Source organism: Shewanella salipaludis, from assembly GCF_012911865.1.
In the GTDB taxonomy this organism is placed as follows: Bacteria; Pseudomonadota; Gammaproteobacteria; order Enterobacterales; family Shewanellaceae; genus Shewanella; species Shewanella salipaludis.
The window spans coordinates 1-57,671 of sequence record NZ_JAAXYH010000015.1; the positions used below are offsets into that span (position 1 = coordinate 1).

Consider the following 57,671-nt stretch of genomic DNA (forward strand, 5'->3'; position numbering starts at 1 on the left):
TGTCGCAAGACCGCCAACCATTAACAACCACGCCCTATTGTGAAAGGTGAACTATCGAACGACGCAAACGGATTTGGACAAGAAATGGACATTAACCTTGCTAAACCCAAGGTGACCATATATGTCCTGTCTCTGGTCGTCCTGTCTCTGGTCATGAACGGGACAGACAATTAGCTGAACTTATATTTTATGCTTAAATCATCTAGTGTGACTTTACCACAACTTGCCCCCTCGAAGTCCTCTTTAGAAACCTCTACACTTTTCATGCCCCCTTGCAGGCTACCGGATATGTATCTGAGTATATATTTACCGTCCTCACACTTAATCGACCATCCAGCTCCCACATATTCGGTGGAATTACTTTGCCGCTTACCTTCCGGGTACGTTCCTTTTTTTACTTGAAAATATTTTGACATCAGTTATATCCCCCGTTCAACTCAATAACTGTATAAGGTGGCTTCTTACTGAAGTCCACCACAGCTTCAGATATCCCTCCTGAGGTTTGCCCCCCAGGCCTCCAATTTGAATTTGCTCCACTCTCATTTCCTGAAGGTACGCGCAAACTGTTCAAATCCTTTTGTTCTATATGAACAATAACAGTATCAACACCGTCTAGGTACCCTTTTGATAAGCCAAGCTTTTCTTCCACAACTCTCAAATCACCGTTCGCCTGTACAACTAATGAATCAAATTCTGATTTTGGCATCACAAACCCTCCATCAGGTCCGAGAGTGCCATAATCCTCAATCCCAGATTTAGACGTAAACCTAATCGCACCCTCATCAAACTTAGTCAGATGTTCGTCAATTTGAGTCTGTGTCATATACTCTGATGGTTCAGGGCGTTTTCCTTTAGGAGTCATAATGATGTCTTCTAAAGTTTCAGGTGACAGATTGGTTTGCTTACTTAGCTGAACATAATCGACCAATGGCCCTGAGTTCGCATTATCAACCCCTTGATAAAAGTCAATTTCTCCATTTTGTGAGCCTTCAACTACCTTCACTTCCTGATACTTATCCACCACCTTGTCCAGAACCTTGCCGCCCACCTTCGCAGCCAGGATTTCCAGCCCTACTACACCGGCATCTTTCAACAGCTCGATATCCGGACTTACATCCCCCTGGTGGGTTGTACCACTCAACGACTGCGTAACGCCTAAGCCCTCTGTATGAGTGTAGTCACCAAGCACTTTATCCAAACCTGCATCAACTTCAGATTGACTTAAGGCGGTAACGGTCGCGCCGGCAGGCACTGCCAGGCAAGTCAATCCTGCACTGGGCGCGCAACCAACAGCACCACCGACAGTCATCGCCACACCACCAGCCACACCTGCCACACCTGCAGCAGTCTGAACAACACCACCTACCACTGTCAGTGCGTCATCGTTGCGGGTTAATGCATCGTTAAACTCATCCCGCCAGCCATGCGTAAACTGACCTGCTGCATCTTCACCGAGGATTTCAGATAAATTCATACCTTGTTCCTGCAGGCTTTCACCAGCTTGTTGTAATGCCTGCAAGTCTTTATACAGCGGGTCTGTTTCAGAAACGCCATTGGCACACTCTACTGCAGCACATGCCAGAGCATTAAGTTGCAGATGGGCAACTTGCTTTTCTTCGGCGCTGAGCGAACTATTGCCCTGAATAACATTCCGCACTTTATCCAGCGTCCGGGCTTCGTTCAGCGTAAGGCGGCGATGGTCTAATGCATCAGGATTCTCAGTGCTATATGCCGCATTATTACCTGCCACCAAACCTTCATTACGTGATTTCTCATCATTACTACTGCCGAGGCTATGGTTGTTACCATTCACCAGGGCCGAACCACTTTGCGCAAAGTTAAAGCCCAGATAGTCTGCGGTAGCATCGCCCATAATGCCGGCGTACTCTTCCCTATTCGCCTCGTATTGATCACTCTGCACGGCATCCGGATTTTGCTGATTATCCAGATAGTGCTGGGTTTCATGCCCTACGGTATTGACCGCTTCTGTAGCGTTGTTGTGCGCCAGGTCATTGACGTAAACAACATCGGTATCACGCGAGTAAGCGCCTGCAAACTGCGGGTCATTCTCCATCAGCACTTTGGCTTCGGCAGGCTCTACGCCCATTTCCGTGGCGATGGCACTGGCCAGGGCGTTATAGGCCGCTTCCTTTTGCTGTGGTGTTGCGTTGTCGTTACTGAGCGTCGCCATATGCCCGGCATTTTCACCGTTGAGCACGAAGTTCTTGGTGGCAGTAAAGTACGTCTGCTTATTGCCGATGTGCTCGCGCAGCGAACTTTCGCCCTCGCCGCCGCCGGTAATAGACACGCTGTCATTCTTGGCAACGTCAACGATGGATTCACCCAGGATCTCGGTGCGCTTAACATCCTCCGCGATTTGCTTGCGGCCGTCCTCACTCAGCAATCTATGGTCCACCGTCAGCTCTATGTTGCCCTGTTGGCGGTCGACGCTATAAATTTCCTTATCGATAGCATCCACATCGCGGTTGAGACCGTCCGGCGAGGCGTCTTCGCCGCCCACGTTCTCTCCACCCACGGTAAGGCTGCCCTGACCTATGGTCGCCAATGTCTTATCCAGGCTCTGGCTGTTTTCATTCCGGTAGCTGTAGTTGCTGCTGTTCAGCGTCAAATCAGTATCGCTCTGATTCGGATCGGCCGGGTTGGCGGCATTGCTTACCCCAACACTGGCATTTACGCCTATGCTCTGATTGCTGCTATAGCTGCGATTAGTTAAGTCGGTAAAGGTTAGGCTGCCGGTATTCAGGCTTAGCTGGCCGGTGTCTTTGCCGTCTGTATCCATGGCGGCAATTAAGGCGCCGGTTAGTTGGGTATGACCATCTACCGTCATGTCTACCGTACCGCCGGTAATGCTGCTCAGCAGGGTTTCGGTGCTTTGGTAGCGGCCATTGCTGGCGTTGAGCCCGCCGTTAACGCTACTGACGCCCTTGCTGGTGTCGCCGACCGAATTGAAGCTGGTCGACGCCGACTTGCCGGTGTTTTTACTGCTGTCACCGCCGAAGCCGAAACCGCCGGAAACACCGAAGCCCTTGTTGCTGCCGCTGAATCTGTCCTGCACAGATTCCAGCGTTAAGTCACCGCCGATAGCCATATTGACTGCCGTGGTGCCATGTAGGTTGCCACCAATAATATTGGCATCGCCGTTGGTAACAATATTAAGCTTGTCGGCCGTGAGGCTACTGTTGTTGTGTGTGGTTTGCTTATCCTGCTGCTGGCTGCTGTTGAAGCCGGCACTGACCGTTGGCCCGCCCGCAGCCCCCCATACCGTTTGCGCTATGGTCAGATTGCCGCTTTGGGTATCGGTTTCTGAGCGCTGAGTGTCCTGGCTGGCCAGCACATTCAGCTCACCGGTATAGATATTCAGGCTTTGCGTGGCATTAAGCGCACTGCCCTGAATAAGCGTATTGCCGCTTTTGCCATCACCGCCGGTAACAATATTGATATTGTCGCCGCTGATATTGGACGCCAGCGAGCTGGTGGCATCCAGGCTGCTGTCGGTCTTGCTGGCGGCAATATCCAGTTGCACGCCGGCGTTGAAACCGTAGGTCGCCGAACTTTGTGCCGCCGCTGCGGTTTGCTGCACCAATAGGGTGACTTTGCTCACCACATTCGCTGTCGCAGTGGCAATGCCCGCCAGGTACCAGGCCTCATCGCCCTTGACATCGTCCAGCAGGTTTTTCAGCTCGACAATATCACCATGGTTAACACCCGGTGCTCCCGCAGCGTAATCCGCCTCCAGTTGCGCCAGGGTGTTTTCCAGCTGGTCTTTTTCTTTCCGGTATTTACGATAATCCGCTTCTGCCTGTTTTACCTGGTCTTTGGCTTTATCCACCGCTATCACAGCTTTGGCAACTTCTACCGCCTGATGCTGCACCACTACGCTGATTTCGGCGCTGCCGTGCACTTCTTCCCGGGTTTCGCTATAGCTGTCTTCGGCTTCTTTCACCAGCACATCGCCATCGGCGAGCAAGTTCACAGTGTCACTGGCACTAACGGCCGAGCCTTCAATCAACACGTCGGCCACCGAATCTAAACTGATGCCATCGCCTGCGTTCAGCTCACTGCCTTTATGGCTGGTGGCATTGCCGGCAAAGTCCACCTTGTCATAAGTCGCGCTGGCCAGGCTGATTTTTAACTGGCCATCTTCCGATTTAACCAGTTCATCCGGCCGGCTCAGGGCTTTTAACCCACCGCCAATGCTCACGCTGATGGTTTGCTCGTGCGAGTATGTCTCTGTGGTTTCCTTCGCCGCCAGTACCTGAATATCACCAATGTCCGTGCTGACCTGTATGCCTCTATCTGCATCCAGCGCCGAGCCGATTACCGTGGCACTGCCCGCATCAATGACGATATTGCCGCCGGCGTTGATAACCGAGCTGTCGGCAGTAACGCTGGCTAAACCCGTTAAGGTTTCACTGGACGAGAACAGGCTACCGCCGCTGAAGAAGCCACCGGATTTAGTGCGAGACTCACGAATACTGCTTTCTTCACCGGAGGCTATCAGCACCTCGTTAAAGGCGGTCAGGCCGATATTGTCACCTTCCAGCCCGCTGGCCAGTATGTTCAGGTTGTTACCGGCATCCAGCTGAATATTGCCGCCGGCCGTTAATGTTGATCCGGCTAGCAGGTCGTCTTGTGCCAGCTCTTCACGGCTGTTCGATTTTAAGCCGCCAAAGCTGCTTTTACTTGTGTGGCTGTAGTCGTAATCCTGGTAGGTACCGGCTGTCAGCGTAATATCCTTACCGAAGGCCATAATATTCTGCTCTGCGTTCAGCTCACCGCCCTCCAGGGTGATATTGCCACCCGGCAGCTTAGCCACATTACCTGCTGCGTCCACAGTCGCATTCAGCAGGATATTGCCGGCCGTAATAGCAGTGCCCTGCACTTCCTCATGCCGGCTTACGGTTTCGATAACTTTCTTCTTGAAGGTACTCTTTTTCGTGGTTTTATCGGCATCGTAGTGTGATTCCACCACCGCCAGCAGGTTCATATCATTAGCCGCTGTAAGGGCCGCTATACCTCCGGCGCTAAATTGTGCCCCCTCTGACTGCAGATTATTGCCCGCCACCACGCTTAAGTTACCGCCGGCTTCCAGGCTGACCACATCGTAACTGCGGTCCAGCTCGATATCGTGACCACCTTTAAAGTACTTCTCGTGGCCACTGAGCTTCTCTACGGCCCCCAGCAGCACGTCATTAGCGGCGTTCAGGCCGATATCACCTGCGGCGCTTAACTTGCTGCCCTGCAAGTCAATATTATTGCCTGCTGTCATGCTCAGGCTGTCGCCGGAGACAATCTGCGGCGCCTTGCCTACTGTGGTGTAGGTTGTGCTGTTTTTGCCATCCTGCACTGTATGCTGGCTGAACTCGGTGCGGTTGATGATGTCGCCACCGGCGTTCAGCTGTACCTGGCCGCCGCTGAGCAGGCTCTGGTTAATCAAGTCGTTGCCGGCGTTGATGCTCAGTACATCGCTGCCGGTTAGCCTGCCTAGGTTAGTGAAGTCGCCGCCGATATCCAGCCACAGGGTGTCGCTTTGCAACGTCATCTTGTTGGTGAAATCGCCGCCCAGCTGCAGCCCCAGCAACTTGTCACTGTCCAGAAAGCCAAAGTTGCCCATGTTCAGGCCGGCGTCGCTGCGCAGGATCAGGCCATCACCGGCGGCTATGCCGCTGTCTATGTTAAAGCCGGCATCGGCGGTAATATCGATTACGCCGCCGGAACTCAAGGTAACGCCGTCGGCCAGTAAATCGTTCTGGTTGATGGCGGCGTACAGGGTCTGCTGGCCTTTATTGATGGCGTCGGCATCGAAGCCTAAGTCTTCGGTCAGTACCCGCATCTGTTCATCGGTAATAAACACGTTTTGACCGGCACTCTGGTCTGCACTTTGTCCGGTAACCCGAGGCAGAGCGCGATTGCCCTGTGCACTGCTTTGTTGCTGCGCCAGGGTGGCTTGCTGCTTATCTATTTGGCCTTTGATAATCAGGTCCGGGTTGTCGCCACTGGAGCCCGTTATATTGCCATTGCCAACCAAACCACCGCCTTGCTGCTGGCCCGGCTCTGTTACCTCTAGTTGCGGCGCGTCGCCTGACGACAGCTGCATGTTGGCCGCCAGATCAGGAGACATGAAGCCGATATTCTGCACTGCGACATCTGCCTGTAACGCATCAGCCTGCCGCCGCGTTGGCTCGGTCAGCTGTAGCTGACGCACACCGCCCTGTATGACCACCCGCTGGGCGGCGTCGGTGCTGATATCAACATCTTGCAACATAGTGTCGGCATTAAGCCGGCGATTATCGCCACTGACAGTTGTGTTGAGATCTTGCCGGTTAAGCTGCCATGAGCCGTCAGCAATAGCCGTGTCCAACATAGGATCACCGGCGCGGTCAGCAGAGGCTTTGGCCGTCCGCTGCACATTAGCCGTAGTAGCACCCGCTTGCTGCTGCGCGGTTTGTGGTATTGCTGTACCAGGGCCGGCACCGTTAAGACTCTTGCCTTGTTGCTGCACAATGTCCGGGCGTGCTTCCCCCTGCTGTAAGGGCGCTACCGCCCGGCCAGACAACTTATCGACCTGTACCACAGTGGTACCTGTGTCACTTAAGTGCTGCGATTGTAAAGTTGCGCCAACGGTTGCGTCAGTACCACGTTCGGCCTGCTGCCGTGTTTGTAATGTTACGCTGCCGGTCTGGTTTACCTGCTGTTGCCGACCCTGCAGTGCTGTGTTGTTGGCCACTGTCTGGCCTGCGTCACCCAGGGTGTCTAACTGACGTGCCGTGGCATCCGCCACAGGGCCAATCGCCACATCGTCAACCCGGCTGCCGGGCTGTACGCCGCTATGGCTGACATTGTTGTCACGCCAGGCGGCATTAACAGTACCGCTGCCGCCGGCTGTTACGCCACTGGCAGTACGGTTAGCACCGCCGGTATTGTTGGCATTACCACTGCCGCGGTTAACCACAACCGTGCCGCTACTGCTGGCGCCGGTGCTGTTACCACGCGCTGCACTGCCACTGGAGCCCGCCGCCGAAGTCGATATCCCGGACACCAGGTTACCGTTTAGAGGGCTGGCGTTAGTTAACGCCACTTTATCCTTCAACGAACCGGAAATACCACTGCCGGCATAAACAGTGCCTATACTGCCGCCGGTGTAAGTTGTTTCTGTGTACTCATCAACGAGTATTGGATCACCTGCATAGCCCGGCCCGGGCTCCGCACAGCCCCTATTAGTGATACCTACCAGGCAGCCAACGACAACGCTCTGCTCATAAACCTCAACCTGGTGAACTTGCTGGTTAGAGGCGGATCTGCCAATAAAATCGGTACCGCTAAGCGCCAGGTTATTACCGGCAGAGATAGTGCTGTAGTTATTGGTGATATGGCCATCGAGATACATATCTCTGCCCGCCGCAATAACACCGGCAGTACCGGATAACTCTGCGCTATAGGTTGTAGTAGTGCGTTTTTCACTCGTTACTTTGACTGTTTTCCTTGGGCCATTTTGGTCGTAGTCGTAGTCGGGGTCACCACCGACATAACCCTTTCTGGTCGTTACTGCGCCATCAACAAATTCAACCGTGCCTGTATGATCATTCAGTATGGTACCGCTGATGCTCAGGTCCCTTGCTGCTGCAATAGTGCCGCCGCTATTGGTGACAGTCGCGCCACTGATAATGGCGTCCAGATTAGCGTAGATATTGCCGCTATTGCTGACATTACCGTCGATAGTTAGCAGATTTCCGGCAAACAGCAGGTTGCTGTTGCTGACATTGCCATTGACATCTAAATGACTGGCTGCGGCCAGGGTGCCGCTGTTGTTGGTATTAACAACATCCAGTGTCAGCCTGCCGTTGCTGCTGATGATACCTTTGTTGGTCAGCTTATTCAGATCCAGCACCGCATTACCGCCCGCGCGGATAACACCGGCAGCATTATTACTCAGCTCTGTGGCATCTAGATCCAGCGTACCGCTGGCGGTAATATTGCCACTGTTGGTAATATTGCCACTGGTTTGCAACTGCAGATTGCGGCCGGCACTCAACTGCTCGCCACTTTGCAGCACTATGCTGCTATCGCTGCTCAACAGCAGATCACGGCCATAAATCTGGCCTGCAGACAGGCTGTTCGCCGCTATATCGACGGTGCCGTCAGACTGCACCTTACCGCTGGCATTACTCAGTGTACGCACATCAACATCTACTGCACCGGCACCAGTGAGAGTGCCACTGTTAGTCAGGGTACCACTGCTGTCAATATCGACTTTACCGGCACGGCTGGCCAGAGTACCGTCGTTACTGATATTGCCGGCCGTTAGTGTAAACAGGTTGGCAGCAGAAATGACCCCGGCATTATTCAGCCCGGTACCGCCATTCAGGCCGATAGCGCCATTACTGATAATACGAGAAGCGACAGCGTCATTGGCCACAGAAGTTGCCGAGATAGTCAGATCACCGCTGCCCGCCAGCAGAATACTGCCGTTATTATTATCCAGTGCGGCACTATTGAGCGTCAGGTTGCTGCCATTTGCCGCTATATGGCCATTACGGTTAAGCAAGGTACCACTTTGGATGCTGTTGGAGCCGTCGCCAGTACCGATAATCTGGCCGTTATTATTGGTAAGGGTACCAGTACCGGTTAGCCGATAATGGCCGGCTGACAGCACACCATGACTGTTATCAAGGTTACCCTGCGCATTCAGCACTAACTGACCGCTGCTTTGTACCAGGCCGGACTGCTGGTTCAAATTGCCGGCGCTGTCCAGGGTTAATACGCCTGTGCCACTGTGCCTGATCTGGCCGTTACCGTTATTCAACTCACCGCTGCGGGTACCAAGGGTAAAGTTGTTATTTGTGACCTGAATAACACCGCCGTTGTTACTCAGGCTGGCAACCTTGATTTGGCCATTATTGCTGCCCAAAGAGGTAATAACACCGGCGTTATTGTTTAACACTCCCGACGTCAGGCTGAGGTTCTGCCCCTGTATGGTGCCTGTATTGGTCACGCTGCCATTGGTGTTGATAGTCAGGTTGCCGTCGCTTAACAGGCGGCCGCCCTGATTATGCAGCGCACTGTTAACCTGCAGATTACCTTTGGTGTATAGCTGGCTGTTATTGGTGAAAGTACCCGAGCTGTTAATCAGCATACCCTGTCCGGCATACACTGTGCCGGCACCGATAATGCTGTTTCGAATGGTGGCGCTACCGGCGCTGGCAATGCTGCCGCCGGCATTGTTGATAGTGCCGTTGCTGCCCAGCAGCAGGCTGCCGTTGCCGGCATGGATAATACTGCCACTGTTGCTCAGATTACCGCCAAAACTCATATCCCGGCCACTGTTATATAGGGTGCCGCTGTTGCTCAGTTGTGCCACATTAAGCTGCAAACTGTTGGCTGTGGTACCGGCATTGACCAGTACACCCGCTCCCTGATTCTGCAAGGTATTGCCTGTGTAACCGGCCTGGTTGCTTTCGATACGGCCGGTGTTTTGCAGCAAGGTAAAGCCGGATGCATTCAAGTTATTTGCCGACCAAGTGCCACTGTTGTTGATACTGGCAGCCTTTACCACGGCATTATTACCGCTGTAGAGTAGGTGGCTGTTGTTCAGGCTGGCAGCATCCAGTCGCAGGTCATTACCGGCGGAGATAACACCGGCATTGGAAATGGCTTTGCCCGCTGCATTGATCCTGATATTGTTCGCCGCCAACACAGCGTCGGCCTGATTTGTCAGGCCGGCATTCAGCTGCAGCTGTTGTTGTGCCTGCAGGGTTCCGCTGTTATTAACATTGCCGGCATTCAGTAGCAGATTGGCATTTGACGCTATGGTACCGGTATTAGTTAAATTGCCGGTTTGAGATAAGGTAAAGGTACCGGATCCCAGATGGAGCAGTTTGCCGTTGTCATTACTCAGGTTTGCCAGCGCCAGGCTCCAGTTGCGGCCATAGCTGGCAATAGTACCGTTGTTGTTAGTCAGCTGGTCGATATCACTTAGCTGCAACGCATTATCGCTACTCCCGGTGGCCAGCATAACGCCGTAACTGTTGTTTAGCGTAGCGGTACTTAATGCCAGTGTCTGAGCACTAATGGTTCCATTTGTGTTATTCAGACTCTGCCGGTTACTTAGCTGCGCAGTTCCCGCCTGTACTGTACCTGCGGTATTATCAAGCTGCTGTGCGCTGGCCGTCAGATTGCCCGCCGCCTGCAGTAATCCCTGACTATTATTCAGCTGTGCCGTTACTGCCAGTTGCACGTCAGCATTAGCGGCCAGCGTGCCCCGGCTATTATCAATGCTGGCCGCATCAATACTAAGAGTCTCAGCGGCAAACAAGACACCTTGGTTGTTGTTCAGAGCACCGTCCAGTTGCATGCTGATATTGTTGGCAATCAGGTTGCCACTATCGTTATTCAGCACACCGCTGCTATACAGCTTCAGTGTGTGATTACTTTCTATCCGGCCCGCGCTATTGCTCAGTTGCCCGGCGCTGATACTGGCATCGGCCACGGCAGAAATCCGGCCGGCGTCATTATTTAATACTCCAGTACTGTCCAGTCTAAGCTGTCCCTGGCTGGCGATCACACCGGCATTGTTGCTCAGAGTCCCCAAACTGATGTCCATCGCGGCGGCTTGCAGCAGGCCGACATTGTTGCTCAGTTCAGCAGCTGTGACTGCCAGGGCCGCGTTACTGGCCACAGTACCAGCGTTATTATTCAGCGTGGTATCCACCGTCAACAGCAGGCTGCCATCGCCTTGCTGGTATATCAGGCCAGAATGGTTATCCAGACTGCCGGCGGCCAGCGACATAGTATCCGCCGCGCTAAGCACCCCCGCCAAGCTGTTATCAATGGCGCCGCTGATAGCCAGCTGGTAGCTGCCGGCAGCCGAAATTTTACCACCCTGATTAACCAGGCTGCTGCCATTGATATCCAGCTCTCCATCGGCATGGATCAGCCCGGCATTGTTGCTGATAGCCGTGCCGGCCAGCTGCAGCTCGCCCGCGGCCTGCACCACTCCCTGGTCATTGTTGACCACACCACTTAATGCTACGGCCCCTTCGCTGAGAATACGGCCCTGCTGGTTATTCGCCAGTGCACCGATATCTAATCTGCCATCGCCCAGCAATACCACTTCGCCTTGCCGATTATCCAGTGCTGTACGCAGCTGTATACTGTTACCGCGGCTTTGGATCAGACCGCGCTGGTTATTCAGCATCGTGCCGCTAATTTGCAACACGCCGTCTGTGGCGAGGGCTGCAATAGTGCCGTCCGTATTATCCAGCTGGTTACTGTTAATAGACAACTCATCACCGAGCAGATAGCCACTGTTGCGCAGTTGCTGCGCCGCCAGCTCAACTGTCGCTGCCTGCAGCAACCCGCTGTTGTTAAGCTGCTCTGCCGCCACGGTCAGTACAGTACCCGCGCCTATTTCACCACTATTGTCCAGTGTCTCCAGCGTCAGCTGCATCTGGCCGGCACCCTGCTGTGAGACCACGCCTTGGGCATCATTTACCAGACTCTGTGCCGACAGTGTCATATCACCCTGACCGGTATACAGGATGCCACCACTGTTCTGTAAGTCGGCATTCAAGGCAATGCCCAGGCCTCTGCCCGCCAAGACTTGGCCGACAGTGTTATTCAGGGCACCCGCCTGCAACTGTAATTGTTGTTCGCTTAACAACTGCCCCGCACTGTTATTCACCGCATAAGGCGTGACCAGCGCTAACACACCGCTGGCACTAATCTGGCCGCCACTGTTATCCAATGCCACGCCATCCTGTTGCCCCTGCAATGCCAGGCTCAGCCCGCCCCGGCTTACCAAGGTGCCAGCCGCATTATTGACATGACCAGCCGTCAGTTGCAGCTTGTCTGCCGCTTCTATTACACCCTGTTGGTTATCCAGCTCATCCGCCTGCAGCAGCACACTGCGGCCACTTAACAGCCCCCGATTGACCAGCGTATCTGTGCTTAGCTGTAACGTCTGCCCGGCGCGGATCTTCCCGCCTTCATTCAGGCTCAGCTGCATCGTGCTGAGCGCAAGATTACCATCACCGGCAATCACGCCATCGCCCAGCACCAGTTGCCCGGCCTGCACGTCCAGTTGCGCCGCAGTACTGACAATAGTGCCGCCGCCATTGTACAAACCGCCAGCCACCTTCAGTTCGGCCGTATCGCCCTGACTGCTCAGTTCGCCATCGCGGTTATCCAGCGCCGTGACATCCAGCAGCAGATTGCCGCCGTTATGAATAACACCAGCGTTATTGTCCAGCTCGCCGCCGCCCACACTCAGCGCGCCCAGCGCCTGCAGCAGGCCTTCATGGTTGAGCACCTTACCGGTCACGCTCAACGCATTGGCCGCATACACGGTACCCTCCCGATTGGATAACTGTGCCAGCTGTAATTCACCGCTGCCGGCATGTATCAGGGTGCCGCCATCATTATTCAGGGCATCACTGATCACCAGCTGCTGACCATGGCTCTGGATATGGCCACGGTTAACGATACCGTCGCCGACACTCAGCTGCAGCGCTTCGCCCACAGTCCCCGTGACCAGCAACAGACCGTCATTCACCAGCTGTCTGCTGTTAAGCTCGGCATTGACCGCCTGGATAGTACCGCCGTTAGTCAGGCTATCGGTTGTAACAGTCAGCGTACCGGCATCCACCAGCCCGCTGTTATCCAGCGCTGTTGCATTGATGCTCAATTGCTGCGCGCCATGCACCGTACCGCCGTGATTACTTAGCGTGCCGCTGCTGCTAAGCTGTAAGCTCTGCCCGGCCTGCTGGCTGATAATACCACCGTCATTATTGATACTACCTGCATCGATATTGGCTGCCCCAGCTGTGGTAACCACCTCGCCCTGACGGTTATCCAACGTCTGCTCGACCTGTAATAACAGGCTGTCGTTGGCCGCTATCAGCCCGGCATGGTTGCTTAAGCTGCCGGCTTGCAGCAGTAGCTGCCCACTTAAGAGTTGGCCGCTGTTGTTATTGAACGCTGTGGCATTGAACTGCGCCTGCTCCGCCTGCAGTAAACCATTACTGTTAATAAGACTGGCGGTTGACAACACCATATTAGCGGCACCGATAACACCGGCAGTGTTATCCAGCGTTTGTTGCCCGTTAATTTTCAGTTGCTGCTCGCCAAAGGCCAGTATTTTACCGTCTTGGTTCAACAGGTTGTTCAGCGCTATGGTTGCACCCTGTTCAGTCTGGATAAGCCCCTGATTATTGTTGGCATTCCCGGCTGTCAATAGCATGGAACCTTCGGATATGACTTGTCCCGACTGATTATTCAGGCTGTCCAGTACCTCAAGCCGCAACACGCCGACACCCGACTGCGCCAATGTGCCAGGATTGGTTAAGCTGGTGGTAGTAAGGGTTAAATTTCCCTTACCGAGAATAGTGCCACTATTGGTCAGTGCGGTGCTCTGCAGCAATAATTGCTGCTGTGCTGTCATCAGACCACTGTTATCTATGTTATCCGCGGTCAGTTGCAGGCTACCCGCTTCAATAGCGCCGTGATTGACTAGGGCATCCGCCTGAATATGCAGTTCCTGTGCACTCAGTTGCCCTGCCGACGTTAATTGCTGTGTATCCAGCCTCAGGGCATCGTTACTGGTGATCACTCCGGCACCGTTATCAATTGTCGCTGCAGTAATAGCCAAACGCCCGCTGCCGGCTAACGCTATTGTGCCGGCCCCGTTCAGTAGACTCCCCGTCGCAACAACCGCCTCACCGCCACCGCTGTATATTGTTCCCAACCGGTTATCCAGTTGCTCTGCCACTTCAACACTCAAGCCGTTACCTTGCTGAGCCAGCGCAAGTACTTGGCCACTACGGTTATCCAGTTGCGTAGTGCTTAAGCTGATTGCCTGCGCCTGTAATTCACCGTTGCGGTTATCCAGCACATCGGCCTGCAACGCCAGACTGCCGCCACTGTATATTTGTCCCTGCTGGTTGTTCAGCCCCTGCAGTGTGTCAATGCTTAACACACCAACACCGAAGTGCAGCAGCTGGCCGTCACTGTTGTCCAATGTCGATAGTTGTAATGCTAAATTCTCGCCCTGGCTGGCTATAACGCCCCGATTACGAATGCGCGCCGCGTCCAGTTGCAGGCTCTGCTGTTCTCTGCCGCTGGCCAGCAACAGGCCGCCGTTATCCAGTAGCTGCAGCTGAAGTTGGGCCTGTTCCGCACTGACTTCACCCAAGTTAACCAGCGTATTGCCCTTTACTGACAACTGGTCTGCATTAACTACTCCGCTGTTGCTCAACGTGCCGCCCTCAATTGTCAGGCTATCTGCGCTAAGCTGACCGTCATTGTTCAGCACTGTGCTAACCAGCTGCAACTGACCTGCACTTTCTATCTGACCACTGTTGTGTACGGCGTCACTCTGCAGTTGCAGGCTGCCGACACCACTATGGCTAATCAACCCGCTATTATTCAGCACCATGGCATTCAGCTCTGAGTGCTCACCGGCGCTATATATAGTACCGTTCAGGTTGTCCAGTTGTTCACTGACATTAATGCTCAGGCCCGGCTCCGCCAGCGCCAGAATAGTGCCATCGTCGTTCAGCAGCCGCCGGCTGCTTAGCTGGACTTGCCCGCCCTGCAACACACCGCCGATATTGCTCAGCAGCTCACTCTGAATGCTCAGCACACCACCACTGGAAATCTCACCTTGCTGGTTCAACAGCGTTACCGCATTGATATTGCCCTGTTGCTGCGCCTGCAGCAGACCGCTGTTACTTAATTGCTCAGCCTGCAATTGCAGCTTATCGGCATAAACCAACCCGCTGTTTTGCAGCGTTTCCCCTGACAATTGCATAGTGCTGGCCGTTAACTGGCCATCGTCTTTGTTGTCCAACTGCACTATCTGCGCATTTAGCCTGCCGGCACTGATAACCCCGTTGTTATTCACTTCGTTGCTGACCAGCGCTAACTGCCCTGCCAGTAGCTGGCCTTGCGCGGTGTTATCCAAGCTCTGTAGCGTCAGGGCGGCATCCGTGGCAGTGATGCGACCTTGCTGGTTATTTAGTTGCTTTGCAGCTATCGTCAATTGCTGCTGCGCCTGAATATCGCCGTCCTGGTTCAGCACTTGCGCAGCATTCAGCACAGTGTGTTGGCCATTGGATGCAACAAACCCGGCACTGTTATCCAGTGTGCCGGTAACATCAAGCGTCAATCCGTCGCTACCCAACGCCAGTAACCGCCCATGGCGGTTATCCAGCTCTTTTGCACTGAGGTGAAGGCTGTCTGCCTGCAACAGGCCGCTGTTATTTAGCTGCTCAACCTGAACATCTATATGATTTTCCGAAACTATCTCGGCAGTATTTGTCAGCTGACGGGCGGTTAATTGCAGCACACCATTACTACTGATCCGGCCACCTGCATTGTTGTCGACGACATTGGCTTGCAACAGCAGACTGCCATCACCTGTCTGCAGAATATATCCATTGGCATTGTTCAAATGATCACTGGTGATCACTGCCCCCTGACCAGCGCTTGATATCTGGCCATCGGCATTATCCAGCGTATCGGCGATACGGATGGCCAATGCTTGTCCCGACTCACTAACCGCTGCCAGTTGCCCGGCTTGGTTAAGCAAAGTGCTGCTGTCGATCTCCAGCTGTCCGCCGATAATACGGCCCGCACTGTTATCCAGTAATTGCTCTACCGTCAGCTTCAATCTTTGCTCACCCAAAGCCAGTACATCGCCACCAAGATTATTCAGGGCAGAAACATCTATGTCGGCTGCACCGGCAATCTGCAACAATCCTTGATTATTATCGAGTTGCTGTGCGACAAGATGAAGGTCACCGTTGGTTATTATGGCGCCCGTTAAATTATCCAGCATATCCAGTGTTTCAATGGATAACATACCATTGCCGGCATGCAGCAGAGTGCCACCCTTGTTATTGAGCTTGACCTGATTGAGCTTAAGTGTTGTGCCGTTACTGACTATCGTACCGCTGTTACGCAACTGCTGCAGGTTAAGCTGCATGCTTTCACCTGTCGTTGCAGACGCCAATATGGTGCCGCTGTTAACAGCATCCAGGGCTGAAACAATCAGTTGCCGCGCTGCCAGCTGGCCACTGTTATCTATTTGCTGCGCCGCAATTTGCATACCCTGCTCTGCAACCAGCAGGCCACTGTTATTCAGCTGTGCAACCTGCAAGTTAATATCAGCAGCCGTAATCTGGCCATCAGATTGCAATAGCTTGGATTGCAACTCTAACTGACCACCCGCTGATACCTGCCCTGTTGCATTATCAAAATTATCGCTGACAACTGTGAGTACATCTGTACCCGCCAGCGCAATAACACCGCCATCATTGTTGAGCACATGTGTGTTAACGCGTGCCGACTGCCCCGCTCCCAGCAACCGCCCCAACTCGTTATGCATAGTGTCGCCAATACTGATATCGAACGACTCTCCATATTCATGGCTTGCCAACATAGTGCCGCCGGCATTGTTAAGCTCATCGGCACGCAGTACAAAACGCCCGGCAGTCAGTTCTCCATTCCGGTTGTCTATATTCTGCGCCTCAACAGCCAAGGTGCCATTAACAGAGATATGACCACTATTACTCGCCAGTGTTGTTGCTGTAATGCTCAGCTGATCGCTGTCAACAGCAATAGCGCCATTGATATTGGATAATACTTCACTCGCTATATGACTGCTCTGGACTCCACCCCCCAGCACTCTGCCAGCGTCATTGTTCAACACCCTGTGATTCAAACTGATACTGTCAGCGGCTTCGATAACACCGGCATTGTTGAGCAAGGTATCCGATTGCAAGACTAACCGGCCTGTTGTGATCAACTGCCCTGCCTGGTTTTGTAGTTGTTCCAACGCGTCGATGCTGAGCACGCCTGCACCCAAGTGATAGATTTGTCCTTGCCGGTTATCAAGCTGCAGATTGCTCAGCGTCAGATTTTCACCATGGCTTTCGATACGTCCATGATTATTAATGATATCTGCTAACAGGTGCAGCGAATCGCCCTCTTTCCCTGTAGCCAGCACTGTGCCGGCATTATCCAGTAATGCCGTATTTACCTGCAATTGCTGCCCCTCTATTCTGGCCAGGGCATCATTGGTTAGTGAGGACGCATCAATAAACACCTGGTTGGCACCAATTATGCCAGCCTCAGCGTTGTGCAGCTGAGTAGCGTTAATCTCCAGTTGGTCGCCGGCGACAACTGTACCTTGACCATTATTAAGCTGCGTTGTGTGTAGTTGCAGGTTATGACCAGAGAGTAATTGGCCATCCTGATTATCGATACTACCCTGTACTTGGGCGTAAAATGAATTGGCGCCCTGTATTACACCTGAGCGGTTATTCAACTCTGTTGCGGCCAGCAGCAGATCCTGCTGACTGTTAATGACACCTGCAACGTTAGTTAACTGCTGAGTGCTGATATCCAGCTCTGCTGTGGCCAGCAGTTGCCCGGCGGTATTATCCAGCTCATCGCTGCTCAGCTTGAGCGAGTGTGCAGAAATGACCCCACGCTGGTTGGTCAGCAAGGGGCTGTGTAGATTCAGCTCAGTTGCGGCTCGGATAACGCCGTCAGTGTTGGCTAACTGTTCAGTGGTTAACTGCAGTTTATCGGCCAGGATCTGACCTGCACTGTTGTTGACGTCGGCAGCAGCAATACTGACATCTCCCAAAGCCGAGATATAACCAAACTGATTATTTATACTGTTACCCGTTAATAGTAACTCGCCGTTAGTTTGAATTTGTCCCTGTATATTTCCCAGTGTGCCAGCACTGATCTGCAGGCTACCATTGTTGCCTGCCAGCACAATGCTACCGCTGGTATTATCCAGTTGTCCGCTGTTAAGTTCGGCAAAATTACCGGCTGCTTTAATAACCCCCAGTGCGCTGTTATCTATGCTATGGCTGAAATTTAACGACAGGTTTTTCCCTGTGGTAGAAAAAGCACCTATTGTGCCGGAACTGTTATTCAGATCGATGCCATCTAATGCCACCTGTTGCGCAATAATAACGCCTTGCCGATTGTCCAGACTTGCCGCTGCTGCATTGATAGTATCGGCATAGACTTCACCGTCGATGTTGCTAAGCAGAGGTGTACTTAACGTCAGGTTGCCACCACTATGGATAAGCCCCTCATCATTGCGCAACTGTTCAGTGGCAGTTAGGGCTAAACCGGCAGTACCGGACAACAGCAGTGAACCTTGCTCATTAATAATCTGCTTGCTGTTGAGCGTTAACTGTTGGCCTTTAGCCAATATTAAACCCTGGCTGTTATCCAGCGTATCGGCGATATTCAACTGCAAACTTGCACCGGACTCACCCAGTGCTACTACACTACCCAGCCGGTTGTTCAATTGCTGTGCACTGATATCCAATTGTGTTGCTTGTACATTACCGGCTCGATTATCAATGTTAGTCGCTGCCAGCTTAAGCTGCTCAGCACTGAGCGCTCCTTGCTGGTTGTCAAACTGTCCGGTCGATACCAACATACTACCGTTACCTATGATCAGGCCATCACGGTTACTTAGATGTTGCTCGGCCCGCAGCGATATTTCGCCCGATCCAGAATGATAAATCTGACCGTCATCGTTATTAATCGTTGTTGCAGACACAGTGGCGTCTGTGGCAAAAAGCATATTGCCGCTGTTGTTTAATATGTTGGCAGTTAAATCGCCCTGGGCCAGTAGCTGTAGGGTCCCGTTGTTAATGATCTCGGCGGCAGTAATGGTCGCATCATCAGCCATTAACCAGTTTGTATTATTATGTACTTGTCCGGATGCATTAACCTGTGCGGTACCCTCGGCGACCAGCACACCAGCATCCAGCCGCAGATCTTGGCCGCTAAAACTTAAATGACCGGCTGTCCCGGTTTGATAAACAGCACCATCTGTCAGGTTAAATTGCTCAGCATTAATCGCCAGTTGCTGAGCCTGGATATGGCCAGAATTCTGTGCCGTTTCTGCATCTAATATCAGACCGGTGCTGTTAAGGGTTCCACTGTTGTCAAACACTGTTGTCGTAAGCTTTGTTGCACCGGCTTGCATCGAAGCTCCGCCAACGTTCTGCAGCTCTTTTGCCGACACTTCCAGCTGCCCCTGACTGATAATGCGGCCCTGATTCACAGCAGTACCGCTGATATGCAGTTGCTGCTCCGCGCTATCGAGCCATTCACCCTGCTGATTTATACCGGCAATCACATCACCGTTCTGCTGCAATCCTGCAGCAGTAAGCTGCATATTATCTGCCGCGGCGATTAAACCACTGTTATGTAATGTACCAGCCAGCTCAATATTGACATTTTTCCCATACGTGGTGCCATGGGTAATCACATCAGCCCGATGTGAACGCAGCGCCAGCTCAGAACCCGCAATAGTATCTTTTAGCTGCAACTGTCCGTCGGCTGTCAATTGCAGACTGTCAACCGCATTGATCAACCCTTCACTACGCACCCCTAAGCCAGCTTCGGTGCCAATCAGGCTGATAGTGTTGGCATACATGGCACCCAATGCAGAGGCATCCAAGGCAAACTGGTAGGAAGATATACTATCTGTTTGGTTTGCATTCACCCGCACTTGTTCCCGGCCGAAATCATAATAATTACTGCCGGTGCGGATATTGAGTTCATCGGCATACAGCCCCGCATTTAACCGCATAGCGCGGGTCAAAATATCGAACTTGTTAACATTTGATGCATTTAGGCCAGCGCCATCGATAAGCACATCACCGCTGGAAATGTTGATCCCCATCAGGTCGCCGTTGAGAAAATCCGGGACACCGGTGGCCAGAACAACGCGCGGGGTATTGATAAAACCACAGCCATCACAGCTGATACCATTGGGGTTGGCCAGTACGAATTCAGCGGCGTCCCCCAACACTTCGGTATACCCCAGCAAAGCTGAACGGCCGGTACCTGTGACTTCGGCCAAAATGAGCTGGGCAGTACCGCCTGCTAGACGGCGGTTACCATCGGTCCAGCCACCAAGTGCTGACAGTGCAGGCCCCTGACTGTTATTTAAGATTAAGCCATCGGCAGAGACATTAAACTGTGTAAACTGGTTATGAGACACACCGCTTTGGCTCGGCGCGGCAATATCAATCACCTGAGTACCGTTAGCAGAATGCTTTTGCGCAGCCTGTTGTCCGGCTGCCAATTGTGCATCTGTGCGACTGGCTTGAGCAGCGACCTGCGTCTGCAAGCGTATACGCTGCCACTCTTCTGCCGGGTCATCAGCCAAGCGGTTAAGCGTACGCTCAATACCGTGCGCCGCCATAATTACCGGATTACCGGCCAAGATGGCAATTAAAGTGCGCGCTACAACAAGACGCCATTTCATGCTAGACATACCGGTTCTTCCTGATTTAAAAATTTAACCTGACAGAGAAATCGATTTCCTGCTGCTTTTGCTGCAGAAAATCCGGCACTCTGAGTGCTCTGGCATAAGAGGCAGTAATGCTAAGGTTGTGATCGAACAGCTTGACACCAACAACGGAGCCGGCAACCCACTCCCAGTGTCTGTGCGGATATTCGGGTAAATTAGACAAGCCGACATCCAGCCCAAGGAAATACTGCAGCTGGTTCAAGACAGGCCAGTCCATTTGTAACGGTAGACTGATATCATTTCTGAGGTAACCACCTTTATAACCAAACAAGCTACTTTGCGATAAACCCCTTACGGAATAACGTCCGCCGACGGTCAGTCCTTCAGACGCAAGGATCACCTTAGGGGAATACAGCAATTCAGCTGAGGCGGCATATAACAGAGATTGCCCGCCCAGCTCAATATTGGTGTTAATCCCAAGGTTCAATTGGTACTTGGTAAACTGAAAATCATCCTCGGCTTCAACCAACTGCCGTTTAGCATCAAACCAAGGCACACTTTTAAGAATGTGGGCATTGAGGTTAAGAGTGCTCAGTGGCATAAAATAACGATAACCGGCCGTCAGGTCCCAGACATATAAGGTTCTGGAAGACGTTTCCAGAAAGATGTCTTCAATGTAATTTTTACTTTCTTTGCGGGTAAAACCGACGCTCAGGTCCAGCTTGCCCGTTTGGCTGCGATACAGATTACGGCCAAGTTGCACACCGCTGATTAAGGAGGAACCAGAAATAGAAAAATCAATGACATTGCCTACGACAGTTTGCTCATAAGCGTAATAATTATTAGTCAGTGAAAACAGCCAGTATCCGGCCGGCAATGACCATGACGCGGCATAACTGCGGGACTCTGCATGCGGTAATTCGTGCTCACCAATATTGGTTGATGCAGATATAAAGCCGGTATCGTTCAGACCAAACACATTATCAAATACTAGATTACCGTCCAGCTGATATTCGCCGGTACTTGCCACACCGTTATTGTTCAGTCCCAGTGAACCGCGCCAAGGCCTTACGGCCTGATTGGCAATGGCAACCAGGGTGTCGCCTTGCTCCGACCCGGGATTCAGATCGACCCTGGCATTGTTTTGCCCCACACTATTGAGATTTTCAATGCCATGCTCAAGCGCACGGATACTCAGCACTTCCCCTGGACGCGCCGGAAAAGCCCAATTCAGCTGCTGCTGATTAATGCTGCCGTCAACGGAGTAAAAGCCTTCGATAACACCTTCAATGACAACGAGATCCAAAACGCCATCAGATAAATCTTGCGGGGCAATATAGGCACGACTGGTGATATAGCCTTGTTCAAGGTACAGATTAGAGATAGCAGCAACCAAGGCATTAATATGTGCCAGTCCGAGACACTGCCCGACAAAAGGCTCAGTAACCTGAGCTATTACTTTCGGGCCTAGCTTATGGCTGCCTTGTACACTAATGGTAGTAATATCAAAACACTGCTCTGCATTTTCAAGTGCAGCGAAATCAGTAATAACAGACTCAGGACGTTGCAAGCGCACGTCCGGGCGCTGTTGCAGTGGTGCTATTTGCTGCTCCAGCCGATCCAGCCCCTGTTTGAGCAGCTTTTCGTGTTCGGACAGGTTTTGCGCCTGCGCGTCTGACCCCGCCACACATAATAGCGTGAGTATCATCCCGACATTCAAGCGCCAGGCTTTTGTTAAGTACATCACCGCAACATCTTCCCAGTGCTTTATCACACTCATGCCGACACAGCCGACGCCTAAATATTTACCGGCAAACAGCAGTGCGCTATTGCCGGTCCGGACTCAGGCAAACAATATAGAAAAGTGCAATGGTGTACTGCTGCGAAATTGCAGCGAGGGAGAAGTACATCAAACAAATGCGACTAAGCTAATGCAACCACTGCCATCATGTACTTTTCATTGAAAAGTTGTTAGACCAGCGGCTTTGCGTCCTGCCCTTTCGGTACAGTTTGCCCTTTAATTTTTAACAGTAACAACTATCCTGACACAGGAGGAAGATCTGAAGATGCGCAAGGTATACAAGTAATTGCATATTTACAAGTTATTTTTTCGCCAACCTTGTAACAATTGTTATAAATAAAAGCGCTAAGTGATGATAATTTGCCAATAAAGAACCCAGAGACCACAGAGGGCTAAAACATCGGAAACTGCGCCAAGAATATTGTGTAGGACTGCCCGGTCCGCCTTTATCTAAACTTAACCCTGCTTAACTATTTCTGTGATTTCAGGTAAAAATCACTGATTAAAGTGCTTTGCGATAGGCCTGTATTAAAGAGCACTCCTAATTGAGTATTGTGATGCTAAAGTCATGTACCAACAAATACAGCGCAGCCAGCAACGAGTGGTCACTATAGGTTACCATCTAAAACTTACGAGTTTGGCGATTAAGCCCTGACGCCTCATACCGTCACAGATAGTCTTCACATTAACCTAATGGAGAAAAAGGGGCATATATGGCCACCTTGTGTTAACAGAAGTAACGCCATTTTTTGTTCAAACCCGTTCATGTCGCCCGCTGGCTCGCGAGTTCACCCCACGAGCGGGAACGTCCCCAAAGGCTGCCCCTCCATTGCGGCGTTAGGCGACGCCTCGATGCATTGCTTCAGCTATGCTGAGAAAATTGTCATAGACTTGATGATACGAGTAACCGCGTCACCAAGGGGCATGAAATGAGTGCAATGTTAGAACAGGCCAGGCAGTTCTTTGAGGCATGTGAAACGGGTCAGGGTTGGGAGGTGTGCAAGGCTTATTGCCACCCGAATGCGAGCTTCTCGGCACAAGCGGCAGCCTTGGCCGATATCGACAGCCTGCAAGGTTATACCGAATGGACGAAGAACATACTCACACCCATACCGGATGGGCATTACGAACTGCGCTGCTTTGCCGAAGATAAAGAACGCCATTATGTTATCGCTTACGCCATATTTCATGGCACCCAAACCGGCCAGGGTGGCCCGGGTGAGCCTACAGGTAACACCATAGCAGCCGACTATGTGTACGCCATGCAATTCGAAGGCAACCTCATTCGCCACATGACCAAGATCTGGAATGATGCCGTCAGTCTGCAGCAGTTGGGGTGGGCATAGTGCGAGTGGGTCCGAAAGCGCCTGAAAAGCGCATGAACGGCCGGGTGGAGCAGATATCTGAGTGGTAGCTTTCGGCTAAAAAGCTGCCATGGAAACCCATGGCAGCTTGGTTCAGCATGTCAGCTCGGCGCGGTTGCCGATCCTGTCAGTCGCCGCGCCTGAACCTAACCGGCCGTTAGCGGCGACGGCGCTGCAACCCCAGCAGAGACAGCAACATGAGTCCGAAGGCACCCAGGGCGCCGCCATTGTTGCTCGCTTCAGGAGCAGGTTCCACAGGGTCGACGGGAGCCGGGTAACTCAAGGCCAAGATCACAGGGTCATGATCCGAAGCCGAGAAGGCGTTGGCCGATTTTTCCAGGCTGCCTGTGTATTTACCCGAATATTCGAACAGGTTGGATTCCACCGCATTGATATGCCAGTCCTCGATATCCACCAGCCTCGCCGCCAGACTGGTATTGCCCAGGGCATGGTCCAGGTTACCCAATTCGCCGTTATAGCTGTAGGAATAGGTATCGACACCGTGTGCCTGGGTGTTGAGATTGACCAGGCCGAAGCCCTTGTCAATCTTGCTGCCCTGGCGCTCGAATACCTTACCGTCCAGCGTGGTCCAGGAGGCCGTCATTATGTCGCGGTCCGATTTGGCGGCGTCGAAATCTGTCAGTACCCGGATAGGATCTTCCAGGCCATAGGAGTTCATGTCGCCAATCACCAGCAGATCGCCTTGTACATCCTTGAGCGCATCGCCTATGACCTTGGCCGCCGACACGCGGAAGGCATTACACTTGCCCTGCATATCCGCGGGATCTGTCTTGTCTTCGAAATTCTGCCAGTCCTCAACACAGCCCGAACCCTTGGACTTCAAGTGGTTCACCACGACGGTTAGACGCTCGTCATAAATCTTGAAGCTTTGTGCCAGGCTGTGGCGTTGGTACTTGTCATACGCCGGGCTGGTTTCGAGCTTGTCATCCTTTTCCCGGCTGGCCACGCCGGCGCCGGCGTGCTGCTCAGGGGTGGCTATCACCCTGGCGGCGCCATCCAGGCTCACCCGCGCCGCACGATACAGCATGCCGACAGTGATGGCATCCGAGCCGAAATATTTGCCATCGAATTTATCTTCATCGGCGATCTCGACGAAGCTATAGGCCTCATCGGCAGTCAGTTCGGCATTCAGGGCATCGAGCAGATTCTGAATGGCACTGTCGGCGCCGAAACCATTGTTGCCAATCTCCATCAGGCCGACGATATCGGCGTTCATGGCCGTGATGGCGCCGACTATCTTGGCGCGCTGCAGCAACATGTCCGCTTCTGTCAGGGCGCCCCGGTTATCACCGGATGGATTGGCCGCGCCACCGACCACATCGTTGAAGAAGTTCAGTACGTTGAAACTGGCAACCCGGATATCGCCCTTGGTCGCTATCTCAGGGGCCGAGGTTCTGTCATGGGTGCGGAGGAAATCACCCGCGGTGATGCTGTTGGTCGCCACCAGGCGATAGGCACCATAGCTGTAGCCGATCATACCTTGCAGATTGGTCAGTTGATCGCCGACACGGATATAGCCGGTTTCCGCATTAAAATCGGGGAAGTAGGGCACTACGCCGGCGGCGGCCTCATGGTCGGACTCGACGAAGAGCTGGTTCACGCCGTTGGCTTTGGCCAGGGCCAGGGCTGCGTCTGACATGGCAGGATACATCTGGGTCGGCTTCATCAGCGGAGCCTGGTATGACAACAGCAGGTTGTTTCTGCCGGCGGCATAATCGAAGCTGAAGCTGCGACTGACCTTCATGTCGCTGCCGGCATCCAGCATGATCTTCATGCCTTCGTAGCGCTCCAGCGCCTGCGCCAGGGTTTCGCCATCGGCAACATAGAAGGCCGCCGGGGCGGGAGCCTGGGTCGTGGCACCAACCTCAAACTTCTTGTCTGCCTTTATGTCTATCTGGGTCAGACCATAGTATTCCTTGACCTTGCCCTGGACGCAGACTTCCACGCCAGGCTGGATCGCCTCGGGAGCGGCCTCACCCAGGAACACGAACACCCCGTCCGAGGTGAAGGGAGAATTGTCACCCTGGAGATCCTGCAGGTAGAAACCCTTGAACAGGCTGTCGCCGCGGGCCGTAACCACACCGCGAACCGTGACTTCGGCATCGGACTCGAAACTTCCCGCCGGCACCAGGGGGCTGGACTCACCGGCGCCCTGCACTTCATAGATGGGCACCAGCTGCGCGCCGCTGCAGCTGAACAAGGGCGTTTCCGGTTCGGCGGCAAAGGTTAAACTGCCCAGGCCCGAGAAGCTGTCCTTGGCCACTGTGTCCCATTTCGCCGGGGCGAAAACCGTGTCAGGTGTCAAGGCATCCAGCTTGCGCCGAAAACCTGTGTCCTGGCCCCATCCCGCCGGAGTCGGCACTTCACCCAAGATGTCGACCACCACATCATCTTTCACCAAGGCAACGGCATCACCGCCATTGAAATATAAATCACCCGTCATGGAGTCGACGCCGGCGGCCAGGGTAATGGCGGCGCTCGGATGCAGTATCACCTTGGTGGACCCGGCCGCGATTTGCTGACCGTCGAGTGTCACCATATCGAGTGAGGTGCTGGCGCCGTCTTTATAACGCACCAATTTATAACCTGTTAAATCGACAGCGGCAGCGCCGCTATTATAGAGTTCGATCGCCTTATTATTTGAGCTGCCTTCGACATACTCGCTGATCATCACATCGGCACTTGCCATCATAGGCAAAGCGGCGGCTACTGCCAGCGAAATAGCCGTCAGCTTGTTAACATGTTCCATTTTCCAACCCCATTATTATAATATTCGCGTTAACTATTATTAACGTGCGCGGGATTGTCCCAGAGATGCAACCCGAAAAGAAGCAGCCCCAACGACAGCTTTCGAACGATCAAAACACTATGCTACTGATATTAAACAACAAGATTGTTCTCCCATGAAAACGGTCTAGCGGGTCACATTGCCCAAGCCCAGATGAGACAAGCATAAACAGAAAACAAATACCAAGATCAAGCCTGGCTGAAAGGATATTTCAAACAAGGCACACCAGATATTATTTTTATATGAGATGAATCGATTGATGATATTTCAGACTGGAATATAGCGCATGACAAACTGTATATTGAGGCGGCTGTTTTCCAATATTCGCGATTAAGGTTATTTAGGCAGTCTAGAACTGAGCCTTCAGGCGAATAAAAAATGTCGATTAAAAGGCAACAGCAAAATGGCCGGCAAAGATCATAGATAGCAATGCGTATCCCCTACCAGAGCTACTCGCCAATTTAAGCAATGCTTCCCTGGAGATAGGCAAGCCGGCTTATGGCGACTGCCGGGCAGAGCCGACACCTTGAACCGCCGCCCGAGTCGCTACCGGCGCAGGCATGGCTCAATATATTCAAAACTCAGTACATTCAAAACTCAAGATATTCAAAACTCAACGCATTCAAAAATAGTGACTAGCTGAATAAGTTCAATTGATTTCATTGAATCTTCATGACGCCTTATACTTATGCCTCATTCCTGAGGCCTGTATATGACAAGTTACATCCGCCACTTCCGCGACACCCGGCTTACATCCTGGCTATTTATCCTGATCGGACTCCTATGCCTGACGCCCGTGATCTCATCGCCCATGGCGCTGGTGCTGGGGTTCAGCCTGGCGAGCCTGGGTTGGGTGCCGGAGCAGTGGCCGATAGCCACCCTGACCAAGAAGCTGCTGGCCTATTCTATCGTGGGCCTGGGATTCGGCATCCAGCTGCAAACGGCAATAGCCATCAGCCTGGATAACCTGGGGCTCATCTTAGGCTCTATCCTATGCACCCTGGCGCTGGGCTCCCTGCTGACCCGACTGCTGAAACTGGATATCAAGACCGGCCACCTTATCGCCTGCGGCACGGCTATTTGTGGTGGCAGCGCCATCGCGGCAGTGGCACCGGCCGTCGGGGCTCGCAGCGAACAGACGGCGCTGGCACTGGCCTGCGTGTTTATCCTCAATTCTGTCGCCTTGTTTGTATTCCCGGCCATAGGCCACCTGTTGCAGCTGAGCCAATATGAGTTCGGCGTCTGGAGTGCCATCGCCATCCACGATACCTCATCCGTGGTGGGCGCCGCCTCGGCCTATGGCGATGAAGCCCTGACGACGGCAACCACCATCAAGCTCGCCAGAGCCCTGTGGATAGTGCCTGTCGCCCTGTTGAGCGCCCTCGTATTTGGCGGCAGCAGCCGCAAGATAGCTGTGCCTTACTTCATTCTCTTTTATTGTGCGGCGATCGCCATGGCCCAGCTCTTTCCCCAGGGACAGGTGTGGTACCAATTGGCATTCGACCTGTCCAAGCGGATGCTGGTCTTGTGTTTGTTTCTGATAGGTGCCGGGATCACGGCTCGGAAGATGCGGGCCAACGGGCCCAAACCTTTGTTGCTCGGCGTGCTCTTATGGTTGGCCATAGGCAGTGGCTCGCTGCTCTATATTCTCTATTGGCATTAAGATGCCTGAGCCCAGGCGCGATTCAGGGGCGATGGGAAGGAGCTGGGGCATGAAGACTAGTGTGTTTTTTGAGACGAGTTTCTCTGGCCGCCCAGCACCAACCAGAGCAGACAGCCGAAGGCAGCCAATTCTATGACTGAACGCAGCAGGCCCGAGGTCTGGGTCGAAGCCAACAAGGCCCCCAGGCAGGATGAGATGATTAACCACTTTTTCAATAACTTGCTCCACTGAGATACTCAGGGAGTATTATTGGGCAGTTCCTGGCTCGCCACCAATATCGATTTCCACTAACAAATAGCCATAAGGGCTAAGCCGGCTCACACCTTGCCCAAGGCGCGGGTACGCCTGCCCAGCAGATAACCGCTCAGGATGGAGAAGAGGCAATAAGCCGTGAAGTAGTAGAAGCCCACCTCAAACTGACCCTGGGTCTGCAACCTTTCTCCCATACCCGCCGAGGCATTTCCCGTCATGTAGGTGATGATCAGTGCCACCACAAACACATCCGCCATTGACCACTTGGCTATCAGGTCGATCACCCTGGCGAGCCTATGCTGCAGCTGCAACCTCAGAGGCAAGTGCATCAGCAGCATGAGGCAGAGTTTCAACCCCGGCACCGCCACACTGAATAAGATCACCAGCGCCGCCACCAGACTGTTGCCCGACTGGTGCAGCTCGGTGGCCGTCCCCCAGATGCTGCGGGTCTTCTGGAATACTTCCACCTCCCCCTCGGCCCTATCCATCCCCAGCATGCTACTGACAAAGCCCAACATACCGCGGGTGTTGTCCGTATCACCCAGGTTTTCGGCCAGCATATCCAGGCCGGCTGCGGTCAATTGGGACTTTTCTATGCTGCCGCTGATGCTCAGAATAGGTTGGGTCACCCCTGGGATCAGCAGGGCGAGCGAGATGAGTATGACTGAGATAGATAAGGATGATTTCATATGTAATCCAAGAAGATAGCAGTCGCAGGCCGGCTCTGCATGGCGCTGCCGGGGCTCAATAAAAAGGAGTGGGGTCTATCTCCAGGCTGCCGGGTGATACGCCCCTGTCTATATTGAGATCGACCTTGAGCAAGTCGACCATGGCGACGTCGATATAGCGTTTATGTTTGAGAGAATAGAAACATTTTACCACAGGGTGCAAGGCGTCTCGCCCCTTGGATTCCCAGACGATGCCTATGCGTCCATCGGAGAGCATCACCAGAGAGCCAACGGGGTAGATGCCGATACAGCGGATGAACTCATAGACCAGGCCCTGATCCAAATGAAAAGGGGTCAGGCTGAGCAAGATCTTGAAGGCGGCGGCCGGGCTCATGGCCTCCTTGTAACAGCGGGTCGCGGTCAGGGCATCGAAGATATCGACTATGCAACTCATGCGGCCATGCAAGGGCAGCTGTTCGTCTTTCAGTCCCCTGGGGTAGCCCTTGCCATCAAGCTTTTCATGGTGCATCAAGCATACGTCTTTGCTCGTCTGGGACAGGCCCTGGGTTTCGGCCATGATCTCTAGGGCATACACCTGATGCAGCTTTATGTGTTCAAATTCTTCCTGGGTGAGCTTGCCGGGTTTATGCAGCACCTCATTGTCTACCTTGATCTTGCCTATGTCGTGCAGGATCCCGCCTATGGCCATCTGCCGCAGGGTTTCCCGTTCGAGTTTAAGGTACTTGCCGAAGGTGACCAGCAGGAAGGCGACGTTGACCGAATGCTCGAGCAAATAGGCATCCTTGGATCTCAGCGCCGACACACACTTGAGCGCATCGGCATCCAGGAGCACGGCTTCGATCATGTTGTCGGCCAGGGCCTCGAAGGGGGCCACCTCTATGGCCTTGCCCTCGAAGGTTTCAGATAAGACCTTACGAATGAGGTGTTTGGCCTCGCCGAGAATTTTTTTGGCTTGGGTCTGCTGCAGATCGCGACTCGGGACAAGTTTCCCGGCACTCGGCCTGGGCGGCACGATGGTTTTTTTCTTCAGGCCACAGCAGTCCGAAGAGCGCTGGGCGTTGACCCAAACATGCTTGATGCCATTCTTCACCAACTTGGCGATGGCCTCTTGCCCCCGTATCCGACCGGCATTGGCTATGGCCACCTTGCCGTGATTGTCGACGGCACAGACAAACATGCCCAGCGTCAATTCAGACACGGGAACCTTGATCAACGTTTCAGATTCAGTCGAATCACCCATATATACCCCCCAGGTGACAAGGGCTCGAGTCGAGCCCCGTCCGGCATGCTTGCGCGCCTCGGTGGCGCAGCTTGTTATCATGATATTATCAAGCGCCAAGACGCTCATTCTATTCCCGGGTGAACGAAACCACCATAGCCGGCTCGTGCGAGGTGCAACCCAAGTCTGCCACCCAGCCCTGAAAATGGCATGGCATGGCTCATGCCCGTTTCCCCCATACGCCGCGTATCTCCAAGGGTAAACCCGATCCGGGTTCGTGTGAAAAATAAAAAATAATGATATATTCACAACAGGTTAGCTAAGTTATTGACAGAAAATACCTGGCTGCTTAAGTTGAAACCACTGAGTCATTCCCCGGCTAAAATCTCCAGGACTCGGCTCTGTCCATGGCCACTCTTTATTTGGAGCCTTATTTGTCAACCGCCGTTTTTTTAGCCGCCTTAGGCACGCTCGAGGACAGACTCAAACGCCTGCCGGCCTCATTTCAGTCACGGCTCCGACTGACGGCCGACTGCGGCGCCGTCAACCCCATGGAGTGGCTGGCTGGACAAACCCTCTATCCACGCATTTACTGGTGCGGGCGTGACAATGAGGAAGAAGTCGCGGCCTTGGGTGTCTGCCAGGACTTTCGCTTCGAGTCTGCCGATGACTCGGGGCTCGCAACCCTGTTGCAACAAACTGCGACTCACACCGGCAACGCCCGTCTCTACGGCGGTGTCGCCTTCGATGCCACCGGCCCGGCTTGGTCAGAATTCGGTTATGCCAGATTTGTGTTGCCGCGGATTGAACTCACACGCCAGGCTGACCACTACCGGATCTCAGTCAACCTGAATAGCGAAAACGCGGGACTGGCGGCCGAACGCGAGGCGGCGCTGGCGGCCCTTCGGGGGCTGTTGCCGCCTCAGCCACTGCCCCATAGGGCGCCCGCTGCCGTTGTGAGCCACAGCGATAACCCGGAGTTTCCCCGTTGGCAGGAATTAGTGACGCAGCTCACCTCGGCCGACTTCAACCGCCATACCCCCAAGGTAGTGCTCGCGCGCCAGACCCGGCTCGACTTCGAACGAGATCTCTGTCCCTGGAGCCTGCTGCGCCGCTGGCAGCAACTGAACCCCAGCTGTTTTCAGTTTGGTTTTCAATTCGGTCCAGGCGCCAGCTTCATCTCCTGCTCACCCGAACGCTTGTACCTGCGTCGGCTCAGCTTGCTCCAGAGCGAAGCCCTGGCAGGCACCGCCCGCCGCGGTGCCAATGAGGCCGAAGACACAAGCCTGGCCAATGAACTCTTGGCGGACAGCAAGAATGCCGAAGAGAACCTCTGGGTCAAACAGGATATTCTGACCGCCCTGGCGCCACTGAGCGAATGGGTCGAGGCCGAGGCCCATCCCAGGATATTCAAGCTCGCGCATGTGCAGCATCTGCATACGAGCATTCACGCACGGCTCAAACGGGAGACGGGGGATCTGCAATTGCTGCAGGCATTGCATCCCACCCCTGCCGTCGGCGGCTATCCCCGCCAATCGGCGATGACCTTCATTCGTGGACACGAGACCGAGCCCAGGGGTTGGTATGCCGGTGCCTGTGGCTATTTGAGTGCGGACGAAACCGAGTTTGCCGTGGCCATTCGCAGCGCCTACCTCCAAGGTAAGCAGGTATGCCTGTATGCCGGGGCCGGCATAGTCGCAGGCTCTCGGCCGGAAGCCGAATGGCGGGAACTGGACAATAAGTTGACGACCGTACTGTCAATTCTGCTCGACGGCAAGGCGCTGGCTTAGCTTCTGCTGCCATGCGTCGAATAACGCCGCCCGCTCGCCAGAAGCTATCAGGGCCTTATGTTGCAGATCGAAGTGAGCCTTCAACATCCTGCCCTTGGCGTTGTCGGCGAAACCGAAATACACTTCGGCCCTGAGCACATCCGGAATGAGCACATAAGCCTGAGGACGCTTCAGTTGCCGGCTCAAACGCCGGATCTCCACCCGGTAGTCCAGAACGGCATCTATGCTGCCGGCATTCAACAGATTCAACATGTCCAGCAAGCTACTGCCTTCCTGATAGTCCATGGCGATCTTGGTCAGGGAATCGTACCTATAGCCCTTCATGGCTCGCACCTTTTTCGCCTTCAGGCTCGCGACGCCTTGCCAGTTGGCCGCGAGTCCGGGGGCAACCGCGGCATCTATCGCCTCCACTTCGACCCAATCCTCGCTGTAGAGACCCGAGCCCAAGTCGCCTCGGTAGACGCTCAACACTATGTCGGCGCGCTGCCTGTCCAGCATATACAGGGTGCGGGCGAAAGGCAGGAAGTGCACCCGCAACGTCCAGTCCTCGGCGGGAAACACGCGCTCGAGCAAAGCCAGGTAGTAACCTTGCTCAGCTTCATCTACCGCGTACCCCTGCCAACTGGCCGTGACCACATCCACAGGCATGGGCCCGGCCCCGACAGTCATTGACTGAGCACTCCAAACCAACGCCCAGAAACACGCCCAAATCGGTTGCATACTTTGGCCTCCCAGACTCCAAGTGTAGGCGCCACTCTGGTATTTGCTATGCTTGACCGGCAGGCAGCTTGCATCATGGGCCAGCATCTCTATAATGTGCCGCCCTGAACAAGGGCAGATTGTCTGCCAGCTGCGGGTTCCCTCACCCCGCCGGACTCACTAAAAAGGCCACAAGATGTTAACGCTATCGACCGCGCAATTTCGCCGCGCCCTCATCCTATTGTCGGGGTTCCACATACTCGTCATTTGCGCCAGCAATTACCTGGTACAGCTACCCTTTCAGATAGCAGGACTGCACACCACCTGGGGCGCCTTCAGCTTCCCCTTCGTCTACCTGGCATCCGATCTCACTGTGCGCATTTTCGGTCAGGATGCCGCTCGCCGTATCATCTTTCGTGCCATGCTGCCCGCGCTTGTCATCTCCTATCTGGTCGGTGTGCTGTTTCACCAGGGTGACTTTCAGGGTGCCCAGACACTGAGCGAATTCAATACCTTGGTATTTCGCATCGCCTTCGCCAGTTTTGCCGCCTATCTCCTGGGACAGTTGATGGACATTCGGGTATTCGCCCACTTGAGACGCAGTGCTTCATGGTGGCTGGCACCGACGGCCTCGACCCTGATAGGCAATCTGCTGGATACTTTGGTATTTTTCGGCCTCGCCTTCTACGCTTCCTCTGATGATTTCATGGCACGGCATTGGCCGGAAATTGCCACGGTGGACTATGGCTTTAAGCTTGTCGTCAGCCTGGGACTCTTCCTGCCAGCCTATGGCCTGCTGTTGAAATACTTGCAGGACAAGATCTTGCATGAAACACCCGTAAACCTGCTCTCCCGCTGAGATCTAACTGGCCGGACCTGTTATAATCCGGCCGGTATTATCCCCAGGATGAGAGTTAAGATGTATTCCATAGAAATTGAAGTTATTACCCAAATTGATGCCGCTCAGCTATCCCTGCTGGGTGACCTGTGTGCCCAGATCCCCGAGTTTGACTCGCCCAGATCCCACGAGGAATACAGCGAGCGATTGCCGCCTCGGCGCAGCCTCTTGCTGTTGGCCAAGATCCAAGGGGAACCGGCCGGCTTCAAGTTGGGCTATGCGCTGGATGACAACACTTTTTACAGCTGGTTGGGGGGCGTCTTGCCCGACTTCAGGCAACTGGGACTGGGTAAAGCGCTCCTGACCTGTCAGGAAGACTGGGCCAGGACCCGGGGCTATAGGAACATCCAGGTCAAGAGCCGCAACCGCTTCCCCGCCATGCTCTGCATGCTGCTAAGCCAGCAATATCGCGTGACATCACTGCAGACAGATGCGCGGGACACGCTGGATAATAGATTGACGTTAAACAAAAATATTTAACACTCAGGCTATTTCACATCATTTCCAACAATTAGCTTGCAAACACAAATGATAATGATTATTATTTGCTTGCGTTCCAAAACTCACCTCGCTCAGAGTATCAATGGTCTTCTCCGGGTGCAGGGCTCCTGAGTTTGCAAGCACGACATTGCTCACACACTCTTTGTGGCCGGATTAATCATCCGGCTTTTTTTTATGTCGTGCCACGGCAGCGACCGCCTCGCTCGTTGGCATAGGTTCCTTTCGAAGCAGGTTTTTTCTCCCATAGAGTGATAGACTTAGCCTAAGTAATAATCGCCCCAGTCTCATCCATCATGGCATTCACCCGCAGACAGTGGAACAACATCATCATCATCGCCAGCATTGTCATGGTCGCGGTGCTGTCTTTCCTGCAATCCAAAACCGGACAAATGCCCGCCGATACCAGGCCGCTGTTCGACGACGCAGCCCCCCTGGCACAGCTGCAGCTCGACGGCCTCTGGTTACAGCACCGGGCCACGGGTTGGCAGTGCGACCCTCAGGTACTCAACTGTGAACAATGGGCAAACGCCTGGCAGGCGGTGAGCATATCTGCATTGGAGGGGACCCCCACTGTCGGCGGAGAACCCCAGGAATTGCTCATCCAGATCGCCGGAATTCCCCAGTCACAACTTTGGCTCTACTTCCCGGCCTCCGGACTGCTCAAGTCCCCCGCCGGCAATTGGTATCAGATCCCTCCCAGCCTCAGGGAAACACTGCAACCCATTCTCAGCGCCCAGCCATAAACGAGAGTCATAAGCGAGAGTCATAAGCGAGAGTCTAATGCCAGAATTACCCGAAGTCGAAGTCACCCGCCAGGGAATCGCCCCTCATCTGCTCGAGCAGCGAGTCACAGATCTCATCATACGCAATGCCTCGCTGCGCTGGCCCGTGCCCGAGATAGCCAGGCAGATCGTAGGCCAGACCATACGCGCCGTGCGGCGCAGGGCCAAGTACCTGTTGATAGACACGGATGCGGGCACTACGATAGTCCATCTGGGCATGTCCGGCAGCCTGCGCATCCTGCCGCGAGGCACCCAGGTCGAGAAGCATGATCACATAGATCTCGAGCTGGCCAACGGCCGCATATTGCGCTTCAACGATCCCCGTCGTTTCGGCGCTTGGCTCTGGTGTGAATTGCCCGAGGAAGCCCACCCTCTGTTATCCAAGCTGGGACCCGAGCCCCTGACCCTGGGTTTCAATCCGCAGCAGCTGGCCGCCGCATTGAAGGGCAAGAAGAAGGCCATCAAGCTATGCCTGATGGACAACCACATAGTGGTCGGCGTGGGGAATATCTACGCCAACGAGGCGCTGTTTGCCGCCGGCATACACCCACAAGCCGAGGCCGGCAGGATAGACATGGAACGCCTGACCCTGCTGACCGCCGAGGTGAAACAGATTTTGGCCAATGCCATCAAGCAGGGCGGCACCACCCTCAAGGATTTCACCAACGCCGACGGAAAACCCGGCTATTTCGCCCAGAAACTGCATGTCTATGGCCGCGGCGGCGACAGCTGCACCGCCTGTGGCAACCTGCTGAGTGAGATTCGTCTGGGCCAGCGCACCACAGTCTTCTGCGGCATCTGCCAGACAAGATGACCCTGCCGGTGACACACATAAAAAACGCCTGCGATTGCAGGCGTTTTTAGTTGTTTGCAGCTATTCTGTCATCCAGCGGCCCGGATGCTCGGTGAAGTAACGATACTCACGCTCGGGCGCCTGGCACTCAGGCAAACGATTGACCCCTGACAGGAGGATCCAGTTATCCCTGTGGGCCATGCCCATGTTCTGTCCGGCAGCCAGGTCGAAGCAACTCAAGGTGGCTGTGTCGGGCACCAGCAGGTAGCGTTTATCGCCCTCACTCATCCATTGCCAGGCATTGCGCTCCTGCTCTTCGACACTGGCCAGATAGCTAAAGTGGGTGATGCTGACGGGCGAGAACAGGATAAACTGTTCCTTGAACTTGATCAGTCCCAGCTCGGCATCCTCGCCTATGACCTGGGCCGTATGTGCCATCAGAGCCTTGGGGGTACGCACGGGATCCAGCAGGCTGTAACCCCAGGTACTGATCAACCCCCAGGCCAACGCCATGACGGCCGCCACTCTCACCAGGGAAAATTGCGCTCTCAGGAACCAGAGCAGGGCGGCCCACAGCAGCGCCAGTGTGATGAACAGATAGCCAATGCCCGACAGGTCGTCGCTGTAATCCCTCAGCGCCTTGACCAGTGCCGGATAATGGCTCAACGCCAGCACCCCTGCCAACATAAGCACACAGCCCAGGAACCACAACAGGCCGGATATCAGGCTCTCAAACCATTTGCGTGGCTCGGCTCCCGTCAGCGCCGCCGACAGCACCAGCGCCATCATGGGCAGCGCCGGCAGTATATAGACATCGCGCTTACCCGGACTGATGCTGAAAAACAGCACCACCAGCGCCACCCAGCCCAAGAGTATCGCGATATTCGGCTCGGCCTTGACCTTGGTCACTAAGCGTTGCCAGTGGGCGATGATGAGCAAGGGAACAGGAAACCACATCATGGGGATCACGGCCAGGATGAAGTAATACCAGGGTTTGATGTGATGCCAGGCATTGACGTAACGTTCGCCTGTCTGTTTGAAGAGAATGTTGTTCTGGTACTGGATCAACTCAGGCGTTGCCTGGGAATGCACCGTCAGCACCATGGGCACCAACCAACAGGCGATCACCGCCAGCATGGCCACTGGCCCTGCCAGGCAACTCCAGGTCAGCCTTCCCTTGAACAGAGATCTGTCTTTCAGACCATAGGCCAGGATAGGGATCAGCATCAACAAAGGCAGGAAACCTACGCCCTTGGTGATCACCCCCAGCCCCATGAAGGCCCAGCCGGTGAAATACCAGCGCCAATGGGGGCCGAGCATGAAATGACGTATCAGGCCGTAGCAGCCGACGGTGATCCAGCACATCACCATGGCATCTATCTGGGCATTCTTGGCCTGCATCAGAAACTGGGGCACTATCAGCAGCAACAAGGCGGCATTGCGGCCGACCCGCACGTTCCACAGCCTGGCACCCATGTCGAACACCAGGAATACGGTCAACAGGCCACAGAGGGCATTGGGCAGCAGGAAGGCAATGTTAAGGCTGCCAGTCAGCAGATAAAACAGGGCTATGGCCCACATGAAAACAGGCGGCTTGTCGGGGTAATACTCGCCACCCCGGGTCGGAAACAACCACTGGCCCGAGGTCACCATCTCCCTGGCGACTTCGACGAATCTGGGCTCATCGGCGGGCCAGGGGGAACGAAAGCCTATGCCAACGAATAAGATCAACAGCGACAGGGTGAGCAAGGGCCAGAGTACCTTGTAATAATCCTGGCTATTCAATGCCTTCAGTGGCGAGGTCATACACTTTCCTTATCCAGAGTCTCTATGTCTTCCACCTGCTTGCGCAGTCGGCTACGGTAAAGATGGGCACCTATCAGGGAAGAAACCACGAACAGGCCTATGCTGGTCGCCAACTGATAATGATCCGACAGGCCAATACCGGCACCGGCGAAGCTGAAGATCAACATCTGCGGCAGGTAACCTATGAAGCTGCCGAGCAGGAAGCCGGTTGCCCCTACATGGGTGGCACCGGCAAACAGATTGGTCAACAGGTTACTGCCGACAGGCAGCAGGCGCACCATCAGCACCTTGACCCAAGTCTGCTCTATCAGCAACGCCTCGAGCCTGTTGATACGGCGCCCGAAGCGTCGCTGCAACGGCTTGCGTATGGTGAAGCGTGCCAGATAAAAAGAAATGCCGCAGCCCAGCAGGGTAGACAGAGTCGACACCAGGGCGCCGCTCGGGCCTCCCAGGGCGAAGCCGAAGACGAAGGCGATCACTTGCCTCGGTCCCCCGACTGCGGTGAACAGGGCGCCGGCGGTAAACAACACGGCCAGGGCCTGCAAGCCTTGCTCACGCACATAGCCTGCGACCCAGTTGCCGTCGGTAATATGTTCGAACATGCCCTGTTGGGCGGCTATCGTCAGCAGCAAGAGTATGCCGACGACCACACACGCCTTGAGTAACCGCTTCATCTTATTGAGCCTTGGTCGTCTCGGTTTTTATTACCTTGGGCAGACGGGTGCGGCTGTTGAGCCACATGACCCCGAAAATATCCACTATGCCGACCCAGACACGATTCCAGGCTGTGTATTTGGACACGCCTTCCATGCGGTCCCTGTGATTGACCACCACCACATGCACCTCGCCACCATGACGGCGCACCAGTGCGGGGATGTACCTGTGCATATGATCGAAATAGGGCAGTTTGAGGAAAGTCGACTTGGGAAACAGTTTCAGGCCGCAGCCCGTGTCGGGCACACCATCGTTCAACATGGCGTTACGCACCTTGTTGGCCAACCTGGATTGGAAACGCTTCCAGGCGGTATCCTTGCGGTGCTTGCGGTAACCCGCAATGCAAAAATCGACCTCATGAATGCCGTCGAGTAACGCCAGCATGGCGGGAATGTCGGCCGGGTCATTCTGACCGTCGGCGTCCATGGTGACTATGTATGTGCCTTCGGCATTCAATATGCCTGTATGCAGGGCCGTACTCTGGCCTGTGCTCTTCTCATGGCGTATGGCCTTGGTGGCGCAACCCAGGCGTTCACCCGTGCGCAGCAACTCACCGAAGGTATCGTCACTGCTGCCATCGTCGACAACCACCACTTCGAAGGGGGTCTTGCCCTGCAGCGCCTGGTGAATTTCTGTGACTAACTGACCTATGTTGGCCTGTTCGTCTTTGGCTGGTATTACGACTGAAATCAACTTGTTACTCCCGACATAACTCATAGGTTATGAATAATATTGCCAGATAAAATACCCTTTCATTCGGGTGATTTGTCCCTTATCCGGCGCCCAAAACCCACTCGAATGCCAACACAAACAGCCCCCAAATAACCAGAGTTCATCCGGGTTTATGGCTTCTTCGAACCGCCTATCCTGAATGAACCCTGAATAGGATACTCATCTATCCTGAAGCGTCAACATGATATCTAGGTGACAAGCCTGGCGGGGCGCGCCATTCATAGCCGTTAGCTCAGCACCAGATAAGCGCCAGTTGTGTCATTCCTGAACACTAAACAACAAAAAGCCAGGATAAACATCCTGGCTTTAGGGCAAATCTCAAACTTAGAAACGGTACTCATAGGTGCCAAACAGGCTGGCATGGGTCTTGGTATCTTGAGTCACAAAGTCGGACTCGGACAGAGTCCCCCCCAGGCTCGCCATCCCCTTCCAGAGCGGCAGACGGTAGCTGAGTTCCAACATGAGTATGTCTTCCTTGAGCGGTTGTGGCGCCCAGAGGCTGCTGCGATTTCTGCCGTCTTTATTCAGCTTGGCGTACCTCAATATCGAAGTGAAACCCTGGCTGTCGGCAAACTGGCCCACCAAGCCTAAGGCATAGACCTCGGCATCGCTGTCGTAGGTGCTGCCCAAGGCGCGGCCATAATGACGCGAGCCGCTCTGATAGGTACTGTGCTCATAGAAACAGTCGAAGATGCCTTTGCCCGCTGGCCCGCCACAGGAGACGATAGTGTCTGTGTATTCCATAAATAGCTTGATCTGCTGTTGAGCAAAATCGAAGCGGGTGTCGGCGCCCCACAGATAACCACAATCGGTAATCTGCCACGGCAACTTACTCTCTGAATCTTCACAGGTCTTCTCGAAATAGATGCCTAATGGCACTTCGAAGAAGGTATCGGCATAACGAAAATCGAAACCCGCCAGTTGGTTGCCGTAGTTGGTACATCCTGCTCCCGTGTCGTTACGGCAGTCTTTGGCGCCGGTAATAGCCTTTATTGCCGTGCTGCCATCACATTCCTGGCCTTCACCACAAAATTGTACCGTCCAGGAAAAACCCACCTCGAGTTGTCGCAGCGGTCTCAACGTACCCCGGACATTCCACAAGAGGGCATGTGGCGCATAGCGCTCCTTCTCGAAGACGCCGACACCCGTGGTCAGGGTCCAGGGACCTATCCAGGACAACCAGGGGGTCTCGAAGCCGGCGGCATTGTTGCGGCTCAGCATCAGGGATGGCATAGGTCTGGCATTGGTGGATTTGTGCAGCGCCGAGTCGAAGCCGGGGCCCCACCACTGTTCCAAAGCTCCGGCAGACACCACCCAGTTACCCAAGATCGCCGCCAGGTAGGAATCATCTATGCGAAAATTCCTGTCGTCCTCGGGATCAAAATTACCCGAGGCCGCCGCCTTGAAGGCAAAATTCCCGCCCAGATACTCATAGGAGCCCTTCAACTCGCCCTGCTCGCGGCTATCTGAGCCGAAATGGCGAAAGCGGGCGGCGTCGGATGCCGCCACGGCCTTGATACTGGCATTGCCGCGGTTTGCCACTGCGTTGCGATAATAAAAATTCACCCGGGCGAAGGCTTGAGCGACGCTGGGAGAGAGGGTCTCAGGTTCTACCTTGGCCAGATCTGCACCTATACCGGACCACATGAGAGGGAAAGTATTGACAGGTACAGTGATGGCACCCACATCGGCCAGAGCCTGGATGTCTGCGCGCAGATAGATGTCAGAGGCATCTATCCAGGGAGCGGCCATGGCCGCCGAGGAAAAACACAGACCTATGGCCCCCACAAAAGTAACGAGAGAGGCAACGACAGAGGTATAAAAAGCTTTCATAATATCCTTTACTACAACTTTGGGTTCAGTCCTTCGAAGATGACTTCTTGGTGGATGATGTTTTTGACGCCAGGGCCAAGGCGACTTCAGGGTGAACAAACTGACTGACATCTCCTCCATGGAGTGCCACTTCCTTGACCAAGGTAGAGGAAATAAATGAATTTTCTTCCGCCGGAGTCAGAAACACACTCTCAAGCTCTGGGCTTAACCTGCGATTCATGTTGGCCAATTGAAATTCGTATTCGAAGTCGGACACGGCGCGCAGGCCACGCACCAGCACGCTGGCCTTCTGCTCCCGGGCAAAGTCCACCAGCAAGCCGGTGAAACCTACCACTTCAACATTGTCCAGGTGGGCCGTCACGGCATTCACCAGTGCTACCCGCTCTTCCAGGGTGAATCTGGGCTGCTTGGACGGATTGGCGGCTATGCCTATGACCACATGCTGGAATAACTTGGCCGCACGTTCGATCAAATCGGCATGGCCATTGGTGATGGGATCGAAGGTTCCCGGGTAAATCGCTCTGGTATGCACTTGTATCATCCATAGTAAGTCGAACACAAACGGCGGCCGAGGCATGAAACGGTATTCTACCTTCAGAGGCCGGGGTTGTGAATAATAACCCTGTTCGGCCCCAAACAGCTTATAAAATCAGTCGATTGTTTTAAAAGCTATTTAAATAGGAATTCAGCATATTCACATTCTGTATCAAGCTAGTCATTGACAGGCAGCAAATCATGCCAACTCTGGGTACTGAAGGGTGCGGTCGCATTGAGGCTCTCGCCGTCGAGCACTCTCTCATAACAGGCCTGATAGCCGCCGGCCATTCGGAAATGATTGAAGTTTTCACGCGCATATTCATGGCAGTGAGCACGATCGTAACGACCGACATTGGCAACGGCGTCGGCCAACTCGCGATAATCAAGTGACAATTTACCCAATTCACTGCTGGTCACTATCTCGGGCAGGGCGCCATAGGGGCTGCCGAACACCGGCGTCCCCAGATAGAGGGACTCGATCAGTGCCAAACCGAAAGGTTCATGCCAGCGCACGGGGAAGATCAGCCCGCGGGACCGGCGGATCAGAGCGTTTTTCTTCTCGCCGCCCACCATGCCGACAAAGTCCAGCTTGGTATCCGGGTAGAAATAAAATTTCCTGCTGAAGTTCAGCCTGTGACCGCCTATCACCTTCATTTTGACATCGGCCAGCCGCGCCACGGCCACGGCACCGACGAGGTTCTTTATCGGCCACTTAGCCTTGCCCAGAAAGTGAAAATAATCTCCTGGATGTGTGAGTTCAGGCTCGCCATAATCGGCCCAGTCCAGACCGTTATGCACAAAACAAGTGGCATTGTGGTTTTCAGCATGGCGCCGGCTCAGGAAGACCGTGTTCTGGCCATATTCACGTTGGCCCTCGGCATTGCCGTGTTCGGTACAGATATAGGGAATGGCCAGATCGCCCTGATAGGGACGGTGAAAATGAACCAAATCCGGCCAGTCACCTATCTGCTGTTCTATGGGCACAGACTTGTCGAATACGGCAGCATTGGCGGGCAGGTTATCGGCGGCGCCCCAGAGGAAACGCACCTGGTGGCCCTGCGCTTCCTGAGCCTTGGCCAAGGCCCAGACGACACGCTCTGTGCCGCCATAATTGAGGGGTGGCAAAGATAACTTACTGAGTAACACATGGAGGATTTTCAATTCAACCCCTTAAATACCGGTGAAAATAGCGTCATAAGTTAACGCTTGCTGTAGCGCGACTCGCGCCGTGAAGCCGCCAATGTCTATGGCTCAGGACTTGTCCCTGGTTTCCCAGTATTCGAACAGTTTGGCTTCCTTGAGGAAGGCATACATGGCCTCGATATAGGCATGTACCAGGCCCCGTTTGCCGGATAAAAACATGCGCTGAAAAAAATAAGCCTTAATCAATGTCAGCGGGAAAATCAGGCTCAGCTTTAGCAGCGACGGCTTCCTGCGCTTCTCAAATTTTTCCAACGCCTTGAGCGACGAATACTGATTCTGCTTACTCATCAGCAACTCGGTCGTCTCATAACCGAAGTGGGTTACCAGCCCCTTGACCTGCGCCTCTTTCTCGCCCTTGGCGAGCACCAGGTTCTCATGTACCCGTCTATCCAGAGGATAAGTCGCCAGGTCTTTCCTGAATACCCGGACTATGGAGCGCTTTCCCGAATGGGGCGACATGGGCTCACCCCAGAAAATGTCTTCAAAATACAACCGCAGCGCCGCCGCCTTGGCCTGGTTGACTTGCTGCTGAATTTCCCGCGCCAGCCCGGCCGGCAATATCTCATCACCGTCGACGTTCAACACCCATGGGTTACGGCACAGACCCATGGCATAGTTTTTCTGGTGTGCAAACCCCAGCCATTGCCGGTGAAAGACTTTGGCGCCCTTGGCCTTGGCGATGGCCACAGTCTCATCCGTACTGCCTGAGTCGACCAGGATGATTTCATCGAATGCCTGCAAGGCATCCAACACGGCGCCTATGTGTCTGGCCTCGTTACGGGTCACCAAAAAGGCACTTATCGGGGTGTTTTGTGCTGCGCTGGCCAAGATCAATTACCTTCGTGACATTTTTGGGTTAACGACAATTCTGTCAGCGCCGCATACTTATGAAAAGCGTATTGTCCCAGGATCACCGCCATCAGGAAGCCGCGCCAGCCATCGAGGAAGCCCAGGCTGAGCACGTATTGCTGCAGGAAATCGGTAAAAAAACGCAGCACGGCATAAGATAAACGACTGGTCTTGCCCTTGGCGAATTTCTCTTCCGCCAGCAGGCAGGCATACTTGAGATGCTTTTCCTGAATGTGCTGATAGTTGCGCCAGCTGTGGTGAATCAGTGCCGATTTCAGCCTGCGTTGTTTCTTGTGCGGCATCAGCAAGGTTTCGTGAACCTGCCTGTCCTTGAACTGGGCGCCCGGTTTGAAAAACAATTTTCCCTGGGGTGAGGAATAACGGCCATGCTTCAAAAGCTTACCGAAGAGGTAGGTATGCCAGGGGATATTGATCAGTGTGGCATCGAGATCAGGCTCGGAGAGCACGGCATCTATCTCGGCCTTAAGCTCTTCTGTCATCACCTCATCTGCGTCTATATTCAGTACCCAGTCATTGTCACAGAGCTTGAGCGCACGGTTCCGCTGCGGACCATAGCCAGGCCAGTCGGTAATATGCACCTGGTCTGTGTATTTCCTGGCCAGCTCGGCGGTATTATCCTTGCTGCCAGAATCCAGCACTATCAGCTGATCGGCCCAGCCCGATAAGGGTGCCAGACACTGCTCGATGCGATCTGCCTCGTTACAGGCGATGACAAAACAGGAAAGTTTACGTGTTCTCATTATTCCGAGCGCCTTCTTAATGCACTGTCGAGCAGCTTAGTCTGTCCGACAGCGTCAATGGATTCAATGTTATAGAGCCTGAGTGCCGCTTATTGCTGCGATCTAGGCTGCCGACTCAAGCTAAGGCTTCAAACTTGGTGACGACGGCCGCCACGCTTATCAGTTCCATCAGATGCTCGCCCTTGGCTCGGGTCCCCCAGGGCACCGGGCCCTGATGCTGTGATGCCATGGCCTCATCATAGACGCTGACCACTGAGTCGCGAAACAAATAGGGACCGGTGCGCCCCGGGTTCGAGTGGGCATACAGGCCTATCACCGGGGTGCCTTGGGTCACTGCCATATGAAGCGGGCCTGTATCCGGCGCCAGCACTATCGAGGCGCGCTTGAGCAAGGCCAGCAACTGGGTCAGGGAAGTCCTGCCCACCAGGTTTTCCAGGCTGGCGCCGCAGGCCTGCTCGATGGCACCGGCCAGATCTTTCTCCAGTGCTGTGGGGCCGCCACAGAGCAGCACCCTATAGCCTTTACCCGCCGCATGCTCGGCCACGGCGGCGTAACGCTCGGGCAACCAGTTGCGCTCGGCCTTGCTGGCGGCGGCGCAGATGACCAGCACCTTTTCACCATCGGCAATCAATGCTTGGGCAAATTCGCTATCCGCCGGGGGCACTGGGATATCCCACCTAGGGGTCAGATCTGTCACCCCGAGCTCGCGGGCAAAGCCCATGAAGCCATCGAGCACATGGGGCTGCGCCAGGGGCGCGACCCTGTGGTTGGTGACCAGCCACTGACCCTCCTTGGCTCTGGCCCTGTCGAACCCCATGCGCACCCTGGCCGAAATCGCCAGGGAAGCTATGCTGGCCCTCAGTGCCACCTGCATGTGCAGCAAGACGTCGAAGCGCCTGCCCTTCAGGGCCCGATATAAGTTCAGGTAACTGCGCCAGCCCTGGGACTTGTCGAAGATCACAAATTCGATGCCGGGCAGGTGCTTGAGCAATTGGTACTCGACCTTGCCCAGCACCCAGGTGATCTCTATGCCGGGCTTTTGCCTCTGTATCGCCTGCACCATGGCCACCGCATGGCAGACATCGCCGATGGCGGACAGACGCAACAGACAAAGGGATTCTATGGTATTCAGATTCAAGCTCATGGGCACTAAGGTTATTTGGCGCAAGCCGAGGATCTTAATGTAGAATGACCGCTTGTGCCACGCTTTGACTAACATTTATCCCTATTATGCAGATTAATCACACCCGCAATGGCGTTATCGCACTCTGTCAGGACACCCCGACCACACTGGCACGGGACTGGTTCAGCGTCGATTACTGGCGGGCGAAAAATGCCGTGGTAGGTTCCTCCAAGGGCAGATACACCACCTGGTTCGTACAGGCAGACGCACAGGCAGAGCGTCCGCACTGGGTGCTGCGTCATTACTGGCGCGGCGGTCTGATGGAGAAAATCAGCCGGGACGCCTACTTCTATACCGGCCTGAGCAACACCCGCGCCATGGCCGAACTCGCCTTGCTGGATATTCTCTATCGCGAGGGCTTCTCAGTGCCCAAGCCCATAGCGGCCAACATAGAGCGCCACGGCTTATGCTATCGCGCCGATATCATCATAGAGAGGGTTGCCGGTGCCGAAGATCTGGTCGCCAGATTGTCCAAGACGCAGATGAGCGACTCGGAATGGCAGCGACTCGGCGCCAAGCTGGCCCAGTTTCACCGCCGCGGTGTGTACCATGCGGATCTCAATGCCAAGAATATCCTGATCACAGCCACAGACTTCTACCTCATAGACTTCGACCGCGGCGAGCTGCGCTCCCCCTCGAAAGGCTGGCAACGGGCCAACCTGCAGCGCCTGCTGCGCTCCTTCAATAAAGAAAAATCAAAATGTCCTGCGCTGGCGTTCACCGAGGCGAACTGGCAACTGTTATTGGCCGGCTACAATTCAGCCTTAGCCGATTAACGCTGCAACCAAGGCAAATTGCTTGTCCAGGGCGCCACGATTGTGGCTCACGACTTCCATGGCGGCCCGACTCGCCTGCTTCAGCGCACCGGGTTCGGCAAAATAAGCCTGCAATGCCTGCCCCAGTTCCTCCCCTGAGTCCACCAGCCTGAGGGCGCCGGCTGCATGCAAGAGACAGGTGATCTCGGCGAAGTCCCAATGGTTGGGGCCCATCAACACCGCCAGTCCCATGGCGGCCGGTTCCAGCGGATTATGGCCGCCGTTGGCTATCAGGGTACCGCCGACGAAGGCCTGATCCGCCGCGCCGTACAGGCTAAGCAACTCCCCCATGGTGTCGCCGAGCAACACCTGAGTCCCGGCGGTCATCTGCTGCCGACTGCGGCGGGTCAGTTCCAGGCCCATTTGCCGTATCTTCTCGGCGGCGGCCTCGAATTGCTCCGGATGACGCGGCACCAAGATCAGCAGGGCTTCCGGCCAGACTGACAACAAGTGTTTATGGGCGCTCAATACCGCCTCGAACTCCCCCGGATGAACACTGCCGGCGACCCACACGGGCGCAGTTTGCCGGCCCCAGCTCTGTCGCCAGGCGAGTGCCCGGGCGCGTTGTTCCTCGGGGATCTGAATATCGAATTTAACGCTGCCACAGACATGCAGCTTGCCGGCCGCCACGCCGAGCGCCTCGAAACGCTCCGCCTCGGCCCGGGTCTGCACCGCCAGCAGATCCAGTGTCTGCAACATGGGGCAGTTCAAACCCGGCCAACTTTGATACCTGCGTGCCGACTTGGCGGACAAGCGGCCATTGGCCAACATCAACTTGACCCCGGCCTTAGCGGCATGATGCAACAGATTCGGCCACAGCTCGGTTTCCATTATGATGCAATGCTTTGGCTGCAACTGCGTCAGGAATCGCCTGACACTCATGGGGAAATCCAGCGGCAGATAGCAATGCTGCACTGCATCGCCAAAGGCCTTGAGCACCTCCGCCGAGCCCGTCGGACTTGTGGTGGTGACTGTGATATGCAGCCCGGGATAAGCTGCCTGAATGCGGCGGATCAGGGGGATCGCCGCCAGGGTTTCCCCCATGGACACAGAATGCACCAGCAAGTCTGTCTTCTCGAGCCTATGGCAGCCGAAACGCTCCCCCCAGCGGCCACGATAGTCGGCACTCTTGAGGGCACGAAACGCCAGGTACAGGACAATCAGGGGCGACAGAAGATAGAGAAGCGCCGAATAAAGGATACGATGCATGGGATGGGCTGCTTAATTGGGTTTTGCCTGATGAATGGCCACAATGCTAACATAACCGCCAAATTAGGGATAATGTGCCGGCAACGACGGTAAATCCCCCGTCCCGCCGACACCTCAGTGGAAACAAGATGAAAACCCGTGACAAGATAATCCATGCCAGCCTGGAGCTCTTCAACGAGCACGGCGAGCGCAGCATCACCACAAATCACATAGCCGCTCATTTAGGCATAAGTCCGGGTAACCTCTATTATCACTTCCGTAATAAAGAAGACATAATCCGCTCCATTTTCAGCTTGTATGAGAGTCACTTGGAGTCTGGGTTCCAGCCCTATGAAGACGGGCCAGTGGATGTCGAATTGCTGATAGGCTATTTCGACGCCATGTTCTATACCCTATGGCAATTCCGCTTCATGTACGCCAATCTGGCCGACATTCTCGCCAGGGATGAAGTGCTCAAACAGAGATACCTCAAGGCGCAGCAACAAGTGTTGAGCCGTTCCAGCCATGTGCTGCATAAGCTGAAACAGGATGGCTTCCTGAATGTGGACGAGGACAAGATCACCCCTCTGGCCGATACCATAAAGATGCTGGTCAGCTTCTGGATAGGCTATCAGCTGACCCAGTCCAGCACGTCCAGCATCACCAAGGCCACCTTGTATGAAGGCGTGTTGAGGGTGCTGATGATCTTCAAGGCCTATGCGACCCCGACCTCGGTCGATACTTTCAGCCGCCTGGAACAACATTATCTCGCCCTCGCCGACCAATGAGCCCAGTGCGGATGCCACCCGGCATCCGGGCTTACAAAACCGTCAATAGCTTCTACAATCAGACTAGCCATGAGACGCAGCAACGGCGCTTTTCCCAGGTATTTGAGTGAGTGCGCCGCGTCGAATCGGGTTCGGCATAGATTAGTTTTTTAGATGCGAAAATCCCATTAGCCCTAGCCTGAATTATCCGGCCTGCGCCCTTGAAAAAAAGGCTGTAGGGCGATTGGGTTTAAGGTTAGAATGCCGCCACTCCCAAAACCAGAATAAAGTTTAACTAAGGAGATTCACGTTGGCCTCAACCTCATTCTACGACCAAATCAATCAACAGCTTGCCGAAGTCAAAGCGGAAGGCTTATACAAGAGCGAGCGAGTGATAGTTTCTCCTCAGCAGACTGCAATCCGGGTAAATGACAAGGAAGTAATCAACTTCTGCGCCAATAACTACCTGGGGTTGGCAAACCACCCTGAGCTGATCAAAGCGGCCCAGCAGGGCCTGGCGGATCATGGTTTCGGTATGGCATCGGTACGCTTCATCTGCGGCACCCAGGACATACACAAACAACTCGAGGCCAGCCTGAGCGAATTCCTCGGCATGGAAGACACCATACTCTATTCTTCTTGCTTCGATGCCAATGCCGGCTTATTCGAGACCCTGCTCGACGGCGAAGACGCCATCATCTCGGACGCCTTGAACCATGCCTCCATCATAGATGGTGTACGCCTCTGTAAAGCCAAGCGTTTCCGCTACGCCAACAACGACTTGGCCGATCTCGAAACTCAGCTGATCGCCGCCAAGGCCGCCAACGCACGCAACATACTGATCGCCACCGACGGGGTATTCTCCATGGATGGGGTGATCGCCAACCTCAAGGGCATCTGCGATCTCGCGGACAAATACGGCGCCCTGGTGATGGTCGACGATTCCCACGCAGTCGGCTTCATAGGCCAGAATGGCCGCGGCACCCATGAGTATTGCGACGTCATGGGCAGAGTCGACATCATCACAGGCACCCTGGGCAAGGCACTGGGTGGCGCCTCGGGTGGTTTCACCGCGGCGAAGAAAGAAGTGGTCGACTGGTTGCGCCAGCGCTCACGCCCTTACCTGTTTTCCAACTCCCTGGCCCCTTCCATAGTCACGGCCTCTATCCATGTGCTGGAGATGCTGAAATCCGGCCAGGCGCTGCGGGAAGCGGTATGGGAAAACAGTCGTTATTTCCGCGAGCAGATGTCGGCGGCCGGTTTCACCCTGGGCGGCGCGGATCACGCCATCATCCCTGTGATGATAGGCGATGCCAAGCTGGCCGGTGATTTCGCCAATCGCCTGCTGGAAGAGAATATCTATGTGATAGGTTTCTCCTTCCCTGTGGTCCCCAAGGGCCAGGCACGCATCCGTACCCAAATGTCGGCGGCACACAGCCGTGACCAGTTAGATAAAGCAATCTCTGCCTTTACCCGCATAGGCAAAGACATGGGCATTATTTAGGACACACAAGATGAAAGCTCTCAGTAAGTTAAAAGCCGAAGAAGGCATTTGGATGGTCGATGCGCCCAAGCCGGAAATGGGTCACAACGATCTGCTGATCAAGATTAAGAAGACCGCCATCTGCGGCACCGACGTGCATATCTACAACTGGGATCAGTGGTCACAGAACACTATCCCAGTCCCCATGGTCGTGGGTCATGAATATGTCGGCGAAGTGGTCGGCATAGGCCAGGAAGTGCGTGGTTTCACCATAGGCGACCGCGTATCGGGTGAGGGCCACATCACCTGTGGCCATTGCCGCAACTGCCGTGGAGGCCGCACCCATCTATGCCGCAACACCTCGGGTGTCGGCGTAAACCGCGATGGCGCCTTCGCCGAATACTTGGTGATCCCGGCGTTCAACGCCTTCAAGATCCCGGATGATATCAGCGACGAGCTGGCCTCCATCTTCGACCCCTTCGGTAATGCAGTGCATACCGCCCTGTCGTTCGACTTGGTGGGTGAAGACGTGCTGATCACGGGTGCAGGTCCCATAGGCATAATGGCGGCGGCCGTGTGTCGTCATGTCGGTGCCCGTCACGTGGTGATCACGGATGTGAACGAATACCGCCTGGAGCTGGCCCGCAAGATGGGGGCTACCCGAGCCGTCAATGTGGCCAAGGAGAACCTCAAGGAGGTGATGCAGGAACTCGGCATGACCGAAGGCTTCGACGTTGGCCTGGAAATGTCCGGCGTACCGGCCGCCTTCCACTCTATGCTGGATACCATGACCCACGGCGGCAAGATCGCCATGCTGGGGATCCCTGGCGGCGAGATGGCGATCGACTGGAGCAAGGTGATCTTCAAGGGACTGGTCATCAAGGGGATTTATGGCCGCGAGATGTTTGAGACCTGGTACAAGATGGCGAGCCTCATCCAATCGGGTCTGGACCTCTCCCCCATAATCACACATCACTTCAGTGTCGACGACTTCCAGCAAGGCTTCGATGCCATGCGCTCGGGACAATCGGGCAAGGTCATACTCAGCTGGGACTAAGCCAGCTTCTGTTACCCTAAAGCAAATCCTCAAGGGGCTGTACACTCACAGCCCCTTGTTGCACACTAACCCTATCGAATTTGTCATAGGTTTTATTATGTCCGCCTTCACACACCTGAGCATCAATCAGCTCATCCAGATGCATGAGTCCCAGCCTGAGCTGCAAATAGTCGATATCCGCGATCCCGCCAGCTTCGAGGCCGGTCATATTCAGGGGGCGACGCACCTGAACAATGAAAATCTGGCGCATTTCATCGCCGATGCGGATATGGATAAGCCCCTGGTGGTGGTCTGCTATCACGGCATGAGCAGCCAGAATGCCGCCCAATATCTGCATGAACAAGGCTTCGATCAGGTTTACAGCCTGGATGGCGGCTACAGCGCCTGGCATGAGGCCCATGCATGACAGAAATAGGCCGACTCCCCAACAGCAGAGCCGCTCAGGCATTTGTCGATTACCTCAAGGGGTTGGATATCGACTGTCGAGTGGTGCCGTTGGAACGGGGTTTCGCCTTGATGGTCACCCAGGATAGCCAGCTGCAGCAAGCGCAACAAGAATTTGCCCACTTCATGGCCCACCCTTACGACAACAAATACCTGCAGGCCTCGTGGGACAATGGCGATACCCATACCAAGCTGGATTACGGTGCCCCGACCCTGCAGCTCGTCAGCCAATTCATCACGGGCTCGGGTCCTGTCACCCTGGTCATCTTCTGCGCCTGCGTGCTGATCTTTGCCGCCATGAATCTGGGCCTGGCCGAAGAGGTATTCAATGCCCTGTCTTTCTTCGGCGCCGTGCCCGAGGCCGATTTTGGCCAGTTCTGGCGCCTGTTCACCCCTAGCCTGCTGCATTTCTCCGCCATGCATATCATCTTCAACTTGCTCTGGTGGTGGTACCTTGGGGGCAAGATAGAGACCCGGCTCGGCAGCAAACCTTTACTCATACTCTTGCTGGTGGCCGGCACCCTGCCCAACCTGGCACAATTCTATGTCGGCGGCCCCTATTTCGGCGGCTTATCCGGCGTCGTCTACGCTCTGGTGGGTTATACCTGGATCTTGGGTCAGAGGAGGCCAGATGCCGGCATAGGGTTGCCACCCGCCTACATGGGCTTCATGCTGTTGTGGCTGGCACTGGGCTTTACCGACATATTCGGCCTGGCAATCGCCAATGGCGCCCATATCGCCGGCTTGCTGATCGGCCTGGCTCAAGGCCTGCTGGACAGCAGCAGACGCCCGGCTTGAGCCGTCTGCTGCCCGGCTGATACCCGGCTATGCCATGGCCAACACCTTGGCTACCAGCTTTTCTATCCCTGAATGCGCCTCGGCGATGGAACCCGCCAACATATATGCCGGCGTACTCACCACCTTATTGACTTCATCGACCACTATCTCATGCACGTTGGCATTCTGGTGCTCGCCGCCCATCAGGGTAAAGGCCTCGGCCGTGTCCCTATCCGTGCCTATGGTGCCCTTGGCCCCATGACCGTACAGCAAGGGGATCATCACGGGCGAGATACAGATGAAACCTACGGGTTTCTTGCTCAACACGAACTCGCTGATGAAGGCGGCAACATCCGGGTTGATGCTGCATTCACTGCCATTGGTGGCGAAGTTGCATAGGTTCTTCGCCGCACCGAAGCCACCCGGGAGGATCAAGGCATCGAATTGAGTCACATCCAGGCTATTACAATCCTTAATCTCACCCCTGGCTATGCGTGCGGATTCCACCAGCACATTTCTCACGGCGCCTGACTCCACCTGTCCCGTAAGGTGATTAACCACATGCAGCTGCTCCATGTCGGGAGCAAAACACTGGTAATCCGCACCCGCCTTGGACAGAGACAGCAGGGTCAATACTGACTCATGGATCTCTGAGCCGTCGAATACGCCACATCCACTGAGAAGAACTGCGATGTTTGTCATTAAAAATTCCCTCTTATGCCATTAAGGTTTAACAAATGGGTTACAAATGTGTTGATCTGATTAAAATTCATGCTAAGTTAGTCCCTCGAATCTAGCAAGTGCTGCAAAATAAGCCAGGATTTATCCTCTTTAGTACCAAGGAAGAAAAAAATCCACATACAAGGAAGATATTTATAAATCAATGACTCATCACACAAAATAAAAAAAACAATTATAAATCAACGTTATAAATTTGGTTTTACCTGTCGTAAATAAAACCCTCATTCTTTGTTGACTTTTTCACTCACAGACTTATCCACAGGCTGGGAGCTATTTTGCCGTGGCCGAAACCCAACGTCTGTGGCATGCTAGCCCACCTCAGACCAATGCAAAACGAATACTGACTTATGCCGACAATTGCCAATAACCCACTCGTGCTGGTGGACGGTTCTTCTTATCTCTACCGTGCCTATTATGCGCCACCTCACCTGACAAATTCGAAGGGCGAAGCCACTGGGGCAGTCTATGGCGTGGTCAACATGCTCCGCAGCCTGCTCAACCGTTATCACCCTAGTCATATCGCAGTGGTATTCGATGCCAAGGGCAAGACCTTTCGCAACGACATGTACAGTGAATATAAGGCACATCGCCCCGCCATGCCCGACGATCTGCGTTCGCAAATCGAGCCATTGCATCGCATCATCAAGGCGCTGGGATTACCCCTGGTATGCGTTCCCGGCGTCGAAGCCGACGATGTCATAGGCACCCTGGCCCGCAGTGCCAGCGCCGAGGGACGGGCGACCCTGATCAGCACGGGCGACAAGGACATGGCGCAGCTCGTCGATACCAATGTCACACTGATCAATACCATGACAGATACCATAATGGGGCCCGAGGAAGTACAAACCAAGTTCGGTGTCGGACCGGATCTCATCATAGATCTGTTGGCGCTGATGGGGGATAAGGCAGACAATATCCCGGGGCTTCCCGGTGTGGGCGAGAAAACCGCACTGGCCATGCTCAATGGTGCAGGCAGTGTCAGTAAGTTGTTGGCCGAGCCGGACAAGGTGGCCGAGATGGGTTTCAGGGGCGCCAAGACAATGCCCACAAAAATCAAAGACAACGCCGAGATGCTCAAGTTGTCCTATGAGCTTGCGACCATAAAGACGGATGTCGAACTCGAACTGGATTGGCATGAGTTAACAGTGCAGCCGGCGGACAGGGATGAGCTGATCAAGTCCTATGGTGAGATGGAGTTCAAGCGTTGGTTAGCCGAAGTGCTGGACAACAAGGCGGACACCAAGACCCAGGCAGCAGACGCTGCCACGGCGGAAAGCCCAACCCCTACTGTCGCCATAGACACTCAGTACGACACCCTGCTGACGGAAGAAGAGCTGGATGCCTGGTTGGCCAAATTGCAGCAGGCCGAGCTGGTCGCCGTCGACACAGAAACCACCAGCCTGAATTACATGGAGGCCGAACTGGTCGGCTTGTCTTTTGCCATCGAAGCAGGCAAAGCCGCCTATCTGCCTTTGGGTCATGATTATCCCGATGCTCCGGCACAACTGGACAGGAGCCTGGCGCTGGAAAAATTACGCCCCTTCCTGGAAAATCCCGGGATGAAGAAAGTCGGCCAAAACATCAAGTACGACATGAGCATACTGGCCAACGCCGGGATAGCACTGCAAGGCGTAGCGTTCGATACCATGTTGGAATCTTATGTGTTCAATTCGGTCGCCTCGCGCCACGATATGGATGGCCTGGCACTCAAGTACCTGGGTCATAAGAACATCGGCTTCGAAGACATTGCCGGCAAGGGGGCCAAACAACTGACCTTCAACCAGATCCCACTGGAGACGGCGGCGCCTTATGCGGCCGAAGATGCGGACATCACCCTGAGGCTGCATCAGCACCTATGGCCGCGGCTGGCAAAAGAGCCGGAACTGGCCTACGTTTTCAGCGAACTCGAGCTGCCACTGGTCAGCATACTGTCCGACATAGAAAGACGCGGCGTATTGATCGACAGCATGTTGCTCGGACAACAGAGCGGCGAGTTGGCGCGCAAGATAGATGAGCTGGAACAAAAAGCCTACGAGATAGCCGGCGAGAGCTTCAACTTAGGCTCACCCAAACAGTTGCAGGCACTGTTTTTCGACAAGCTGGGTTATCCCGTGCTCAAGAAGACCCCTAAGGGGGCACCCTCGACGGCGGAAGAGGTGCTGGTCGAGCTGGCGCTGGACTATCCCTTGCCCAAGATCATTCTCGAGCACCGCAGCCTGTCGAAGCTCAAGAGTACTTATACAGATAAACTGCCACTGATGGTCAATGCCAAGACGGGCCGGGTGCATACCAGCTACCACCAGGCCAATGCCGCCACCGGCCGTTTATCCTCCAGCGATCCCAACCTGCAGAACATTCCCATCCGCACCGAGGAAGGCCGCCGCATACGTCAGGCCTTCATAGCCCCGGCAGGCAAAGTCATACTCGCCGCGGATTACTCGCAGATTGAGCTGCGCATCATGGCACATCTGTCACAGGATGCCGGGCTGCTCAGCGCCTTCGCCGCGGGCAAAGACATCCACAGGGCCACGGCCGCGGAAGTCTTCGGGGTAGATTTCGATTCGGTCACCACAGAACAGCGCCGTCGCGCCAAGGCGGTCAACTTCGGCCTCATCTATGGCATGTCGGCGTTTGGCCTGGCACGCCAGCTCGATATTCCCCGCAACGAAGCCCAGAGCTATATAGATACTTACTTCGCCCGTTATCCTGGGGTGCTCAAGTATATGGAAGAAACCCGGGCGAGCGCCGCCGAATTGGGCTATGTGTCGACCCTGTTCGGTCGCCGGCTCTACCTCCCCGAGATCCGGGATCGCAATGCCATGCGCCGTCAGGCCGCCGAACGCGCGGCGATCAACGCCCCCATGCAAGGCACGGCCGCCGATATCATCAAGAAAGCCATGATCTTGATTGCCGATTGGATATCTCAGGATACCCAGGGCGAGATCGCCATGATAATGCAGGTACACGATGAACTTGTGTTCGAGGTCGATGCGGACAAGGCCGATGAGATTAAACTCAAAGTGTGCGAACTGATGGCAAGAGCCACCAACTTGGACGTGGAGTTGCTGGCCGAGGCAGGTACGGGCAACAATTGGGACGAGGCACACTAGTTCCCAACCGCACCGGCCAGGACAGTACAAAAACTCGCCAAACAGCCCTCGAGAGATCAGTTTTGAGGGCTAAGGTACTTAAAAGCGCCATTTCCCATGCAGAATAGGCCCTTAGCTGAAAGTTTTAGATCAAAAGCAGGCGATTTTTGCCGCATCTTTTGAGAGGAAATTCACACTATTGTCGTTTTTTATGAAAAACAGTTTTTCATATTGTGATAAATGGGGTATTATTCTCGGCGTAGGGTACAGAGGTTAAGATGTTCTATCTTTCAAACCTTTATTTCACTTGATAGTGAGTAAGCCAAATTCTGGCGCCCCAGCAAGTATTTGCTGGGGCTTTTTTTATGCCCAAAATAATTTTTAGAGTAATTACTTTAATTGTGCCGGAACTTTAGGTATGCTGTCTGTATTGAGGGTCGTTAGAGCGATTTAGTGACACTTGAGTCTTGTTGAATTTAGCTTCTCCCCAAAAGAGCTAATTATTTTTTGCCGGTGACTCTGTCGTCGGCTTTTTTTTGTCTTAATTCAACTGGATGAGGCGAGAAAGGAGCGAGAGAGGCCATGCTAATATAGCAGGCAAAGAAGGACGCCCGAACGGGCCGCCCTCGTTGCCGCTAAAGATCACTCTTCCAGGCTGGCCTGCTCTTCTTCTGTCAGCCACTGGGGATGGCACCACTCATTGAGTATGTTCAACACCTTAGGCTTGCCCGTTCCCTTGAGCGATGAGAAAGGCTCCACCTGTACCCAGTCACCGAAATCAACCAAGGCCTTACGCACTTCATTTACCGTCTTCATCTTGGCGCTCTGGGCCAACTTGTCTGACTTGGTTAACAGGGCCAACACAGGGATCTCGCTGGCGACGGCCCATTCGATCATCTGCATGTCCAAGTCTTTCAGCGGGTGGCGTATATCCATCAAGACCACCACGCCACTCAAACAGGCGCGCTTCTGCAAATATTCACCCAAGGCTTGCTGCCACTTATGCTTCATCGCCAGCGGCACCTGGGCAAAGCCATAGCCGGGTAAGTCCACCAGCCTGCGTTGCTCATCCAGTTCGAAGACGTTGATCAACTGGGTTCGCCCCGGGGTTTTACTGGTACGCGCCAAGCTCTTCTGTTCAGTCAAGGCATTGAGCGCACTAGACTTTCCTGCATTTGAACGTCCTGCGAACGCAATTTCAATTCCCAGATCACCAGGGAGATATTGGTCCAGATGTGCAATGTCCGGTGCACTGATTAAAAACTTCGCCCTGCGAAAGTCGATCCGAGATTCAGTCACTGTTAACTCCAATTTTTTTGCTACGCAATACCATAATTATTGAACAATGGCTTACTTTTCCACGTTTTCGTGTAAAATATTCACCGATCACATTGAATCTATTTTACCACGCTTGCGGGTCAGCCTAGTAAGCTCAGGACAATAATCTTAACAAGAAGTTGGAACGCCATGAAAAAGTTAGCTCTTGCGTTGTCTGTCGTCATCGCCACCTTATCTTCATCAGCTATGGCTGAAGGTAATGCTGAAGCGGGAAAAACCAAGGCGATCATGTGCTCTGCCTGTCACGGTATGGACGGCAACAGTATGATCGACATGTACCCGAAACTCGCTGGTCAACATGCCACTTACTTACAGAAACAGCTGCAAGATTTTCGTGCTGCAGCCCAAACTGGCGGTAAAGAAGGGCGTATGGACCCTATCATGGGTGGGATGACGGTCGGACTGAAAGACCAAGATATTGAAGATATTGCCGCCTTCTTCTCCAGCCAGACTAAGCAGGTTGCCGACGTTAAGGATGTGCCCGTCCTGGGCGAACAGCTTTACAAGGGGGGTGATGTCAGTCGCGGTATCACAGCCTGTATGGCTTGTCATGGTCCAGAAGGCAAAGGTGCCGGACTGGCCGGCTTCCCTTCGATTGACGGTCAACATGCCAATTACATCAAGATCCAGCTGACCAAGTTCCGCAATGCCGACCGTCATAACGATTTAAACGGTATGATGCAGGATATCGCCAAGAAGTTGAATGATGCGGATATCGAGGCATTATCCAAATATATATCAAGCATTAAGTAATAGTTTGCTTGCTTAAAAAGGGTG

Annotated in this window: 34 protein-coding genes and 1 riboswitch; of the genes, 15 read left to right on the forward strand and 19 right to left on the reverse strand. The window is 54.2% G+C overall.

Going from position 1 to position 57,671, the window contains the following annotated elements:
* Window positions 1-415: 415 nt before the first annotated feature.
* The gene (locus HC757_RS16070) at window positions 416-20,341 is read right to left on the reverse strand and encodes a two-partner secretion domain-containing protein (RefSeq protein ID WP_169565405.1); all 19,926 of its coding nucleotides are present in this window, start codon (window positions 20,339-20,341) and stop codon (window positions 416-418) included.
* A 16-nt stretch (window positions 20,342-20,357) separates the two neighbouring features.
* Window positions 20,358-22,097 carry a ShlB/FhaC/HecB family hemolysin secretion/activation protein gene (locus HC757_RS16075; RefSeq protein WP_169565406.1) on the reverse strand — a complete coding sequence of 580 codons (1,740 nt, stop codon included), beginning with the start codon at window positions 22,095-22,097 and terminating at the stop codon, window positions 20,358-20,360.
* Between the two features lie 149 nt (window positions 22,098-22,246).
* A riboswitch (cyclic di-GMP riboswitch) is annotated at window positions 22,247-22,342 on the reverse strand.
* 705 nt (window positions 22,343-23,047) lie between these two features.
* Between HC757_RS16075 and HC757_RS16080 the strand changes: the two genes are divergently transcribed.
* Window positions 23,048-23,464, forward strand: a complete 417-nt coding sequence (locus tag HC757_RS16080) for an ester cyclase (RefSeq protein ID WP_169565407.1) — start codon at window positions 23,048-23,050, stop codon at window positions 23,462-23,464.
* 175 nt (window positions 23,465-23,639) lie between these two features.
* Here the strand turns inward: HC757_RS16080 and exeM are convergent, their stop codons facing one another.
* A complete protein-coding gene (gene exeM, locus HC757_RS16085) occupies window positions 23,640-26,252 on the reverse strand; it encodes an extracellular exonuclease ExeM (RefSeq protein ID WP_169565408.1) in 2,613 nt (870 codons plus the stop codon).
* Between the two features lie 751 nt (window positions 26,253-27,003).
* Between exeM and HC757_RS16090 the strand changes: the two genes are divergently transcribed.
* Entirely contained in the window at window positions 27,004-27,954 is a 951-nt protein-coding gene (locus HC757_RS16090; RefSeq protein WP_169565409.1) for a YeiH family protein, read from the forward strand.
* A 56-nt stretch (window positions 27,955-28,010) separates the two neighbouring features.
* On the opposite strand, the gene HC757_RS16095 is transcribed toward HC757_RS16090, so the two are convergent.
* The 3 genes from HC757_RS16095 to HC757_RS16105 form a co-directional block, all read right to left on the reverse strand.
* A complete protein-coding gene (locus HC757_RS16095; RefSeq protein ID WP_169565410.1) occupies window positions 28,011-28,169 on the reverse strand; it encodes a hypothetical protein in 159 nt (52 codons plus the stop codon).
* A 102-nt stretch (window positions 28,170-28,271) separates the two neighbouring features.
* Window positions 28,272-28,895, reverse strand: coding sequence for a paraquat-inducible protein A (locus HC757_RS16100; RefSeq protein WP_169565411.1), 624 nt, complete (start codon window positions 28,893-28,895; stop codon window positions 28,272-28,274).
* 55 nt (window positions 28,896-28,950) lie between these two features.
* Entirely contained in the window at window positions 28,951-30,135 is a 1,185-nt protein-coding gene (locus HC757_RS16105; protein WP_169565412.1) for an HD-GYP domain-containing protein, read from the reverse strand.
* 413 nt (window positions 30,136-30,548) lie between these two features.
* Here HC757_RS16105 and HC757_RS16110 point away from each other — a divergent pair, with 413 nt between their 5' ends.
* On the forward strand, window positions 30,549-31,904 hold the full coding sequence (locus HC757_RS16110; protein ID WP_244623584.1) for an isochorismate synthase: 1,356 nt from the start codon (window positions 30,549-30,551) through the stop codon (window positions 31,902-31,904).
* Here the strand turns inward: HC757_RS16110 and HC757_RS16115 are convergent.
* Window positions 31,872-32,573, reverse strand: a complete 702-nt coding sequence (locus tag HC757_RS16115; RefSeq protein ID WP_244623585.1) for a substrate-binding periplasmic protein — start codon at window positions 32,571-32,573, stop codon at window positions 31,872-31,874. The genes HC757_RS16110 and HC757_RS16115 overlap by 33 nt on opposite strands.
* 226 nt (window positions 32,574-32,799) lie before the next feature.
* Between HC757_RS16115 and HC757_RS16120 the strand changes: the two genes are divergently transcribed.
* From HC757_RS16120 to mutM, 4 genes are all read left to right on the forward strand, one after another.
* Window positions 32,800-33,462 carry a 7-cyano-7-deazaguanine/7-aminomethyl-7-deazaguanine transporter gene (locus tag HC757_RS16120; RefSeq protein ID WP_169565415.1) on the forward strand — a complete coding sequence of 221 codons (663 nt, stop codon included), beginning with the start codon at window positions 32,800-32,802 and terminating at the stop codon, window positions 33,460-33,462.
* A gap of 60 nt (window positions 33,463-33,522) precedes the next feature.
* Complete coding sequence (locus HC757_RS16125) at window positions 33,523-33,981, forward strand: GNAT family N-acetyltransferase (protein WP_169565416.1); 459 nt, start codon at window positions 33,523-33,525, stop codon at window positions 33,979-33,981.
* A 314-nt stretch (window positions 33,982-34,295) separates the two neighbouring features.
* On the forward strand, window positions 34,296-34,745 hold the full coding sequence (locus tag HC757_RS16130) for a hypothetical protein (protein WP_169565417.1): 450 nt from the start codon (window positions 34,296-34,298) through the stop codon (window positions 34,743-34,745).
* 37 nt (window positions 34,746-34,782) lie between these two features.
* Window positions 34,783-35,598, forward strand: a complete 816-nt coding sequence (gene mutM, locus HC757_RS16135; RefSeq protein WP_169565418.1) for a bifunctional DNA-formamidopyrimidine glycosylase/DNA-(apurinic or apyrimidinic site) lyase — start codon at window positions 34,783-34,785, stop codon at window positions 35,596-35,598.
* 60 nt (window positions 35,599-35,658) lie between these two features.
* Here mutM and HC757_RS16140 read toward each other — a convergent pair whose 3' ends face one another.
* The 9 genes from HC757_RS16140 to HC757_RS16180 form a co-directional block, all read right to left on the reverse strand.
* Window positions 35,659-37,383 carry an ArnT family glycosyltransferase gene (locus HC757_RS16140; protein WP_169565419.1) on the reverse strand — a complete coding sequence of 575 codons (1,725 nt, stop codon included), beginning with the start codon at window positions 37,381-37,383 and terminating at the stop codon, window positions 35,659-35,661.
* A complete protein-coding gene (locus tag HC757_RS16145; protein WP_169565420.1) occupies window positions 37,380-38,057 on the reverse strand; it encodes a TVP38/TMEM64 family protein in 678 nt (225 codons plus the stop codon). The genes HC757_RS16140 and HC757_RS16145 overlap by 4 nt, the downstream gene beginning before the upstream one ends.
* 1 nt (window position 38,058) lies before the next feature.
* Entirely contained in the window at window positions 38,059-38,790 is a 732-nt protein-coding gene (locus HC757_RS16150) for a glycosyltransferase family 2 protein (protein WP_169565421.1), read from the reverse strand.
* Window positions 38,791-39,153: 363 nt separating this feature from the next.
* Window positions 39,154-40,662 carry a capsule assembly Wzi family protein gene (locus HC757_RS16155; protein WP_169565422.1) on the reverse strand — a complete coding sequence of 503 codons (1,509 nt, stop codon included), beginning with the start codon at window positions 40,660-40,662 and terminating at the stop codon, window positions 39,154-39,156.
* A gap of 25 nt (window positions 40,663-40,687) precedes the next feature.
* Complete coding sequence (gene coaD / locus HC757_RS16160) at window positions 40,688-41,194, reverse strand: pantetheine-phosphate adenylyltransferase (protein WP_169565423.1); 507 nt, start codon at window positions 41,192-41,194, stop codon at window positions 40,688-40,690.
* Window positions 41,195-41,373: 179 nt separating this feature from the next.
* The gene (locus HC757_RS16165; protein WP_169565424.1) at window positions 41,374-42,360 is read right to left on the reverse strand and encodes a glycosyltransferase family 4 protein; all 987 of its coding nucleotides are present in this window, start codon (window positions 42,358-42,360) and stop codon (window positions 41,374-41,376) included.
* Window positions 42,361-42,450: 90 nt separating this feature from the next.
* Window positions 42,451-43,230 (reverse strand): glycosyltransferase family 2 protein, encoded by a 780-nt coding sequence (locus HC757_RS16170; RefSeq protein WP_169565425.1) that lies wholly within the window; start codon window positions 43,228-43,230, stop codon window positions 42,451-42,453.
* 2 nt (window positions 43,231-43,232) lie between these two features.
* A complete protein-coding gene (locus HC757_RS16175) occupies window positions 43,233-44,012 on the reverse strand; it encodes a glycosyltransferase family 2 protein (RefSeq protein WP_169565426.1) in 780 nt (259 codons plus the stop codon).
* A gap of 115 nt (window positions 44,013-44,127) precedes the next feature.
* The gene (locus tag HC757_RS16180; protein WP_169565427.1) at window positions 44,128-45,156 is read right to left on the reverse strand and encodes a glycosyltransferase family 9 protein; all 1,029 of its coding nucleotides are present in this window, start codon (window positions 45,154-45,156) and stop codon (window positions 44,128-44,130) included.
* 86 nt (window positions 45,157-45,242) lie between these two features.
* Here HC757_RS16180 and HC757_RS16185 point away from each other — a divergent pair, with 86 nt between their 5' ends.
* A complete protein-coding gene (locus HC757_RS16185) occupies window positions 45,243-45,971 on the forward strand; it encodes a 3-deoxy-D-manno-octulosonic acid kinase (protein ID WP_169565428.1) in 729 nt (242 codons plus the stop codon).
* Here the strand turns inward: HC757_RS16185 and waaA are convergent.
* The gene (gene waaA / locus HC757_RS16190) at window positions 45,960-47,219 is read right to left on the reverse strand and encodes a lipid IV(A) 3-deoxy-D-manno-octulosonic acid transferase (RefSeq protein ID WP_169565429.1); all 1,260 of its coding nucleotides are present in this window, start codon (window positions 47,217-47,219) and stop codon (window positions 45,960-45,962) included. The genes HC757_RS16185 and waaA overlap by 12 nt on opposite strands.
* 128 nt (window positions 47,220-47,347) lie before the next feature.
* Here waaA and HC757_RS16195 point away from each other — a divergent pair, with 128 nt between their 5' ends.
* The 5 genes from HC757_RS16195 to glpG all read left to right on the forward strand — a co-directional run bounded on the left by HC757_RS16195 (window position 47,348) and on the right by glpG (window position 51,747).
* Complete coding sequence (locus tag HC757_RS16195) at window positions 47,348-47,986, forward strand: TetR/AcrR family transcriptional regulator (protein ID WP_169565430.1); 639 nt, start codon at window positions 47,348-47,350, stop codon at window positions 47,984-47,986.
* A 289-nt stretch (window positions 47,987-48,275) separates the two neighbouring features.
* Entirely contained in the window at window positions 48,276-49,469 is a 1,194-nt protein-coding gene (locus HC757_RS16200; protein WP_169565431.1) for a glycine C-acetyltransferase, read from the forward strand.
* 10 nt (window positions 49,470-49,479) lie between these two features.
* On the forward strand, window positions 49,480-50,505 hold the full coding sequence (gene tdh / locus HC757_RS16205; protein WP_169565432.1) for an L-threonine 3-dehydrogenase: 1,026 nt from the start codon (window positions 49,480-49,482) through the stop codon (window positions 50,503-50,505).
* A 97-nt stretch (window positions 50,506-50,602) separates the two neighbouring features.
* Window positions 50,603-50,911 carry a thiosulfate sulfurtransferase GlpE gene (glpE, locus tag HC757_RS16210; RefSeq protein ID WP_169565433.1) on the forward strand — a complete coding sequence of 103 codons (309 nt, stop codon included), beginning with the start codon at window positions 50,603-50,605 and terminating at the stop codon, window positions 50,909-50,911.
* Window positions 50,908-51,747: a rhomboid family intramembrane serine protease GlpG gene (glpG, locus tag HC757_RS16215; RefSeq protein WP_169565434.1), complete on the forward strand. Its 840-nt coding sequence runs from the start codon at window positions 50,908-50,910 to the stop codon at window positions 51,745-51,747. The genes glpE and glpG overlap by 4 nt, the downstream gene beginning before the upstream one ends.
* Window positions 51,748-51,774: 27 nt before the next feature.
* Here glpG and elbB read toward each other — a convergent pair whose 3' ends face one another.
* Window positions 51,775-52,428, reverse strand: coding sequence for an isoprenoid biosynthesis glyoxalase ElbB (gene elbB, locus HC757_RS16220; RefSeq protein WP_169565435.1), 654 nt, complete (start codon window positions 52,426-52,428; stop codon window positions 51,775-51,777).
* A 386-nt stretch (window positions 52,429-52,814) separates the two neighbouring features.
* On the opposite strand from elbB, the gene polA reads away from it, so the two are divergent.
* Window positions 52,815-55,577, forward strand: a complete 2,763-nt coding sequence (gene polA, locus HC757_RS16225; RefSeq protein WP_169565436.1) for a DNA polymerase I — start codon at window positions 52,815-52,817, stop codon at window positions 55,575-55,577.
* A 621-nt stretch (window positions 55,578-56,198) separates the two neighbouring features.
* On the opposite strand, the gene yihA is transcribed toward polA, so the two are convergent.
* A complete protein-coding gene (gene yihA, locus HC757_RS16230) occupies window positions 56,199-56,855 on the reverse strand; it encodes a ribosome biogenesis GTP-binding protein YihA/YsxC (protein ID WP_169565437.1) in 657 nt (218 codons plus the stop codon).
* Window positions 56,856-57,023: 168 nt separating this feature from the next.
* On the opposite strand from yihA, the gene HC757_RS16235 reads away from it, so the two are divergent.
* Window positions 57,024-57,647: a c-type cytochrome gene (locus HC757_RS16235; RefSeq protein ID WP_169565438.1), complete on the forward strand. Its 624-nt coding sequence runs from the start codon at window positions 57,024-57,026 to the stop codon at window positions 57,645-57,647.
* The last annotated feature ends 24 nt before the right edge of the window (window positions 57,648-57,671 follow it).

Bases quoted from the DNA above. Each gene is read 5' to 3' on its own strand.
- HC757_RS16120 (WP_169565415.1), top strand. From the start codon at position 32,800: ATGTTAACGCTATCGACCGCGCAATTTCGCCGCGCCCTCATCCTATTG.
- HC757_RS16235 (WP_169565438.1), top strand. From the start codon at position 57,024: ATGAAAAAGTTAGCTCTTGCGTTGTCTGTCGTCATCGCCACCTTATCT.
- HC757_RS16175 (WP_169565426.1), bottom strand. From the start codon at position 44,012: ATGAGAACACGTAAACTTTCCTGTTTTGTCATCGCCTGTAACGAGGCA.
- exeM (WP_169565408.1), bottom strand. From the start codon at position 26,252: ATGGAACATGTTAACAAGCTGACGGCTATTTCGCTGGCAGTAGCCGCC.
- HC757_RS16125 (WP_169565416.1), top strand. From the start codon at position 33,523: ATGTATTCCATAGAAATTGAAGTTATTACCCAAATTGATGCCGCTCAG.
- elbB (WP_169565435.1), bottom strand. From the start codon at position 52,428: ATGACAAACATCGCAGTTCTTCTCAGTGGATGTGGCGTATTCGACGGC.
- HC757_RS16105 (WP_169565412.1), bottom strand. From the start codon at position 30,135: ATGGGTGATTCGACTGAATCTGAAACGTTGATCAAGGTTCCCGTGTCT.
- HC757_RS16185 (WP_169565428.1), top strand. From the start codon at position 45,243: ATGCAGATTAATCACACCCGCAATGGCGTTATCGCACTCTGTCAGGAC.
- HC757_RS16090 (WP_169565409.1), top strand. From the start codon at position 27,004: ATGACAAGTTACATCCGCCACTTCCGCGACACCCGGCTTACATCCTGG.
- HC757_RS16195 (WP_169565430.1), top strand. From the start codon at position 47,348: ATGAAAACCCGTGACAAGATAATCCATGCCAGCCTGGAGCTCTTCAAC.
- HC757_RS16140 (WP_169565419.1), bottom strand. From the start codon at position 37,383: ATGACCTCGCCACTGAAGGCATTGAATAGCCAGGATTATTACAAGGTA.
- HC757_RS16070 (WP_169565405.1), bottom strand. From the start codon at position 20,341: ATGTCTAGCATGAAATGGCGTCTTGTTGTAGCGCGCACTTTAATTGCC.
- waaA (WP_169565429.1), bottom strand. From the start codon at position 47,219: ATGCATCGTATCCTTTATTCGGCGCTTCTCTATCTTCTGTCGCCCCTG.
- HC757_RS16100 (WP_169565411.1), bottom strand. From the start codon at position 28,895: ATGAAATCATCCTTATCTATCTCAGTCATACTCATCTCGCTCGCCCTG.
- HC757_RS16080 (WP_169565407.1), top strand. From the start codon at position 23,048: ATGAGTGCAATGTTAGAACAGGCCAGGCAGTTCTTTGAGGCATGTGAA.
- tdh (WP_169565432.1), top strand. From the start codon at position 49,480: ATGAAAGCTCTCAGTAAGTTAAAAGCCGAAGAAGGCATTTGGATGGTC.
- glpE (WP_169565433.1), top strand. From the start codon at position 50,603: ATGTCCGCCTTCACACACCTGAGCATCAATCAGCTCATCCAGATGCAT.
- mutM (WP_169565418.1), top strand. From the start codon at position 34,783: ATGCCAGAATTACCCGAAGTCGAAGTCACCCGCCAGGGAATCGCCCCT.
- glpG (WP_169565434.1), top strand. From the start codon at position 50,908: ATGACAGAAATAGGCCGACTCCCCAACAGCAGAGCCGCTCAGGCATTT.
- HC757_RS16075 (WP_169565406.1), bottom strand. From the start codon at position 22,097: ATGAGTGTGATAAAGCACTGGGAAGATGTTGCGGTGATGTACTTAACA.
- HC757_RS16130 (WP_169565417.1), top strand. From the start codon at position 34,296: ATGGCATTCACCCGCAGACAGTGGAACAACATCATCATCATCGCCAGC.
- HC757_RS16115 (WP_244623585.1), bottom strand. From the start codon at position 32,573: ATGACTGTCGGGGCCGGGCCCATGCCTGTGGATGTGGTCACGGCCAGT.
- HC757_RS16145 (WP_169565420.1), bottom strand. From the start codon at position 38,057: ATGAAGCGGTTACTCAAGGCGTGTGTGGTCGTCGGCATACTCTTGCTG.
- HC757_RS16155 (WP_169565422.1), bottom strand. From the start codon at position 40,662: ATGAAAGCTTTTTATACCTCTGTCGTTGCCTCTCTCGTTACTTTTGTG.
- HC757_RS16180 (WP_169565427.1), bottom strand. From the start codon at position 45,156: ATGAGCTTGAATCTGAATACCATAGAATCCCTTTGTCTGTTGCGTCTG.
- polA (WP_169565436.1), top strand. From the start codon at position 52,815: ATGCCGACAATTGCCAATAACCCACTCGTGCTGGTGGACGGTTCTTCT.